The sequence below is a fragment of the Pseudomonas sp. RC3H12 genome (assembly GCF_018596375.1).
Lineage (GTDB): Bacteria > Pseudomonadota > Gammaproteobacteria > Pseudomonadales > Pseudomonadaceae > Aquipseudomonas.
Genome location: NZ_CP075595.1, coordinates 1418522 through 1474108, shown reverse-complemented (window position 1 = coordinate 1474108; position 55587 = coordinate 1418522). Strand labels below are relative to the sequence as shown.

Here is a 55587-nt window from a genome sequence, read left to right as displayed (position 1 = left end):
TGCTGCCCCACGACTACCTGAATTACTGGCTGACCGGTCGCGTCTGCACTGAGCCCGGCGACGCCTCCGGCACCGGCTACTACGATGTACGCCGACGGACCTGGGCGCCTGATGTTCTTCAGCGCATCGAGCCAGGCGAGCGTCTTTTGGCTGCGCTGCCTGAGTTGGTCGAATCCGGCGATTGCATCGGCACCCTGCGCGCGCAGGCCGCCATTGCCCTCGGCCTGAGCCCACAGACCTGGGTAGCCACTGGCGGCGGCGACAACATGCTCGGCGCCATCGGCACCGGCAATATCGCCCCCGGCATGATCACCCTGAGCCTCGGCACCTCCGGCACCCTGGCCGCCCATGCCGACCAGCCCCACGTCAGCGCCCAGGGCGAAGTGGCGACCTTCTGCGCCTCCAGCGGCGGTTGGTTGCCGTTGATCTGCACCATGAACCTCACCAGCGCCTGCGCCCTGGTGCGCGACCTGCTGGAACTCGACCTCGACCGCTTCACTGAGCTCACCGCCCAAGCCCCGATCGGCGCCGACGGCCTGCTGATGCTGCCCTTCTTCGACGGCGAACGCGTGCCCGCGTTGCCCGAAGCCACGGCCAACCTGCACGGCATGACCAGCGCCAACCTGACCCGCGCCAACCTCTGCCGCGCCGTGCTCGAAGGCACCTGCTTCAGCCTGCGTTACGGCCTCGACCTGCTGCGCGCCAGCGGCCTGCCAGGCAGCGAAATCCGCCTGGTCGGCGGCGCGGCGAAAAGTCCGCTGTGGCGCCAGGTGCTGGCCGACCTGCTCGGCCTGCCAGTGGTATGCCCCCAACAGACCGAAGCCGCCGCCCTCGGTGCCGCGATCCAGGCCGCCTGGAGCCTCGGCCGCCAGCTGGGCCAGGGCGACAGCCTCGAAACCCTGTGCGAACGCTGCGTCGCCCTCGACGAAAGCACCCGAACCCTGCCCCGCCCGGCGCAACAGGCCGAGTACGAGGTCGCCTATCAACGCTACCGGGATCAACTGCCTGCGCACTGAGCGCAGGTATCCTGCCCTTATCTATCGTTCTGGAGAACTGCATGTACCTGGTGTGTGGCGAGGCCCTGTTCGATGTCTTCAGCCTGGAAAACAGCAACCGCAGCAGCGAGCTGGGGTTTACCGCGATTGCTGGCGGGTCGCCGTTCAACGTCGCCGTCGGCCTGCGCCGGCTGGGCGTGGAATCGGCGTTGTTCGGCGGGTTGTCCAGCGACTACCTCGGCGCCCGGCTGCGCCGGGTGCTGGAAGAGGAACGGGTGGACTGCCGCTACGTGGTGACCAGCGATGCGCCGACCACGCTGGCCATGGTCGGGCTGGATGCCAATGGCTCGGCGCAGTATCAGTTTCGCGGTGAAGGGTGTGCGGATCGGCAGGTGACACTGGAGCATTTGCCGGTTCTGGATGAGCGTGTGCGGGGGTTGCATGTAGGCTCGTACACCCTGGTGGTGCAGCCCGTGGCCGATACGCTGATGGCGCTGGTGGAGCGCGAACGGGACCGGCGCTTGATCAGCCTTGATCCGAATGTGCGGCTTAATCCGCTGCCGGATGTGGCGCTGTGGCGGCGGCAGGTGGAGGCGTTTGCCGGGCATGCGCACTTGATCAAGGCCAGCGAGGAAGATCTGGCGCTGCTGTACCCCGGGCGCGTTGCCGGGGATGTGGCGCGGGGATGGTTGAATGAGCGGTGCCGGTTGGTGTTCGTCACCCATGGGGCGGACGGGGCCAGCGTGCATTGTGCGCACGGGTCGTGGCAGCGACCGGCGAATGCGTCGTTGTCGGTGCGCGATACTATCGGCGCGGGGGATACATTCCAGGCGGCGGTGTTGGCTTGCCTGGCGCGCCTTGGGGCAGACAGCCCAGCGGGGGTGGCCGGGCTGGGTCGGGATAGCATTGACGCGATGCTGGGCTATGCAATTCGTGCAGCAGCAATCACCTGTTCTCGGACAGGACCAGATCTGCCGTTTGAACATGAGCTAAGCGCAGTGTCATGACGATTACCACAACACTACCTGAGCGCGCCTGGTCCTGAGGACACTTCGCATTGCATGTTCAACCACCCTCATCGGCCAAGCCGCAGTACACCCCGCCAGCCATACAGACACTAATGGCCAAACGCCAATATCCCATGCATGCTTGCCTTCTCACTCTCTCGATGACCTGCGCTCAAGGATGCACGCTGCATGAGAATCTGGAAGCTATCCCACGGCACCTTCACCCCTACCCAGCGAACCACACTCGCCGAAAAACGCCTCGTCTCCCTCCATGGTGAAACCGGCGCAAACCAGGTCCATAACTTCAATGCAGCGCCAAACGGAGCCCTGTTCTATCTGACTTATGGCAATGCCGTGCAGGCGCTTTGCAAACTCACCGGCCCGGCTACAGAAATCGAGAAAGGGTGGCTCAGCCGCCCATACAAATTGCTCAAGCAGTCTAAACACGCCCAGCCCTACCTGCTCAGCAAAAAAAAGTGGACGCCACAGGGCAACAGCACGTTTTTCCTGATACCCCCTGGCGCACTGGACGAGTTTGAAGAAACCTTGCTCAAACCCTACTTTGACCTTTCGTTGGGAGAATTGAATAACATGGCCTCAGCCGACACCAACCTTCCGGCCTCTACTACAGCGAACGCGGCTGATGGCCCATTGAACCGCATCCTGTTCGGCCCCCCCGGCACCGGCAAGACCTACCATGCCGTCTCTGAAGCCGTTTCGATAGTCGAAGGGCTGGACCCACGGCAAGCTGGCAGCCCTAACTCCTATACCAGCACCAAGGCGCGCTTCGACCAGTACCGGCAAGATGGTCAGATCGAATTTGTGACCTTCCATCCCTCCTATGCCTACCAAGACTTCATCGAGGGTATTCGTCCCGAGATCACCAACGAGCAACTGCGATACGACCTGCAGCCTGGCGCGTTGAAGCGTATCGCGAAACTGGCCAAAGCCAACTGGGAGGCCAGCCAGCAGTTCAATGGTGCTCCTCTGACCGAGGAGCAACGCTTCGAGCTTGCATTCAACACCATTGTCGACGACTGCCAAAAAAGCCTCACCGGCTCACCTGCGCCCCAGGCGACGCTTTGGGCGGCAACAAGGTCAACGTTAGCGCGGGTGTGCGAGGCAAGAGCCTGACCATCGTCATAGGCAACCAGGCATCGCCGCTATATCTATCTAAAGCGCAACTGCTGAAGCTATGGAAGAATCGCAGCACGATCAGCAAGCCCGCCGATATCGGCCTATATGGCAACCCATACTTCTACGCAGTCCTGCAATTGCTGTGCGACACCGACAAAGAACTCGGTCACAAGGTCTCTGTAGAACCACCACCACTGAAGCGCTTCGTGTTGGTGATCGACGAAATCAACCGCGGCAACATCGCCAAGATCTTTGGTGAGCTGATTACCCTGATCGAAGATGACAAACGTCTGGGCCAACCCAACCAGCTCACAGTCCGCCTGCCCTATAGCCCAGAGGACTCAGAGGAGCCGGAGTTCGGATTGCCGCCCAACCTGTACCTGCTCGGCACGATGAACACGGCCGACCGCTCCATCGCCCTGCTCGATACAGCCCTGCGCCGGCGCTTCCACTTCCGCGAGATGATGCCAGATGCCACCACCCTGCCTGCCACCCCGGTGGAGGGGGTAGACCTGCGCGCCTTGCTGAGCACACTCAACGCCCGCATCGAATTTCTTATCGGGCGCAACCACATGATCGGCCACGCATACCTGCACGGCATCAGCGACCTCACACAACTGCAGGACCGCTTCCTCAACCGCATCATCCCCTTGCTGCAAGAATACTTCTTCGATGACTGGGCCAAACTGCGCCTGATCTTCAAGGACGGCGAGAGCAAGGCCAAACACCTGCACATCGTCAGCACCCGCGAAGACCTTGCACACACACTGTTTGGCGACGAGCACCAGCATCTGGCCAGCCGCGAAAGCTATACGGTTACCAACCGACTCGACGCCGACATGCTCAGGGCCATCTACGCATGACCGTGGTCAGCTTTCGCGAGTACCAACCGATACCCGTTGTCGACAAGCTCGGTTACCCGCAGGAGCTGGCCTTGAGCGTGGCCGAAGTCGAAGCACTCGAGCGCCTCGGGCGTTCGCTCGGCATCACGGTCCTCCAGCATCTCTCACGCCACCGAGTCAGCCCGAAGCAGTTCGTTGGCAGCATCCAGCTAGGCGACCGGTTGGTGGAGTTCCTGCCGAAGATCGAATCGCCCAACAAAGATCATCCACCAGCGGTACGGCAGAACCTGCTTCGAATGTTGCTGGTAGCCCATGACCTGGACCTGAGCCATTCCACACAGGCAGATCTGGAACACACCAGCGGTAGCTGGCTGGACATGTTGATGCGTTATTTCTGCCAGGCATTGAGCAGGCAGGTACGCCACGGTTTGGTGAAACGCTACCGCACCGAAGAGGACGACCTCGCCGTGGTGCGCGGCCGCCTGCTGATCGAAGAACAAATCACGCGCAACCTTGTACATCAGGAGCGGCTGGCCTGCGAGTATGATGAGCTGGATGAGAACCACCTGCTCAACCAGCTGTTCAAGTGGGTGCTGCAGCGCATGCTGCGCTTGGCATTGTCTGAGCGCACCCTGCAGGTCGCCCGGGAGCTGCTTGGCGTGTTCGCCGATGTCGATGATGTGAGGCCCAGCCCAGCGGCGGTCGATGCGTACAGCCTCGACCGGGCCAGCGAACGCTTCGGCTTTTGCTGGCAATTGGCGAAGGCCTTTCTCAAAGGTGACACCACGGATCTGTTTGGCGGCACACAAAATTCCTTCGCCCTGCTGTTCGACATGAATCTGCTGTTTGAAAGCTATATCGGCAAAATCCTGCGTCATACCCTTCGCCGACATCCCCAGCACGTGCAGCTACAAGACACGCGCTTCCATCTGGTGCGCAACAGCCAGAACAACCACCGACTGTTCCAGCTGAGGCCAGATATCGTCCTGGAGCACGGCGGCCAGGCCATAGTTATTGTCGATACCAAATGGAAACGGCTCAAACCCGAACAACGCAAGGTTGGTGTGAAGTCGACGGACTTGTACCAGATGCACGCCTACGCGTCGCGCTATCGATGCAACTCCGTCTTGCTGTTGTACCCTTGGGACCCGGCGAGCGGAAATACAGCGGGCGAACGCAGGCGCTTTGAGGTAGAGGACACCTCCATCGTCATCCGCGTGGGGGAGTTGGATATGAGTGACCTCGATCAGGTTGCGCCGCAGTTGTTGGCATTACTGCAGGATGAATTGGGATCGGTGCCCGACAGCCAGTCACATTGAGGCAAGTGGTTCAAAACCGTATCAATAGCGTGATCCCGCTGAGTTGTTCAGCGGGTGCGCCTGGCATCACGATAGCCATCTGCTATACCAGTACAAAACGCCCGACCTGAGCCGTATAGGGACCATACGCACCGCCACCTATCGGAGGGAGCCGCCATGGCACTTACTCGTCGTGAAATTCTTGTTGCTAGCAGCCTCGCGTTGATCATGCCTCGCTTGAGCCTCGCTTCTGGCCCCGACTGGAGCGCACTTGCCCAGGAAGACAGCGAGGCGCCCGTCATACCCGCCAGCCTGAACGCATTCAAGGATCAGCCTTCACTCAACAAGGGCGTCCTTACCGGCTACACGCCCATGGGCACGCAAGCCGCGACAAGCGCGGAGCAAGCGCTGGCCGGGGAAGTGCTGAAGGGGGTACCGAAGAACTGTATGCCCATCGAGATCGCGCTTTACTTCCTCGATGTCGGGCAAGGCAAGTACGGCGAGGAGCGCAAACCATACATCACAGCGTGGCCAGTGCGTTGGAACCCTGTGATCGTCGAATTCTTCAAAGCCACCAGTCTGCAACCCAGCGGCGACACCACCGCGTGGTGCGCCGCCTTCATGAACTACTGCCTGATGATGGCATCGACCGGGAAAACCATGCCGGCTGGGGCCAGCCTACCAACCAAGAGCGCCGCCGCGCTTTCGTTCAGGAGCTGGGGCACCGAAACGAAAACCCCGACACCCGGCGATATCGTGGTGTTCAAGAACGTGAATTCACCAGGCCATGGCCATGTAGGTTTCTTCCTGGCCGACCAGGGCGACAAAGTGCTGGTGCTTGGCGGCAACCAGTTTGAAGGAACACCTAAACGGCACACCATCAACCGAAAGTCGCTGCTCAAGAATGGGCCAATATTGAAGCTGCACTCCTTCCGTACGGAAGCACAGCTTCATGCGTAAGCAATTGCTGTGGACCGCCCTTGCCCTGCCAGCCTTGACGGCACAGGGCGAGCCGTACAACGACGCCGGGCCAGCGGTTATTCAGATCCATGTTTACGGCACTCTGAAAGAACCTCTGCCCGGCCAACAAACAGTGGACTTTCATGAGCGAGGTACCGGGTTTCTGGTCTCGCCTGATGGCTTGGTGCTCTCGGCCGGGCACAATATTCCCGATAGTGCCCTGTTCGACGAGGACGGTTTCCATGTCGAAGGGTATTTTCCCGCCAAGGATGACGATGCCTTGAGCGCGGTCGACCCACCTGTGCAACTGGAAGTCATCACAGCCACTCAGTCGCCTTACGATGTGTCCTTGTTGCGTATCAAGGGGCTGAATACGGTGAAGCCCTTCCTGCGGTTATGTGATGCCTACAGGAAAGGCGTGAAGACCGACTTTGAGGTATTGGGCTATCAAGGCGGCGACAGCTTGTTGACCAGCAACTACGGCCCGGTAATGGCGGGCGCGGGAGCAACGTCGAACATCCTGGTGCAAATGCCGCTCAACAAAGGCAATAGCGGAGGCCCGCTCTTCAATGAACTAGGCATGGTGTTCGGCATCGCCATTGGCGAGAAGACCGTCGGTTCCGAGCGGATGCAATCCACCTCACTGGCCGTGCCCATGGCAAAAGTCATGCAGACACTCGGCGATGCCGCAAAGCCGCTTGCGGGTGTCAGTTACGAACCTGATTGCACCAAAACGCTGAACCACCAGCTCACAGTCAGCATCCAGTCGGCAATCAAAGTTGGCCGGATACCGCGGACGGTGGCTTGGGAAAACATGAAGCACCCGCAGATCGATGCGTCCGAGTCGGTGAAGGAAATTTTGCCGCCCGAAGGGTTCAAGGTCGTCGCTTACAAGACCATTGATGTGGATAGCCCTGATGTCAAAACCGAGGTCCATGTGCCCGATGATGGGCGCACCATCCTCGTAGAAGGAACCGGCCAAGGAAAGACACTACCCGATTCGGCGACCGCGAAAATTCGGGTAATTCTGGAGCAAGCCCCACTTGACGCTGCTGCGCCAACCTATCGAGTGCAAACCTTCCCTTACTCGAAGACTCTCGACACGCACAACTACGAAGTCACCAGCAAATCCTTCCAGGACACCATTCCAGCCCCAGAGGGGTTTGTCTTCAAGGAGGTTGTAAAGATCGACTATGTGAGCCTGAACCATTCCCCGAGCAAAGGTGCAAAAGTCAATGTGGCTAAAGATGGCGGCGCGCTGGAGCTAAGCTATAGCCTGCAGAGTGGTCCTCTATATGATCGGTGGCGCGGCTGGATAGACGCGTACATCACCGCCAAGCTTGTACCCAAAACCTAGCGGTGCCCGCCTGGTCAGAAGGTGGTTGGTGTGAAATCACCGCGCATGCAGCGAGCATAGCGATCGTAGCTTTCGATCACCTTCACCGCTTCTTCGTTCTTGCTCAATACCTCAGGGGCTGACGCATCGAAGGCAGCCCGGGTGTCCGTCGACGGGGTGACTTTTACCGGTGGGTCAGGTCTCAACACCTTCATGGCCTCGTCCAACTTGAAGGCGTCATTCTCAATCTCGTTGATGGTCGTGAGCTGCAATCCCACAAGATTCATGGTGGCTTCTTCGTCGATATGCTCAAGTATCCTGGCCGCGCGATCCACGTTGCTCTGGGCAGCCTCGTAGGTGGTCACCACGTTCGAGAGCGCAAGGAAATCGGTCTGCTGAATAGTGGTAGGGGTTTTGAAAACCTCGATCACGCTTTTACCAGAGAGGGGCCGCATATCCAGCCCTGGGAGTGAAAACTCAGAACGTAGGACCGCCACGCGCTTAGTGAGATCAGCGTCTGCCACGAAGCCTGCTCTGTTGAGTAAATCTGTGAGCGGTGCTTTCGCGCAAGTCAGTTTTGAGGCAGCCACCCTGCTCGCCAGCGCTTGCGTTTTGAAGTTGGCGTACTTGGACAACCCCATGGCCGTCAGCGCTATGCCCCCCGCCGCCTTGTACAAGTCCGAATGCGCGTTTGTAGCTGCCCCTATGATTGCTCCACCCGCTGCACCAAGGGCCGTCGTGTCGCTGATCATCCGCGACTTCTGCGCGCTGTTGGAATAGGTTTTGTAATTCTCGCTCAGCGTGTTCAACAAACACAGCGATGTAGCGCTATTCGGTGTGCACCCCGTCCCGGTATCTACAAACTTTGGGGCTTGGAAATTGGCACAACCACTGAGCAACGCGACAACAGCAACAGTAATGGCAGTTCTGTACATGCTGGGAACTTCCTTGTTAGGGGGCACACATTTACTTTAGCTATTGCCCGCAAGGCTGCCATTTTATTGCCATCATGCACAATTCTGCTTTTAGCCGGGGCTTGGCGCGCACACCGAAAATCGCCACTGAAATGGAACTCACCGACCTCATGAAATCGTTCAAAGCAAAGTTCATTGCCCGCTACAGGCAGTCTTCCATCCCACAGCGCTTCTATGCTGCCGCACTGGCCACGTACGGCGTCAGTTTCGTAGCCTATTGGGCGACAGGCTTTCCCGGGCTCACAATCGCGAGCACCGTAGCCTGCGCGCTGGTGATATTTGGCTTCATCATTTGGTGCCTTCCCTTCGCACGCTGGCTGCGCGCCGCCTGGAACAGGCCCTCCGCCAAGCTTCCCATCGTCATTGTGCATCTGCTGGTACTGCTAACTTCCACAGCCTGCGCCCGCTATGCCGTTGCCGAGACCCTGGGGTTGCCGCCGCAAAGCTTCGACCTGACGGTGGCGATACTCGCCCTGTTGTTCTACATCCCGTCATGGCTCGGGGTATTGGCCATGATCGTTGCCCCACTGGCGCTGGCAACCTTCACCGTCACCACGATTGGCCTGCTGCTGGATACTGCCTGGCTGCAGCTCTCCACGCTGATTGGCGGCTACGGCTATCGACCCAGCGTGAGGAAGGCCCTCAACCTGTACCTGTTCCATAGCACCGGTGCGCTGATGGGCAGCGTGCTGCTGGCATATAGTTACGGCTACCTCACCGAGAATTTCAGCCCAGCATTCAAGACCGTGACGCAAGTCATCGCCATACGCAGCGATTTCCACAAGGCGCGCCATTATCCAGACGTACAGCCCGGTGAGTACGTGCACCCATTGGAAAATGGCTACATCGCGTTCGCACGCGTACAGGATGACAAGAGCGTGGTTATCGGGGTTCGATTGCAGGGTACGGAGGCGAAGGAACGGGTGGTGGAGACCATACCCTCCGTAAAGGCAGCCTTGACGACGGCGGTGGAGCGTCTGCGTTAATTGGCATATCTCAATCAGCGAGCTACTCGGTACGCACGCGATTCGCTTGCGCCCGACCCCGAAAATGAGCCATGCGATTCAGCAACGATGGAATGGGCTAAATGCGTTTCGAGCTTTCGGAAACCTGAGCGCTACCAGCCCTTGGCCATTAGCACAACCGTGCTAATCGACCCTGCTCCCCAAGCGTTCGTATAGTCCCTCCTGGATTACTTAAATCGGGAAAGGACTCCATGCGTCACAGACTTCCACCCCCCTGCCGTTGGCTGGCCATTCTGGCCATGGCCTGCAGCACTTCGGCCCTGGCCGAACAAGCCGCGGGCGACTACTGGATCATCTACGGCAAAGGCGAACGCCTGCACAACGAGGTCTACGTCGCCGATGCCGCCGGCATCCTGCAAAAGCCCGGTGGCGTGCAATCGGCCCAGGTCATGCAGCTGTTCGAAGACCCGGCCTTCCCGACCCTCGCCGCCTACGAGGTGCAGGTCAAATGCAAACAGCGCCAGATCCGCCTGGACAGCGCCCGGGTGATACGTCGCTTCGACGGCGCCGTGCGCGATGTGAAAACCAACGCCAAAGACTGGGTCGCACCAAAGGACTACTGGTTGCAGCGCACCTTCGCCTTCGTCTGCGCCCCCGATAACCGCGCGCGCAACCAGATGCTGTCGCTCGGCAAGATGCCGGCGGCGAAGATGGTCGCCACCATCCAGGCCATGTTCATCCAGTTGATTGGCGTCCAGGCCAACAGCCAGGCGGTGCAGGAGCTGGACGACATGCTGGCGAACACCCCACGATGAGCACGCGCCATCTGCTGATCCTTGGCCTGTTGCTGCCTGCGCTGGCCGGCTGCATCCCGACCCTGCCGGAGCTGATGGCGGGCAACCAATGGCAAGGGCGCGACGCCAAGCAGGCCATCGACTTCTTCGGCCCGCCCATGCGCATGGAGCCGTTGCCCGACGGCGCTGGGGTGCAGTTGGGCTGGTACCGCGATACCACCTACGTGCAAAAGGAAGTGGTCGGCAGCACCGCCGAGATGCAAGGCAACGTGATGGTCCATACCAACTACTGGGACGACGTGGCCCATCCTGGCGGCTGCACGATCCTGATGTCGGTGAACAAGGCGCGGCAGATTAACGACTTTTCCACCAAGGGGCGCTGTAACGGGGTGAACCTGGCGCCATAGCGGCTAGACGAAACGCGGGAGCAGGCCTGTGGGATCGGGCTTGTGTGCGCGTACTCGTGGGAGCGGGCTTGCCCCGCGATAGCGCCCGCCCAGACAACCAAGCCCCCAGCCAGATACCCTCCCCCTACTCAGCCCCCCGCCCAACCATCAACCCATGATTCACATCCTGGGCCAACGCCTTGGCCATGCCACTGAGGTAATGCACCGCCGTCAGCAGCGTAGGCAGATGATCTGTCTCCACCATCGCCAGATCACTGATCTGGTGCACCGCACACATCAGCACGGTCGCCTGCTCCACCGCATGGTCCAGCGGATGCCCCGCCACCACACGGAACAGCGGGTCTTGCACACCCACCTCCGCGCCTTCACCGAGATGCCCGACGCCGGTAGTGGCAAGTTTCTTGATGCGCGGGATTTGCAATTCCTTATCCATACCATTCCACCTGCGGCCCCGCGAACGGCGCGGGGCCTGATCGGTGAACATCAAGTACGAGCCCAGGCTCGCCAGGTCAGTGCCGGGATTGCACGCGGCTCAGCGCCACTTCCACCAGAGTGCGGGCGCTGTCGATTTCGTGCATGGCGGCGAGGGTCAGGACCTGGCCTGGGGGTTTGGCGTGGAGCAGGACGGTCTGCTGGCTGACGGTCAAGGCGCAGACGAGGTATTCGGAGATCTGGACCAGAAGGTCTTCGAGGGTGTGGGTGGTGTATTTGTCTTGTAGGGGTGGATCGGGGACTATTTTCAGCATGGTAGAGCTCCTATTTTCAAATGGAGCTACCGTTCTCTGCTGTCAAACAGAAAGGTGGCAGCTGTACGCGGGTTGACAGACCGGGAAAATAGGAAACCGGCGCACCGAAGTGCCCCACGTACAGCCACCATAGACGGCTATGCACGCGCGTTACTATCTTCCCGGTCTGTCAAAACCGGTCGCTGAATTGGCAGCGACTTGGCGAGACTAGATGGGTGATGCAGCGGCTGCAACGGGCTGTAAGGGGGTAGAAGTATGTTTCGGAAACGGACTACAAGGAAGAGGGAAAATCCGATTCCGTAGACCCTGGGCACGCCTGCTGCCACAACGAATATGGACCTGAAACGCATACGAACTCTCGCGCGGACGCTACGATCGCAGTGGCGCTTTGCCAGTTTTTCTTGAACCGTTTGATCACTTTGGCGACGATGGGGAAATTTCCTACAAACATCGGCGACAAAGGGCAGCGCACGTGGCGATCAAAGCTGTATCGAAGGAACGTATTGATGAGGCTTTGCTGGAATTTGACCGCGACTTTAGAGGAAGACGAGAGTGGCATGGTTGGGAGACGAACCCTGCCCACCGCTACGCGATTGCTGTAGGGGGTACATCGTACCCAGCAAAGAAAATAGTCTCCTTGGCTACCGGCATCGCAGTTAGCCAATTCCCAGGCGGACACCTCACAAACCGCTATTTAGAAAAGCGTGGATTTTCCATCATCGAGCTGCAGAGCACTGGTCTAGAACCAGTCCTGCAGTTCGAGCCTGGGGCCATTTACGATCGCGTGAGTGAAATCAACGGACCATTCGGGGGTAGCCGACAGAGCGGCATAGCTGCATCCGCTACCCACCCGGCGATTTTCTTGTTTACTGGCGATAGTGGCGAGCAATACGGCTACGCCGACCGCTGGGACAACGGTGCGTTTCTCTACACTGGTGAGGGGCAGCGTGGCCCTATGACATTGAACCGTGGCAACAGAGCTGTCGCTGAGCATGCTGAGACAGGTCGTGCGCTTCATCTGTTCAAATCGCTCGGCAAAGGAAAAGGTAATCGTTACATAGGTGAGTTCTGCTGCGCCGACGTCTTTGAACGAATCCAACCGGATGTTGATGGCAAGGACCGCATTGCTCTTGTATTCAGATTGGTGCCTGTGGGCAGTCCAGAGCTGAATATCGAAACTGAGTTGGAGACAGAGGTTGAACTCGCAGATTCGTTAGCTGCTGCTCGGATAGCCGCTCTGGCTGCCTGTAAGCCGGTAACGAATGCAATGGAACAATCAGCGCAGCGCAAAATTTACCAACGTAGCCGAAAGGTCGCTCACTACGTCCTCATGCGTGCCAAAGGCTTATGTGAAAGCTGTGACAAGCCAGCTCCTTTTTTTAAGAAAGATGGAACCCCATACCTGGAGCCGCATCATGTAAATCGGCTCTCCGACGGTGGCCTCGACCACCCTCGGTACGTAGGTGCTGTGTGCCCATCCTGTCATCGCGAGATTCACTCAGGTGTACATGGTGTGTCGCTTAATGAGCAGTTGAAGCAGCGACTTAATGCAATTGAAGGCTAAGTTGATTGACAACGCTGCCGGTACCTAGAGGCACGTGTCACTCGGCTAGATCAGCCGATAATCACGGTGCAAAACGCCAAGCTCATCCAGCCCTCGCGCGAGCATCTGACTGTACCCCTGGCGATCATGGATAAAGGGAGAAAAGAGACTGTGGCCAAGCCATTCCTCGAAGCCATTTTGAGCCACGTTTGCCAACGCCATACCCACCGAGCGCACGTCCTCGAATCTCCCGTGCTGCAGGTCATCTTGGTTGAGGTTGTCGTAGACGTACCAAGTATCGTCATCGAGCTCTGACCAACGCTTGAACGATGCTCGCCTCACTTGGCACGGAACGCAGCGACCACAATGTTTATAGCCGAACCGCTGGAAGCGCCCACAACTGGTGGATGCCACGGCATGCTGCTTGAGCAAATCCTGATTTTTGCAGCCCACCATCATTTCGCCTTTCGTGAGCAAAGCATAGGGATTGCGAATCTGAACGTTGATGCCAGCAGCATCAAATATCTGTTGGAGCCGCCCCAAGTATTCGGGATGCGCAGTGCGAGTGCTCAGGCTACCGACCCGGGATATGGTCAGCGGTGGATTGATGGCGATAAACCCGTTCTCGCAGATATACAGCGGCACGGTCTCGCCACGATGGTAGCGATCGAGCGAAGTCGCTACGGCTAGGCCAAATGCCAAAAATACGATCGAGCGCGCGCGCTGGGACGGCTCTTGCTGCCCGGGCGACCTGGCCACGTGGTTGAGACCGATCCGGTTCAAACTAAGACTCTGTGCGAACAGATCCTGCTTCTCACCATCGCCTCGAACAATCTGGCTCACTGCGTAGGGTTTCACCCCCTGTTCGACCAGGTCAATTGCGCCAATCAAGCTGTCTAGACCACCAGAGAGCAGCACCACCGAATCTTCAACAGGATGCAGTACCTGCATCTGTGCCGGCGGCCCAAAACCACCAGGGTGAAAAGCCAGTGTCCACTGATCCGTTGTGAGGAACCGCAACGCCGCCTCCAAGGCACGAGCCTGCGCATTCCAAAACACCGAATCCAGCACAGCAATTTCAAGGCTGATCTGGCGAGTCCAGGCATCAGCACTTTTTGCTCTCAGATCAGTGAAATCAGCAGCCACCACTGAAAGCGCGATACTCAGAAAGTCCCAGGCTTGAGGGCTGATTTCCAAATGGGCCCTATCCAGCAGTTCCCGAGCATAGCCACCAACGCTGACCTGCCCATCCTCCGCTTTACCGTAGATCACCACTTGCATGGCGCCATCCATACCCGGCACCGTGAATCCAGCTGGACCGCACACAAACCTCATTCTACGTACCCCTCAAAGACTTCAAAGGTGTCCTGCAGCGCCTGGGTAACAACCTGAGAAATCCTCCCAGTAGTCAAGGGCGTTCTGGCGTTTGCGATCTTGCGGAACGACGCGCTCACGCATTCTTTGATGTAGTCCTTGATCTCCTTCAATCGACGCATTGCGACGGATGCTGAAGGCGCTTTTTCCTGGATCGTCTTGCACATATCGAGCTCGTACCGATGGAAGACGTCCATCGCTGTGAAACGCTCAATCGCAAACGTCCGCTGCTCGGCTGACAGGTTGAGTAGGTCAGCGTCTGGGTAACGCACAAGAACATCGGATAGCGAGCCACGGATCGAGGCACGCTCAGCCTCCGCATCCTGAGTACCGTCTACTGGGCGCACGGCTTCAACCAGTGCATCCATCACTTCGGAGGCAGAGCGACCTTGCAGAAGGACTCGGTCAAGTACACCGGGGCCGGCTTGCTGGCTGCCATCAGCGACCGACTCAAGCGCACTGCCGAAGACCCCGGCGATCGACGCGGTGCCTCCAAAGCGAGCCGTGGTGGTTTTTGATCCACCATATCCATGGCGCACATATTCCCGCAGGCTCTTGCGCAAGCTATTGCGATTACCGCTGCTTGCGAAGTCACCGAGCCCCCGCCGCGCCCCCTTGAATCGTGCAGGAGGTGCTAAGGGTGAAGGTGCCTGGGGTACCTGTCTTGGGTCATCGGCTTGGTCACTACCATCCTCGGACTCGTCCTTGTCTGGCTCGTATGGCCTGTCATCTTGTGGATCTGCATCCGGTGGCTCGGGCGGCTTTGGCGGTACAGGAGGCAGCGGAGGAGTCCAAGGTGGTACGTACAGTAGGCCCTTGCCAGGCGGATCGTTATTTTGTGAGGTTCCCATCAAACTTCCTTATTGCAGCCTTCACCGGCGGACTGACTTCAGCCGTCTTCCAAAATTCGTACACTGACTTCGCCCAAACCTCGTCTGTAAGCTTCGGCACAATGCCCACCTGGATTTGTGCCGGCGGACGAGCTTTCAGAAACGCAGCCAATCGAAGCCCCTGCTGAGCATCAAGTCGTCCGACTACGAGCAAGGCCTCCAGGATGTCAGGTACTCCCCACTCTTGCTCAGCACCTGCTTTGTCTAACAAACGATCCATCACCACGTTGATATCGACAGGCGCTATGAGTGCCAACCTATCCTTGAGCTGCTCAGCCATGTCAGGGGTAGCGAGCAGTGCGGTAAGCAGCTCGGCAGCTTCCGAAGACAGTCGGTCTTCGTCTGTGATGATCGGAGCATGCTCACGACTGACGTAGATTGCCCCCCGCAGATCTTTGTCTGCCAACGCTGGAGGCAGGGCGAGCCACTCTTTGACGAAAGGAAGATCCCAGGGCTGCTGGAGCGCTAGGGCTTTGCCCAACTTCATATCAGCTTCCCACTCGCCAAGCAGCACGGGCTTGCCGTCCTTGTGGGATGCCACCGCCTTCATCAGTTCTTCGTAGGCCTTTGGGTTACCGCTACGCTCGAAAAGCATCAGCTTGACCAGCACCGCTTCATCGACACCCACCCCTTGGGCACGAGAGATGCTCATGCGGATAGACAGGGCGTTCAGGAAGCGCTTGATTAGTCGAGGGTTTCCCTGGATACCTGAGGCAGACGTCATGACTGCAGCCAGGCGCTCAGCGGTGTCGAACTTGCCGATCAGGTCTGTGGGGTAGTCGCTATACAAGCTCTGCATGAACGCGCGATCCACCCGGTTGCCCTGCCAGGTTGTCCGAAGCTGTCCGCGCACCTGAACCCGAATTTCTTCGACGACCTCTTTGGGCAGCTTACTGTTCTCCAGGAACAGCATCATCATGTACGCCCTGACTTCCTGGGTACCCAGGGGAGGAACACGAATCGGCACCTGAATCAGTTTGTCGAAATAGCTGGTCACCAAGACATCATCGGGCACGCCGCTAAAGTGCTTGCGCACCGCGTGCTTGATCATCTCGTTGTCCGCAGCGATAACGAACGCTGTATTGCGTAGGAACAGGAAGAGTCGAATCGCTTCCAGCGTTGAGATAGTGGTCTCGGGCAGGCAGCGATCCAGGTCGTCGATCAACACGACCAGGGTGACCCCCAGCTCTTCCAGGATGGTCTCGAAGTTATCCCTGAGTGCTTGGATTTCCTTCGGCGGTGACTTTTTGGCAGGTGCGCTACTCCATAGCTTGCCGGCCTCATCCTTGGCTTTATCGGCAGTGTCGTGCAATGCCTCGATGGCATCCTGATCGACCTGCCCAGATCGAACTCGGTCAACAAGGCCGATGATCTCGCCTAGCAGGCCCGGCGCGGGTACTCCCGTAGCAAAGGACAAGGCCGTGCTGCCGGCGAGCTTCGCAACCCGGAGCCAATTCACCCGTGAAAGCAGCTCAGAAGCTTTATCTAGACCTTTCGCGCGCTTCTTGGCCTCGGCTTCCAGACGCGTGGCGATCACGTCCATCAGGGCGGCGCGGGCGTCATCGTAGCCTTGGTACAGCCAAGCGTTGAATTCGACGAATACAAAGTCCTTCGCAGGCTTCTCCTCGACTTGGGGCGGAGCTTTGAGGGACGCCTGGATCAACTTGATCATGGACGACTTACCCGCGCCCCACGCACCAGACACACCGATGGAAATCGGGCGGCCATCAGCTTGGTAGACGATCTCGGCGACCGTGTCAGCGACCCCAGAAAAGTTTAGGAAGTCTGTTTCCGTCTCGTTATCTACCCACATGGAAACCCTCCCTGGACGCCTTCAACGTGAAAGCTTTCCGAGTGAAAGTTGTCAGCGTGAAGCAATGGCAACCATGCACCATAGTAGCCTTTGCACTTGGCCAATGGCCACCACCTAACGGAGCAATGAGATGAGGAAATATCTCGTTACGTTGAGGTTAGTCAGGACAGGTCGCGCGCGCCTATTACCCGCATTCCAGCATCTATGCGTGCTGGCTCATTTTCTACCTGGTGTACTTGCCGCTGCAGCGGTGCGGGGGACACGTGTAGCCCGCAGTTTACGACCGTCCGCTTACGACCCCAAGCGGACGCACAGCCTGGTTGCAATCCTCCGTGCTAACTACGCTACTCGGCTAAGCTGAAAAGCTTAGGCATACATACCTACCGGAACTTTTCGCTGTACAGCCTGCCTTGATGGCCAAAAGGTGAGGCGTTTCATAAGGTTACGTCACTGGGACAGTTCTCTATTCGAGGTGCAAGGGATATGCGCAAAAAAGGTCAATCTTGGCTGTTACTGCTTATATTCTTTGTAGTGATCTGGGCAGTCGGAAAAAAGGACTCGCCTAGAATAGAGGCGCCTCTTAGTCAGGCACCTGTGAGGTCCTTGACAACGGCCTCATCACTGGCGCCACAGACAACACTAGAATCTACAACAGAGCACTTCGTCAACGCGGACAAGCTGAACCTGCGCGCTCAGCCAGGCGGAAAAGTGATTTCCCAACTCAACCGCGGCGAGAAGGTGCAGGTCTATGAGCAGCAGAATGAGTGGGCCCGCATCAGCCTTGATGGACAGCCGCAGCGGTGGATTTCCTATAAAAATCTCTGCAGCGGCGTAAATTGCTTTATTAGCTTACAGCCCAAAAGAGAGCGACCCACTTCACAACCAGCTCGCAACACAACGTCAGAATATGGTTCATCGTGCCCCTGCTCTTCGGGTCGTATCTGCATAGGGCCAAGAGGCGGTCGCTACTGCATCACATCTGGGGGAAACAAACGGTACGGCGTTTAGCTTTTCTCGCTAGTGGCTGAGTTCTGTAAACCTGCCAATGCCGTCGGTGGAAAGTCGGTCCTCGGATCGCACTGCGTTGGTGCAAGCCTTTGGCCGTAAGCTCATACTCAGGCCTCTAGTGCTGAATTCGGGATACAACCATTAGGCTGCCAAGCGCTAATGAGCCGGCCTGCGTTGACTGCTGCAAGAGATTGGACTAACAACATAGCAGTACTCAACAACCCAAGCAGAAAAGGAAATTTTGCATGAGCATCAAGCCAGGTCCTAAACGCACCAACGAAGATGGCACTCCGGACAAAAGGCAGCGAGTCACTCCTGAAAAGCAGAAGGAGCACCCGGACCTGAAACCCCATAAGCACAAAAAGGGCGAATAGGGAAGAAAAAGCAGCTCTTGAGAGCTGCTTTTTTCTAGGATGTCAAGAGCTCCCTGTGATCGCTCACTGGCAGCTTTGGGTCGAACCTTAATCTCGGATTTCGATGTACTAAGCAGCCCGCGAAATCTAATCAACATCTCGGTGGGCAGAAAGTGAGGCGAAATTTCTATCAGCAGCAAAATGTGTAGGCATAAAAAAATCCAGTCACCGCTAAGTGACTGGATTCTTTGGAGTATTTTGGTCGGGACGGAGTGATTCGAACACTCGACCCCTTGCACCCCATGCAAGTGCGCTACCGGGCTGCGCTACGCCCCGACATCATTCTCGATACCGCTGAGAACGTTGAAGAATTTAACCTAACCTTTTGAATAATGGAAGCTTTTTTTCAAAAATTTCCACTCGTCGCCAACCAGGTCACTTCTTCAGAACCACCAATACATCCTCCAACTCCGCAATCATCTGCCGAATCAGCTGCTTGTACTGGCTGGACTCATCCTTGACCTCATCACTGGAGAGCCGTAACCGCGCCCCGCCAATGGTAAAGCCCTGGTCATACAGCAAAGCGCGGATCTGGCGGATCATCAGCACGTCCTGGCGCTGATAATACCGCCGGTTGCCACGGCGCTTCACCGGGTTGAGCTGCGTGAATTCCTGCTCCCAGTAGCGCAGCACGTGCGGTTTTACCGCACAGAGCTCGCTGACTTCACCGATGGTGAAGTAGCGTTTGCCCGGGATGGGGGGCAGCTCGTCGTTATGGCTTGGTTCCAGCATAGGCCTCTACCCGGGCTTTCAGCTTCTGCCCTGGACGAAAGGTGACGACGCGGCGCGCGGTGATCGGGATCTCTTCCCCTGTTTTAGGGTTGCGGCCCGGCCGCTGGCGTTTGTCGCGAAGGTCGAAGTTGCCGAAACCGGACAACTTGACCTGCTCGTTGTCTTCAAGCGCGTGCCGAATTTCTTCGAAAAACAGCTCGACCAGCTCCTTGGCCTCACGCTTGTTAAGCCCCAGCTCCTCGTACAGCCTTTCGGCCATCTCAGCTTTCGTCAGAGCACCCATGCCGTTATTTCCTTAACGTGGTGTTCAACCTTTGTTCAAGCGAGGTGAGGATGGTTTGCAGGGTTTCATTCACCTCATCGTCGTTAAGAGTGCGCGATGGATGTTGCCAGGTCAAGCCGACGGCCAGGCTTTTTCTATCAGGATCAATGCCTTTACCCTGGTAGACGTCAAACAGCCTGAGGTCTGTGAGCCATTCGCCCGCATTGTCACGAATTACTTCAAGCACCGAGCTAGAAGCTACATCACGTCCTGCGATCAAAGCCAGGTCACGACGGGTTTCCGGGAACTTGGACAGTTCGCTGAACTTCGGCAGGCGGCCTTCGACTACATCGCCGAGCACCAGCTCGAAGACGAACACCGGGCGGTCGAGGCCGAGAGTCTTGGCCAGCTCGGGGTGGATCGCGCCGAGGTAGCCGACTTCCTTGCCGTCGCGCTCGATGCGGGCGGTCTGGCCGGGGTGCAGGGCCGGGTGTTTGCCGGCAGCGAAGGTGAAGTCGCTCAGGGCACCGGAGTAACCCAGCAGGGCTTCCACATCGGCTTTGACGTCGAAGAAGTCGATGCTGTCGCGGCCGTTGGCCCAGCCTTCCGGCAGGCGGCTGCCGGTGACGACGCCGGCGATCATCGGTTGCTGCTTGAGGTCACCGAGCTGGCCGACGAAGCGCAGGCCGCTTTCGAACAGGCGCACGCGGTCTTGCTGGCGGTTGAGGTTGTGCTGCATGGCCTTGACCAGGCCCGGCCACAACGAGGCGCGCATGGCGGCCATGTCGTTGGAGATCGGGTTGGCCAGCAGAAGCGGCTCGACGCCTGGGGTGAACAGCTCGAACAGTTTCGGGTCGATGAAGCTGTAGGTGATGGCTTCCTGGTAGCCGCGGGCAACCAGCAGACGGCGCAGGTTCGGCAGCTCGCCACGGGTTTCCGGGCGGGCTTGCGGGGCCAGGCGGGCCTGCGGGTAGCGGACCGGCAGGTTGTTGTAGCCGTACAGGCGGGCCAGCTCTTCGATCAGGTCGACTTCCAGGCTGACGTCGAAGCGGTGGCTTGGGACCGTAACGGTCCACTCCCCTGCCCCATTAGCGCTGGTGTTCAGCTCCAAAGCGTTGAGCAGTTGCTCGACCTGGGCGGCTTGCATTTGCATGCCGAGCATCTGGGTGATGCGTTCGTCGCGCAGGGTGATCGGCGCGATGTTCGGCAGGTGCTGCTCGCTCACGGCTTCGACTACGGGGCCGGCTTCGCCGCCGACGATCTCCAGCACCAGGGCGGTGGCGCGCTCCATGGCTTCACGGGCCAGTTGCGAATCCACGCCGCGCTCATAGCGGTGCGAGGCGTCGGTGTGCAGGCCGTAGGAACGGGCCTTGCCGGCGACGGAGATCGGCTCGAAGAAGGCGCTCTCGAGGAACAGATCGCGGGTCTTCTCGGTGTTGACGCCGCTGTGCTCGCCACCCATCACGCCGGCAATGGCCAGGGCGCGGGTGTGGTCGGCGATCACCAGGGTGTCGGCGCGCAGGGCAACTTCCTGGCCGTCCAGCAGGACGAGCTTCTCACCCTCCTCGGCCATGCGCACGCGGATACCGCCGTTGATTTCGGCGAGGTCGAAGGCGTGCATCGGCTGGCCGAGCTCGAGCATCACGTAGTTGGTGATGTCGACGGCGGCGTCGATGCTGCGCACGTCGCTGCGGCGCAGGCGCTCGACCATCCACAGCGGGGTCGGCTTGCTCAGGTCGACGTTGCGGATCACGCGGCCCAGGTAGCGCGGGCAGGCGGCCGGGGCGCTGACTTCGACCGGGCGCACTTCGTCGTGGGCAGCCGGTACGGCTGGCACCACCGGGCGGGTGACCGGCACGTCGTACAGGGCGCTGACGTCACGGGCAAGGCCAGCGATGGACAGGCAGTCGCCGCGGTTCGGGGTCAGGCCGATCTCGATGCTGGCGTCGTCCAGGTTCAGGTACTGACGGATGTCCTGGCCAACCGGGGCGTCGGCGGCCAGTTCCAGCAGGCCGTCGTTCTCGTCGCTGATCTGCAGCTCGGAAGCCGAGCAGAGCATGCCGAAGGATTCGACGCCGCGCAGCTTGGCCTTCTTGATCTTGAAGTCGCCCGGCAGTTCGGCACCGATCATGGCGAACGGGATCTTGATGCCTGGGCGGGCATTCGGGGCGCCGCAGACCACCTGGAAGGTCTCTGCGCCGTTGCTTACCTGGCACACGCGCAGCTTGTCGGCGTCCGGGTGTTGTTCGGTGGTGAGGATCTCGCCCACCACGATGCCGCTGAACTGGCCGGCAGCGGGGGTCACGCTGTCGACTTCGAGACCGGCCATGGACAGGCGGGCGACCAGTTCGTCACGGGAGACTTGCGGGTTTACCCAACCGCGCAGCCACTGTTCACTGAATTTCATGCTGTTCTCCTGAAAGTTGCGTCGATTGGGCCTAGCGGAATTGAGCCAAGAACCGCAGGTCGTTGTCGAAGAACAGACGCAAATCGTTGACGCCATAGCGCAGCATGGCCAGGCGCTCGGCGCCCATGCCGAAGGCGAAGCCCTGGAACTCTTCCGGGTCGATGCCGGACATGCGCAGCACGTTCGGGTGGACCATGCCGCAGCCCATCACTTCCAGCCAGCCGGTCTGCTTGCACACGCGGCAGCCGTTGCCGGAACACATCACGCACTGGATGTCGACTTCGGCGCTCGGCTCGGTGAAGGGGAAGAACGACGGGCGGAAGCGCACGGCCAGTTCTTTCTCGAAGAACACCCGCAGGAACTCTTCGATGGTGCCCTTGAGGTCGGCGAAGTTGATGCCGCGATCGACCAGCAGGCCTTCGACCTGGTGGAACATCGGCGAGTGGGTGATATCCGAGTCGCAACGGTACACACGGCCTGGGCAGACGATGCGGATCGGCGGCTGGGTGCTTTCCATGGTACGCACCTGGACCGGCGAGGTGTGGGTGCGCAGCAGCATGTTGGCGTTGAAGTAGAAGGTGTCGTGCATCGCCCGGGCCGGGTGGTGGCCGGGGATGTTGAGCGCTTCGAAGTTGTGGTAGTCGTCTTCGACCTCAGGGCCTTCGGCGATGCCGTAGCCGATGTGGGTGAAGAACTGCTCGATGCGCTCGAGGGTACGGGTGATCGGGTGCAGCCCGCCGGTGGTCTGGCCACGGCCTGGCAGGGTCACGTCGATACATTCGGCGGCCAGGCGAGCGTTGAGCTCGGCCTCTTCAAAGGCGGCCTTGCGTGCGTTGAGCACGTCGGTGACGCGTTCCTTGGCGTCGTTGATCAGCGCGCCGACCTTGGGGCGCTCTTCGGCTGGCAGGTTGCCCAGGGTCTTCATCACCTGGGTCAGCTCGCCTTTCTTGCCGAGATATTGGACCCGGATCTGTTCCAGGGTAGTGATGTCTTCAGCGCGTTCCACGGCCTCGAGGGCTTGGGCGACCAGCGCGTCCAGGTTTTCCATGTACAGACTCCAGATACGAAAATAGGGGAAGAGCTTTTGAAGGCTCTTCCCCTATCCGATGACGTTTTACACCCGACGGCGCAGGCGCCGCCGGATGATTGTCGTGGGTACTTAAGCCAGTACGGCTTTAGCCTTCTCGACAATCGCAGCAAACGCCGCTTTTTCGTTCACTGCCAGATCAGCCAGAACCTTACGGTCGATTTCGATCGACGCTTTTTTCAGGCCAGCAATCAGACGGCTGTACGACAGACCGTTGGTGCGGGCACCGGCGTTGATACGAGCGATCCACAGTGCGCGGAACTGACGCTTCTTCTGGCGACGGTCGCGGTAGGCGTATTGGCCTGCCTTGATGACCGCTTGCTTGGCAACGCGGAATACGCGCGAGCGTGCACCGTAGTAGCCTTTAGCCAGTTTCAGAATTTTTTTGTGACGCTTACGAGCGATAACGCCGCGCTTAACACGAGCCATGAGTAACTTCCTCTATCTTAACCAGAATTAACGAACGCGCAGCATGCGCTCGACTTTTGCCACGTCAGACGGGTGCAGCAAGCTGGCACCGCGCAGTTGACGCTTACGCTTGGTCGACATTTTGGTCAGGATGTGGCTCTTGAAAGCGTGCTTGTGCTTGAAGCCGGAAGCCGTCTTCAGGAAGCGCTTCGCAGCACCGCTCTTGGTTTTCATTTTTGGCATGTTGGAACTCCGCATTCGAATAAAAATTACACAATAATCATCAGGCCTGCCGTGCCCGGGAGATTACTTCTTCTTTTTGGGGGCGATGACCATCATAAGCTGGCGTCCTTCCATCTTCGGATGCTGCTCAACGGTGCCGTATTCCACGAGGTCAGCTTCGACCCGCTTCAACAGCTCCATGCCCAGCTCCTGGTGGGCCATCTCACGGCCGCGGAATCTCAGAGAGATCTTGGCCTTGTCCCCATCGCTAAGGAAACGTACCAGGTTGCGTAGTTTTACCTGGTAATCCCCTTCTTCCGTCCCTGGACGAAACTTGATTTCTTTGATCTGGATCTGCTTCTGGTTCTTCTTGGCTTCGTTGGCCTGCTTCTTCTTCTCGAAGAGGTGCTTGCCGTAGTCCATCACCTTGCAGACGGGCGGTACCGCGTCTGCAGAGATTTCCACCAGATCCAGCTTCGCTTCATCAGCGATACGCAGCGCTTCATCAATCGAGACGATGCCAATCTGCTCGCCGTCAGCACCAATTAACCGAACCTCGCGTGCCGAGATATTCTCGTTGATCGGGGCTTTCGGTGCAGTTCGTTTATCGTTTCTCATTTCACGCTTAATAGTCATTACTCCGATTCTTGGCGACCACGCCGGGAAACCGCTTGCGACAGCAGCTCAGCGAACTGCGCGACGGGCATCGAGCCCAGGTCTGCGCCTTCGCGGGTGCGCACAGCGACGGTTTGCGTTTCGACTTCGCGATCCCCTATAACCAAAAGATAAGGGACCCGCAGCAACGTATGCTCGCGGATTTTAAAGCCGATCTTCTCATTTCTCAAGTCCGACTTGGCACGGAATCCGCTACCGTTCAGGGCTTTTTCCACCTCGAGGGCGAAATCGGCCTGTTTGTCGGTGATGTTCATGATCACGGCTTGGGTCGGGGCGAGCCAGGCCGGGAACACGCCGGCGTAGTGCTCGATGAGCATGCCGATGAAGCGCTCGAACGAACCGAGGATGGCGCGGTGCAGCATCACCGGGCGCACGCGGCTGTTGTCTTCGGCGATGTAGCTGGCGTCCAGGCGCTCGGGCAGGTTCGGGTCGTACTGCAGGGTGCCGCACTGCCAGTTACGGCCGAGGCAGTCGCGCAGGGTGAACTCGATTTTCGGACCGTAGAAGGCGCCCTCGCCCGGCTGGTATTCCCACTCCAGGCCCGACTCGTTCAGGGCGTCGGCCAGTGCGCCTTCGGCACGGTCCCACAGCTCTTCGGAGCCCACGCGCTTGGCCGGACGGGTCGACAGCTTCATGGCGACGTCGGTGAAACCGAAGTCCTTGTACACGTCCAGGGTCAGTTTGATGAAGTCGGCGGCTTCCTTCTTCACCTGTTCTTCGGTGCAGAAGATGTGCGCGTCGTCCTGCACGAAGCCACGCACGCGCATGATGCCGTGCAGCGCGCCGGACGGCTCGTTGCGGTGGCAGGCGCCGAACTCGGCCAGGCGCAGCGGCAGGTCGCGGTAGGACTTCAGACCCTGGTTGAACACCTGCACGTGGCACGGGCAGTTCATCGGTTTTACCGCGTAGTCGCGGTTTTCCGACGAAGTGGTGAACATGTTCTCGGCGTAGTTGGACCAGTGGCCGGAACGCTCCCAGAGGATACGGTCGACAACCTGCGGGGTCTTGATTTCCTGGTAGCCGTTTTCACGCTGGACCTGGCGCATGTACTGCTCGAGCACCTGGTACACGGTCCAGCCGTTGGCGTGCCAGAACACCATGCCCGGGGCTTCTTCCTGCAGGTGGAACAGGTCGAGCTGCTTGCCGATCTTGCGGTGGTCGCGTTTTTCGGCTTCTTCGATGCGCTGGATATAGGCGGCCAACTGCTTCTTGTCGGCCCAGGCGGTGCCGTACACGCGTTGCAGCTGCTCGTTCTTGGCATCGCCGCGCCAGTAGGCGCCGCTGAGCTTGGTCAGCTTGAACGCTTTCAGGAAGCGGGTGTTCGGCACGTGCGGGCCACGGCACATGTCGACGTATTCTTCGTGGTAGTACAGGCCCATGGCCTGTTCATCCGGCATGTCCTCGACCAGGCGCAGCTTGTAGTCTTCGCCACGCTGGGTGAACACGTCGATGACTTCGGCGCGCGGGGTCATCTTCTTGACGACGTCGTAGTCCGTGTCGATCAGCTGCTGCATGCGCTTTTCGATGGCGGCGAGGTCGTCCGGGGTGAAGGGACGCTCGTAGGCGATGTCGTAATAGAAGCCTTCGTCGATCACCGGGCCGATCACCATGCGGGCGGTCGGGTACAGCTGCTTCACCGCGTGGCCGATCAGGTGGGCGCACGAGTGACGGATGATCTCCAGTCCCTCTTCATCTTTAGGGGTGATGATCTGCAGGGTGGCGTCGTGGTCGATCTTGTCGCAGGCATCGACGAGCTTGCCGTCGACCTTGCCGGCCAGGGTGGCCTTGGCCAGGCCTGCGCCGATCGAGGCGGCGACTTCGGCTACGGATACCGGCTGGTCGAACGTGCGTTGACTGCCATCGGGAAGAGTAATAACGGGCATGGCGCCTCCTCTCCTAGTGGTGACCCCTACCAAAGGTCACGTGGGTTGGGATGAGCCAGTACAAGATCCGCCCTGCCTTTCCCGCGGGAAAGCCTGCCTCACAGTGGCAGAGACCTTTCGGCCTGCCAGGGACGAACCAGAGTGACTGGAAGGTATAAAAAGAAATGCGCCCGCACAGGGCGTGGCGCAAGGGAGGCATGCTAGCACGGGGCTAGAGCGGCCGGCAGAAATATTTGGAATTTACGCCGTGGCGGTGAACTCTTGCGGAAAATTTCCTATCAGACTTTCTGAAGCAACCTACTCTTGATGAGACCATTAACCAAGGAGTGTCCGGTTATGCGACTTCAGTCCCTTCTGGCTGCCTGCGCCGCGAGCGCCCTGCTGCTGCCCCTGGCTGCCAACGCAGGCAATTTCCCAGCCGGCAAGGAAGCGTCCTATATGGCGCAGTGCCAACAAGTGGCGAGCGGCCAAGGCGTGGATGCGGCGACAGCCAAGAAGCACTGCGAGTGTGGTGCCCAAGCCATCAAGAAGAATTTCAACGACAAGGAGATCGAGGACCTCGACAGCAAGGACGGCGTAGACGCCAAGCTGATGCAGAAGGCTCAGCGGGTGGTCGAGGCCAGCTGCAAGCCAAAATAGGCCGGATTTTCCGGCGTTCCGTCGCATCTTTTGCCTTGGATCAACATCCTGCGAAGGTAATAGGCGCTAGATGCGAAGAATTAGACTATAGTGTCGTCGGTGCCACTGAAGCTTAGGCGACACTGCACCCCGATAAAAAATCATGTTTCTGGAGATTCACCCCATGTCCAATCGCCAAACCGGCACCGTCAAGTGGTTCAACGATGAAAAAGGCTTCGGCTTCATCACTCCTCAAGGCGGCGGCGACGACCTGTTCGTACACTTCAAGGCCATCGAAACCGACGGTTTCAAAAGCCTGAAAGAAGGCCAAACTGTTTCCTTCGTAGCCGAAAAAGGCCAGAAGGGCATGCAGGCTGCGCAGGTTCGTCCGGAGTAATTTTCGGATAGCTGCAAAAAAACCCGCCCTCGTGGCGGGTTTTTTATTGGGCGCTTGCCAAGGCAGGCTGTGCCCATGTGCGCTGCCGATCAAGCGCGACAGTGGCCAGGAGGGCCACCATCCCATGGCAATGATCGAACTACACGGCGTGGGCTTGCACCATGGCCGCAAACACCTCTTCAGCGAACTCGACGCGCGCATCGAATGGGGGCAACGCATCGCCATCATCGGCGACAACGGCAGCGGCAAGTCGTCACTGCTGCGCCTGCTGCAGGGCAGCCTGGCGCCCAGCGAGGGGCACATCGAGCGCCACGGTGGTTTGCGTGTCGGCCATGTGGCCCAGGTACTGGACGGCGAGTCGTCGCTCAGTGGCGGCCAGCGTGTCAACCAGGCATTGAGCCAAGCCCTGGCCCTGGGCCCCGACTTGCTGCTGCTGGACGAGCCGACCAATCACCTGGACGCCGCCAACCGCCGCTCGCTGTCGCGCATGCTCGAGCATTTCCACGGCACCCTGGTGCTGGTGACCCACGACGTGGCGCTGATGAACCAGGCCTGTGACACGCTCTGGCACGTGCACCACGGGCGCCTGGATGTGTTCAACGGCAGCCATGCCGACTACATGGCCGAGCGCGACCTGCAGCGCGGCGTGCTCGACAAGCGCATCGCCGAGGTGCGCCGCGCCCGCGACGACGCCCACGACTCGCTGATGCAGGAACAGACCCGCGCCGCCGGCGCCCGCAAGCGCGGGGTCAAGGCGATCCAGAACAGCAAGTGGGCGACCGTGCGCTCGCCAACCAAGCTGGGCCGCGGCAACACCACCGCCGGGCGCAAGCAGGCGCAGATCCTGCAGCAGCAGCGCGAGCTCGGCGAGCAGTTGGCCGAGCTGCGCCCGGAGCCGGTGATCGTGCCACGCTTCCACCTGCCGGCGACGGGCCAGTCGTCGCGGGTGCTGATCCAGGTGCGTGGCGGCAGCGTCGGCTACGCCGACGCGCCGGTGCTCAGCGGCATCGACCTGCAGCTGGACGGCGGCGAACGCCTGGCCCTGACCGGCAACAACGGCAGCGGCAAGTCCACCCTGGCGCGGGCGATCCTCGGCGACCCGCGGGTCTGGCGCCGTGGCGACTGGCTGCTGCCGGCGCCCGAGCAGATCGGCTACATCGACCAGCACTACGACACCCTGCCCGCCGATGCCAATGTGCAGGAAGCCCTGGCGCGACTAGTGCCGGATTGGCCGCTGGAACAGTTACGCGCGCACCTGGCGGACTTCCTGTTCCGCCAGGCCGATGCGGTGCAGACTCCGGTGGCGGGGCTGTCCGGCGGCGAGAAGGCGCGCCTGTCCCTGGCCTGCATCGCCGCCCGGCCGCCGCAGCTACTGATCCTCGACGAGCCGACCAACAACCTCGACCTGCGCATGCGCACCCACCTGCTGGAAGTGCTGGTGGACTACCCCAACGCGCTGCTGGTGATTTCCCACGACCAGGACTTCCTCGACGGCCTGGGCATCGACCGTCACTTTCACTGCGCCAGGGACCACTCGGCCAAGGGCCAGTAGCGGCCCTTGCGTGACTCGTACAAGGTGAAGTGGCGGGCGATGAGGTGGAACGCCGGCGCCTCGGCCGCCTCCGGCAGGGGGCCAGGAAAGTCCCGGGACAGGGTCAAGTGCGGCCGGTAATCGCGCACCTGCGGCTCGATACCCAGGGGCAGCAGCGCCTGCTGCAAGCCGTACACCAGCTGGCGCAGGGCCAGCGGCGCCTGCTCGGGCGCAAGCACCAACGCCGAAGCCCGCGGCCACACCTGCAACTGGTCGAGGACCAGGCGCAGGTTGGCCTCAGGAAGCCGCAGCGTATCCACCGCAGCGCACACCGCCGGCACCTGGGCGGCATCGACATCGCCCAGGAACAGCAAGGTGACATGGAAGTTCTCGCTCGGCACCGGCTTGCCGCTGCGCAGGCCCAGAGCACGCCGCCACTGGCTGATGCCACGGCGCTGTTCGTCGCCCAGCGACAGGGCGAAGAACAGCCGCTTGAAGGGGGCCCCATTGGGGCGTGCGTCCTGAATCATCGGGAGTTCCTTGCTGGATGGACGGCCACCGGATTGTAAACGCCGGGTCGTCAGAAATACCCACTCATGCGGATGAATCGTTTGCGCAAGCTGTAGGCCATGCCACCTAAGTCGGGCCGTTTTGTCGTAACAATAAGTACAAACCCTGGCCACGATTGTTTATGCTGGCGGGCTTACGCCATGGCGCATGGCCAATTTTTCGACAAGTAAACGTCCATGAAAATTGCACTCGTACTGATCTTCGTCCTCTCGATCGCCTATGTTCACCTGCGCGGTCGGGTTCGTCACAAGCTGACCCGCCAGCTGGGTGACCACTCCAGCTTCCTGGCCCCGGTCAACGCCTTCCTGTACCTGTTCTCCAAGCACCCGGCCAAGCCTTACCTGCCGGTCAGCGCCTTCCCTGAGCTGCAGGTGCTGCAGGACCACTGGCAGGAGATCCGCAAGGAAGGCCAGCAACTGCTGCAGGCCGGCGAGATCAAGAAGTCCGACAACTATGACGATGTCGGCTTCAACTCGTTCTTCAAGACCGGCTGGAAGCGCTTCTACCTGAAGTGGTACGGCGAGAGCCACCCCTCGGCGATGACCCTGTGCCCGCGTACCACCGAACTGCTGGCCGGCATCGGCACAGTCAAGGCGGCGATGTTCGCCACCCTGCCACCGGGCGCCAAGCTGGTACGCCACCGTGACCCGTACGCCGGCTCCTACCGCTACCACCTGGGCCTGGACACGCCCAACGACGATGGCTGCTACATCGACGTGGACGGCGAGAAGTACTCCTGGCGCGACGGTGAGGGCGTGGTGTTCGACGAAACCTACATCCACTACGCCGCCAACACCACCGAGCACAATCGCATCATCCTGTTCTGCGACGTCGAGCGTCCACTGAAGTACCGCTGGGCGGCTGCGTTCAACCGCTGGTTCAGCCGTAACGTGATGGCCGCCGCTGCCGCGCCTAACGATGCCAATGACAAGACCGGCGGCATCAACCGTCTGTTCACGCGCATCTACAAGATCCGTGAACGCGGCAAGGCCATGAAAAAGCGCAACCGCACCCGCTACTACCTGGAGAAGTGGGCAGTGGTCGCGGCGCTGGTGCTGGTGTTCATCTACATCTGATCCGGTGGTCAACCTCGCGGGGCAAACCCGCTCCTGCCAACAGTGGGAGCGGGCTTGCCCCGCGAGTGTTTTCCCCGCTGCACATCCCGTCTTCGACTAGCCTGAAAGCTCCTGTTGCCAACCTGACAAGGTGAAGACGATGAGCATGATGGACTGGGACGCCTACCGTAAGCAGTTGATGGCCGGCATCGGCGATCTCAAGCAACTCTCCCCCGATACCGTGGCCGGCTACATGACCGCCAGTGGCGCCGGGGCCAAGACCAACCACCTGGACGCCAAGACCCGCGAGCTGATCTCCCTGGCCGTGGCCGTCACCACCCGCTGCGACGGCTGCATCGCCGTGCATTCGCAGCAGGCGGTCAAGCATGGCGCCACCCGCGAGGAGATCGCCGAGGCCCTGGGCGTGGCGGTGGCGATGAACGCCGGTGCGGCACTGGTCTACTCGGCCCGGGCCCTGGACGCGGTGGGCAAGGCCGGCGCCTGACACACCAAGGCGTCGCCGCCCTTGCGCGACGACGCCCTGACACCCAGACTTGGCGGCTCAGCCCGTGCAGGAGCCGCCATGATCCAGATTCGCCCCATGACCCCGGAAGACTTCGAGCGCTTCTGGCCGACCTTCCACGCCATTGTCCAGGCTCGCCAGACCTACGCCTTCGACCCCGCCCTGAATATCGACCAGGCCCGTACGCTGTGGCTGGAGAACCCGTTGCGCACCCTGGTGGCCGAGGCAGACGGCGAACTGCTCGGTTCCTACTTCCTCAAGGCCAATGCCGCCGGGCCCGGAGCGCACGTGGGCAACTGCGGCTACATGGTGTGCGAAAACGCCCGTGGCCGTGGCGTGGCCAGGCTGATGTGCGAGCATTCGCAGAAGCTCGCCCGCCAGGAAGGCTTCCTGGCCCTGCAGTTCAATTCGGTGGTGGCGACCAACGAAGTGGCCGTGGCGCTGTGGCACAAGCTCGGCTTCGAGACCGTCGGCCGCCTGTCCAAGGCCTACCGCCATGCTGAACTCGGCCTGGTCGACTGCCTGGTGATGTACAAGTGGCTGGCCGACGAGCCGGTTGTGGAGAAACCGCCGCTGTTGATCGGGCGCAAGAACATCGAGGCGCGGGTGTCGCGGCGACGCGGTCGCTAGCGGCTGCTCCAACGGGTCGCCGAGCGGCCCGCCCCAACCCCTGGCCGCGTCATCACCCGGCAAAACACTGCAGCACGTCAACGACGCGGTCGCGTCAAGCTGCCACACTAGGACCATTGCCTTTCGTGCCTGTGTGAAGGAACACCCCCTCCCCATGAACCATGAGCTGCTCTGGGTCCTTGGCCTGCTGGCCGTCGTCGTCACCCTGTTCATCCTCAACCGCCCGCGCATGGACGTGGTCGCCCTGCTGGTGATCGTCGCCCTGCCGCTGTCGGGCATCCTCACCGTGGAGCAGGCCATGGCCGGCTTCAGCGACCCCAACGTGGTGCTGATCGCAGCCCTGTTCGTGATCGGCGAAGGGCTGGTGCGCACCGGCATCGCCTACCGCATCGGCGAGTGGATGAGCGAGCGCGCAGGCAACAGCGAGGCGCGCCTGCTGGTGCTGCTGATGGTGGCCGTGGCCGGCCTGGGTTCGGTGATGAGTTCCACCGGCGTGGTGGCGATCTTCATCCCGGTGGTGCTGAGCATTGCCGCGCGCCAGCAGCTTTCGCCCAGCCGGCTGATGATGCCGCTGAGCTTCGCCGGCCTGATCAGTGGCATGCTGAGCCTGGTGGCGACACCGCCGAACGTGGTGGTGCACAGCGAGCTGGTGCGCCACGGCGAGAGCGGCTTCGGCTTTTTCAGCTTCACCCCTTTCGGCCTGGTGGTGCTGGTGCTCGGGATCGGCTACATGCTGCTGACCCGCCACTGGCTCAACGGCGAGGTGCGCAAGGACGGCCGGGTCGAAAGCCGCCGCACCCTGCTCGACCTGGTGCTGGACTACAAGCTCAACGGTCGCGAACGACGCCTGCGCATCCGCCCGCATTCGCCGCTGATCGGCCACACTCTCGGCGAGCTGGAGCTGCGCACCCGCCACGGCGCCAACGTGGTCGGCATCGAGCGCCAGCACAAGTTCACCACCCGCGTGATCAGCGCCGACTCCGGCACCTTGCTGCAGCAGGGCGACGTGCTGTTGCTGGACCTGTTCGCCAACCGCGACGACCTGCGCAGCCTGTGCCAGACCATGCTGCTCGAGCCCCTGCACTTCAAGGCCGCCTACTTCATCGACCAATCCCAGGAGCTGGGCATGGCGGAGGTCTCGCTGCCGCCCGGCTCGCAACTGATCGGCAAGAGCATCCTCGAACTGACCTTCCGTACCCGCTACGACCTCAACGTGGTCGGCCTGCGCCGTGACCAGCAAGCCATCGAAGGGCAACTGGTGGAAGAAAAGCTGCGCCTGGGCGACACCCTGCTGGTGGTCGGCCCGTGGAAGGCAGTGCGCCAGTTGCAGGGCAAGCCGCGCGACTTCCTGGTGCTGAGCCTGCCGGCGGAAATCGACCAGGTCGCGCCGGCGCGCGCCCGGGCGCCCTATGCGCTGATCAGCCTAGGGGTAATGGTCGGGCTGATGGTCAGCGGCCTGGTGCCCAACGTCATCGCGGCGCTGATCGGCTGCCTGCTGATGGGCGCCGGGCGCTGCATCGACATGAACAGCGCCTACCGCGCCATCCACTGGCAGAGCCTGGTGCTGATCGTCGGCATGCTGCCCTTTGCCCTGGCCCTGCAGAAGACCGGTGGCATCGACCTGGCCGTCGGTGCGCTGGTCGGTGCGCTCGGCGGCGCCGGGCCCAGCGTGATCCTCGCCTGCCTGTTCGCGGTGACGGCGCTGATCGGGCTGTTCATCTCCAATACGGCCACCGCGGTGCTGATGGCCCCGGTGGCGGTGAGCACCGCGCAGCAGCTGGGCATGTCGCCCTACCCGTTCGCCATGACCGTGGCCCTGGCGGCGTCGGCGGCGTTCATGACGCCGGTGTCGTCGCCGGTCAACACCCTGGTGCTGGGGCCCGGCCAGTACCGCTTCGCCGACTTCGTCAAGGTTGGCGTGCCGTTCACCCTGCTGGTGATGCTGGTGACCGTGCTGATGGTGCCGTGGGTGTTCGGGCTGTAGTCGTCGGCACGATCCGGGCCGATCGCGGCGAATTGACATCAATTGACCAGTTGAAAGACACTGACACGACATCGTCCCAGGTGCCTACAGCCGTTTTCCTGGATTCTGTCTTCGCTTGCCGGTCGAGCTCATGGTGTCTCCAGTCCCGTCGCGCCTGCTGCCCCCGCTGATCCTGTTCGGCTTGACCCTGGCGCTGACCCTGGGCGGCATCCTCGCCCGCCCGATCGAATCACTGTCGCTGTTCTGGCCTGTGAACGCGGTGCTCGCCGGCGTGCTGCTGCGCAACCCGCGCCAGGCCACCCCCGCTGGCTTCGTCCTGATCTACCTGGCCATGGTCGCTGCCGACCTGGCCTGCGGCAGCGCCTGGCGCCCGGCCCTGTGGTTCAATCTGTGCAACCTCGGCGCCATCGCCACCATCTGGTACCTGATGGCCCGCCTGCCACGCGTGCATCGTCGCCTGCGCACCCCGCATGGCACCTTGTACCTGTTCGGCGCCTGCGCCGTCGGCGCGATGGTCGCCGCAAGCCTGGCTTGCGTGATGGCCGCGCCGTGGTTCGAGCAATCGCTGCGCGCCACCTGGCTGGCTTGGTTCAGCGAACAGTTCTCCACCAGCGTGCTGGTCCTTCCAGTGCTGCTCACCGCGCCATCGCCCAGGGCCCTGACCCGCCCCGGCAGTACCGGGCAAACGGTGCGCCTGGCGCCGTTGCTGGTGCTGCTGGCCTCGCTGAGCGTCAGTATCGTCTTCGGCGGGCCCGGCGCCATCGCCTTCCCGATTGCCGCGCTGCTGTGGTGCGCGCTCAGCTATTCGCCCTTCCTCGTCTCGCTGCTGGCCCTTACCGCGGGCAGCACGTTGATCGTCGCCGTGGCGCAGAACCTCATGCACTTCAACATCCCGCAGAGCGAGTCGGGGGTCACTACCTTGATGTCGGCGCGCCTGGGCATCGCCATGCTGGTGCTCGGCCCGCTGGTGCTGGCCTGCGTCAGCAGCGCCAACCGCAGCCTGATGGCGCGCCTGGCGCACCAGGCGACCATCGACCACCTGACCGGCGCCCTCAGCCGCAGCGCCTTCATCCGCCGCGCCCACGCCCTGCTCGACAACCGCCAGCAAGCGCCGCTGACCTTGATGATGCTCGACATCGATCACTTCAAGACCATCAACGACCAGCATGGCCACGCTGTCGGCGACCAGGTGCTGCGCCAGTTCGCCACGACCCTGCAAGACCAGTTGCACGACGGTGAGCTGTTCGCCCGCCTGGGCGGCGAGGAGTTCGTCATCGTCGTGCCGGGGCTGGCGCCGGAGTTGGCCAGGTTCACCGCAGAGCGCCTGCGCCGGGCGGTGCAGGACCAGCACATCGCGCAGCCCGGGCAGCCGCTGCGGATCACCGTGAGCATCGGTGTGAGCGGCTGCGCTGCCGACACCCCGGCACCCAGCCTCGACGAGCTGCTGGCCAGCGCCGACCAGGCGCTCTACCGGGCCAAGGCCCAGGGCCGCAACCGCGTAGAACAGGCCGACGGGCAGCGCCAGGTGGTATGAGTCAACCGGCCAGCAGGTCCCAGCTCAGCTTGGCGATCAGCACGCACAGCAGCACCAGGAACACCCCCCGCACGAACCCCGCGCCCTTGCGCACCGCCAGCCAGGTGCCGGTCAGCGCGCCAAGGACATTGAACAACGCCATCGGCAGCGCAATGGCCCACAGCACATTGCCCGACGGGATGAAGAACACCAGCGCGGCCAGGTTGGTGGCGATGTTGACCAGCTTCGCCGAGGCCGAGGCATGCAGGAAATCCAGGGCGAAGAAACGGATGAACAGGAAGATCAGGAAACTGCCGGTGCCCGGCCCGAACAGCCCGTCATAGAAGCCGATGGCGCCACCGATCAGCACCGCCAGGCACTGTTCCTTGCGGCCGATGGCCATGGGTTTGTGCAGGGTGCCGAAATCCTTCTTGCAGAAGGTGTAGATGGCCATCAGCACGATCAGCACCAGCACCATCGGCCGCATCACGCTCGCCGGCACCAGGGATACGGTGGCCGCGCCGAGGAACGACATCACGAAGGCGCTCAGCGCCGCTGGCACGATCAACCCCCAGTCCAGCTTGACCTTGCGGATGAACGAACGCGCCGCGAACGTGGTACCGCACACCGAGGCCAGCTTGTTGCTGCCCAGCAGTGCCGCCGGCTGGGCGTTGGGCAGCACGTTGAACAGCGCGGGGATCTGGATCAGCCCGCCGCCACCGACGGCAGCGTCGATCAGGCCAGCGGCGAAGGCAAACAGCGAAAGCAGGGCAATATCCATCATCTTGAAGGTCCAGGCGGGACAAAACAGGCTGCCAGACTAATCAAAGCGCCGCGCTTGTGTTGAAATGCCATATTGCAAAAACTGCAACGAGGAGTCCCGCCATGGCCCTAGACATGCTGCGTGAAATACAAGCGTTCGTCAGCGTTGCGCACAAGCGCAGCTTTGTCAGCGCCGCCCGTGCCCTGGGCCGCTCGCCCAGCGCAGTAACTCGTGCGGTGCAGGCGCTGGAGGACAACAGCGGCGCCAAGCTGTTCAACCGCAGCGCCAGCGCCGTGTCATTGACCGAGGCCGGCGAGCGTCTGCTGCCTCACGCCGAACGCTTGCTGGATGTGCAACGAGATGCCGCCGACGAGTTGGCCGCGCTGACCGGCAACGCCAAGGGCTGGATCCGCCTGGCCGCGCCCGAGGTACTGGCCCAGCAGATATTGCCGGGAGTGCTGGCCGAGTTCTCTCGTCGCCACCCTCATGTCACCCTCGACGTGCAGTACAGCGATCAGGCTCTGGATCCGCTGCAAGGCAAGCTGGACTTCGTGATCCGCGGAGCCTTCCCGCAATCCAGCGAACTGATCGGCTACCCGCTATGGCGTTACCGCCGCCACCTGTACGCCAGTCCTGAGTACCTGGCCCAGGCCGGCACGCCCCAAGGGCTGGAAGACCTGGAACGGCATGCGCTGATCCTGCACACCGCGCCGCGCATCCTCAAGGCCTGGCATTTCAGCAAGGATGGGCGCATCTCCAGCCTGCGCCCACGGCCGCGGCTGCGCCTGGGCTCAGGGGTGGCAGTGCTGCAAACCACCCTGGCGGGCGCCGGCATCGCGCGGCTGGCCGATTGGCTGGGGGAACCGGAGGTGCGAGCCGGACGGTTGGTGCGGGTCTGCCCCGATTTTCACCTGACATCCAGCACCGGGCACGACCCGCAGATGCATGCCGTGTACCCCGCCGGCGACCTGCCGGCACGGGCTCGCGAGCTGCTGCAGGCCCTGCGCGATGCCCGTCCGCGCCTGTGGGAATAGCCCTGAACAGGGCTGCTCAATTTCTGCTCAATCTAACAGAGTGCTTGCCAATACTGGCTTGTAGCGTTTTATCCACAGACCTACCCACGATTTTTGTGGACAGTTTCCGCAAGGCTTGAAGGAAAAATTACAAACGCAGCAAGGCCACGTTGGCCAGCTTGACCAACTCGATCCATTCGCTTGCGCTGATCACACCGGAACGCTCCAACTCTTCGGCACGGCGCAGTGCCTGATCGTAGTCCTCTTCGTGGAGGATGCCCTCGCCGAGAAAACGACCGCGCCACTCCAGCATCGCTGCAGTGCCTTTCTTGCATTCCATAGTGTGTATTGTCTCCAAGGCAAGTGAATGGCCCGTGTGCCCGGGCCCTTTGATTGGGGGCGGGAGATTACACGAGCGACTTGCACTTGAGAACGACTTGCAGCTACCGCTTGTCTAGACGACTGCGGCCTAAGCCCGGGGAGGCCTGGGGAAAGGGTCTGGCCCGCCATTGCGCCAGACGGGCCGGAACAGCAAAAAGAGGCGGCTCAGCTTGGCGGAATGGTGCCCAGCAGGCCAATCATGATAGTCAGCAGCAGAAAACCACCCAGAAACAGCGCGAGCTTGCCCATCGGAACCTCTACAGTGTGTTGTCGTAACGGCGGGGCTGGCCGCTGCGAAAGTGCAGCGAGACAGCCTGCCCAGCGCACACCGGATTGGAAGGCTGGGCCTGGGCGTATTGTCCGGCAGCGGCTGATACGGTTACAGATTCAGGTTCGTGGAAAAAAAGCAGATCAGATGGTAATCGACCATCGCGGTGCAAGCTCGCTCCCACGAGTGCCCAACGTGAGGTCAAAGCGGTCGGCGTGGGAGCGGGCTTGCCCCGCGATACATCCGCGCAGGCAACACACCTATGCTACGGTCCGAAGTCCAGACAAGGAGAACCACCGCAAATGACCGCGCTCGCCAGCAACGCCGCGCTGCTGATCATCGACATGCAGAACGGCATCAACCACCCTCGCCTGGGCCGTCGCAACAACCCCGAAGCCGAACAGCGCATCAGCGAACTGCTCGCCTTTTGGCGCGCGAGCACGCGCCCGGTGGTGCACGTGCGCCATATCTCCCGCGATCCGGATTCGGTGTTCCGGCCAGGTCAGCCCGGCTGCGAGTTCCAGCCCGCCTTCACCCCGCAGGCGAACGAGGCCGTGTTTGAAAAACACCTGCCCGACGCTTTCTGCAACAGCGGCCTGGAACACTGGCTGCACCAGCGCGGCATCCAGCAACTGGTCATCACCGGCGTGATCACCAACAACTCGGTGGAGTCGAGCGCACGCTCGGCGGGCAACCTGGGGTTCGCAACGGTGGTGGTGGGCGACGCCTGCTACACCTTCGACCAGCATGATCTGCAAGGCCGGCTGTGGCCGGCGGAGGATGTCCATGCCCTGGCCCTGAGCAACCTGGCCATGGACTATGCGAGCGTTCTGCACAGTGCGGCGGTGCTGGCCGCACGCTGATCACGCCAGCGCGCGCAGCTTGGCCAGCGGCACCCAGCCGAGCTCGCCATTGCTCACCCGGCGACACCAGGCCCAGCCATTCAAGGGGCGCAGGCTATCGAGCTGCTGGCCGGGGTCGACGTCCAATTCATGGGCCGAATAGGCTTCCAGCGCCCTGCCCCGGCCCACGCCCAGCCGTTCGATGAACTGGGCAGGCACCCACCCTGCTGCCTGGCCCTGGCAACTGCACAGGTACCAGTCCTCCCACTGCTCGTCGCCCTCGTAGCGCTGGCCGATCTCCAGCAGCGTGCCACGGGCGAAGGTGATGGGCGCAGGATACTCACTGCGGTGTGTCTCGATCACGACGTACTTCACAGGCCTCTCCCTGGCTGCGAAAAGCGTCGATCCTAGTCGAAGGGCCTCTACAGCACCATGACCATTTCATGCCAGGCCATGCCGCCATGATCGGAAGCCGACGGGCGTACATAGGCGTAGCCCATCTTCTCGTACAACCCGACATGGCGCTCCTTGCACATCAGGTGGATGGTGGCCTTGCCGCGCTCGCGCATCTGCGCGACGAAGCGCGCCATCAACCGGCTGGCATGGCCCTGGCCCTGGTACGCGGGGTCGAGCACCACCGACATGATCACCACATTGGGCGCCTGCGGGTCATGCCCGACCAGTTCCTTGAAAGCCTCATCCGACATCACCACCTGGTCGGCGCAACCGCTGTTGATGAAGCCGATCACCTGGCCCTCGGCTTCCAGCACGAGAAAGCCCTCCGGGTACTGGGCGATGCGCGTGGCGATCTTTTCCCGGGTGGCGGCTTCGTCGCCTTCATAGGCGCTGGTCTCGATCTGGTAGCAGCGGTCCACATCGCTGGAGGTGGCCTGGCGGAATGTCGGTGTGCTCATGGGCGGAATCCGGATAGCGGGAAACAGGGGCGACATCCTAACGGAAGTCGCCGCCCTGCCACAGGCTCGCCATGTCACCTAGACCGAACGGGTAATCCCCCCATCGACCCGCAGGTTCTGCCCAGTGATGTAACCCGCACCCTCGGAGGCAAGGAAGCCGACAGTGGCCGCGATTTCCTCGGCCTTGCCGTACCGCTCCATGGGAATCCGGCTACGGAATTCCTCCTTCTCCGGCAGGCTGTCGATGAAGCCTGGCAGCACGTTGTTCATGCGGATGTTCTCGGCCGCGTAACGGTCGGCGAACAGTTTGGTGAAGGCCGCGAGCCCGGCACGGAACACGCCGGAGGTCGGGAATGCCGGATCCGGCTCGAAGGTGGCGAAGGTCGAGATATTGATGATGGTCCCGCCCTGCTGCCGCTGCATGATCGGTGTCACCAGGCGGGTCGGGCGCACCACGTTGAGGAAGTACACCTCCATGCCCCGGTGCCAGTCCTCGTCGCTGAGCTCGAGCACCGGCGCACGCGGGCCATGCCCGGCGCTGTTGACCAGCACATCGATACGCCCCCATTGCAGCATCACGGTATCGACCAGACGCTGCAGGTCCTCTACCGACTGGTTGGAGCCCGTCACACCGATGCCGCCCAGCTCGGCCGCCAGGGCCTCGCCCTTGCCCGAGGACGACAGGATCGCCACCCTGAAACCGTCGGCAGCCAGCCGCCGCGCAGCCTCCGCGCCCATGCCACTGCCACCTGCGGTGATGATTGCCACTTTCTGAGAAGACATATGCCGCTCCTTCCGGGAGTTGATCAAGTGGGCCCATGAAGCCAGAATCCGGCTCAACGCACCAATCACGAATACTGGCAGCAGCCTGCAGGAAATCTACTGGATGAGCGCGCCCAAGCGACGCAACGCCCCCGCCATCGTCAATCACCTGGTGGCCTTCGAGGCCGCCGCCCGCCTGGGCAGCTTTCGCGCTGCCGCCGACGAGCTGCATGTCACGCCGGGCGCGGTCGCCCAGCAGGTGCGCACCCTGGAAGACAAACTTGGCCGCCCCTTGTTCGAGCGCCTGCCCCGCGGCCTGCGGCCCAACCGGGACGGCGCCGACTACCTGGCCCGCGTGCGCCTGGCCCTGGAGATCATCGAGGACGCCACCGGCGAACTGCTGGAGCGCGACAACCAGCGCGATCCGCAGCAGGTCCTGCTCAGCACCACCCCCGCCTTCGCCAGCCGCTGGCTGATCCCGCGCCTGGGGCGCCTGGCCGAGGCGCATCCGCAGGTGGCCCTGATGATCGACGCCTCCGACAGTACCCGCCCCCTGAGCGGCAAGGGCGCGGTGGACCTGGCCGTGCGCTGGGGAGCGCCGCCCTTCGCCGAGGCTTACGCCCTGCCCCTGCTGCCCGGCATGGCGGTGCCGGTGTGCGCGCCGGGGTTGCGCGGCGAGCACCCTTGGCGGCAAGCCGCGGAGCTTGCGCAACACCCGCTGATCTCCGACAGCCACAACAACTGGAAGCGCTGGTTCGACCACTACGCGTTGCCCGGCACACGGTTCAACGGCCCGGTGTTCTCGCAAACCATCCTCGCCATCGAGGCCGCCGAGCAAGGCATGGGCATCGCCTTGGTGCCGCGCCTGCTGGTGGAGAATGCCCTGAAAGCCGGGGCCTTGGTGCTGGCGCTGGAAGGCCATGAATTGCGCAGCGACGCCGGCTTCCACTTGCTGGCCAGCCATGCGCCGCTGGCAGGCTCGGCCGCCGAGCAGGTGGTGAACTGGCTGCTGGCCCAGGTGAACGCTGATGCTCAAGCACTTTCAAATCATGACTCTTTGATTTAGCGGGCTTTAGTAATCTGCGTGGGAGCGGCCACAACCTGCCGCAGGAAGCGCCCGAGGCGTTCGTCAAGGCGGTGGTGGATGCGGACCATCTCTAGGGGCAATTGCAACATATCGTTTCAGTGGCGCGTGTTGGGTGCCGGGCAACACGGATTATCGCTACGACCCGTCTTTTACGCGGCAGGCCTTGTACTTCGGGGCCTGCCGCAAAATGAGCGGAAGCATCCCGAAACACTCGCCCAAGCCATCCTGTAAGACGCCTCTTTTGTCGATGTAGGACGTTTCTACGGGATTGTGAGCCAGTGTATGAATAGTCAGTATTGGCGGGAGAATTGACCTGATACCGTCGAGCCTTTCTTACAACGGCACGGATGCCCACGACCAACGAGTACAGCATGGACAACTACGACAGCTCGGCACTTGGACTGCAAAAATGCCTGTTGAACCTGCGAAGAGATCATGCCCGGATGAAGGCGTCAGGAGAACTGGAAAGAGCGGCGATACTGGCGCAGGTGATCGGGCGGATGGAACAGGGATTGAAGGAGGCTTCCCAGGGGAGGAAGCCCGAGACGTTGCAATGAAGTGATGATCGGCAAATGGCGATGGGTATGCGGTGCTCATCTAGTGTGGTGTTTTGCAAATACGCCCCATAAATCGCGAGCGCTTTTTGCGCTCAGGCAAGGCGTCGCGACGAGTCGTAGCCCAGCTACGGCGAGGAGCGACAACGCCGCATGAGCGCAAATTCGCCACGGGGCAGCGGAGGGCGCGGCCCAGCGCCGCCTCGGCCTACTCGCTTCCTCCTTGGGCACACATGCCTTCCATGGGCGGCGACTAGAACCCATTTTTTGCTGGATTATTTCAATCGAATGGGTTTTGCGACGCAGAAAGATCAGGCCCCTCCATGCGCTCATGCGCCATGCCCGATTTCAGGGCGTGTTTCTAACCCAATGATCAGCTCAAAGGCCGGATCGGCTTTTATTTCAAAGACCTCGGGTGATTTGGTACAGAGTATGCAAACGTTTGCTCCGAGCCATTGAGCGAACAATCGCTGCAGCTCTCGACACATCGCAGCCCCAGGGGGCTTACCACTGCATGAACAAGGATTTTCAATGCACCGACCGTCTTTACCCGCAACGGCCCGCTTCTGCCTGCCTACCAAACTGCTACTGGGCGCTGTTACGGGACTACTCAGCGTCACCACGCAGGCCCGGGACATTCCCCCCAGCGAGTCGGCTCAGGGCGAGACCTTGAGCCCGGCCGCCGCGCCGGCCAAATCGGGCCCCTACCTGTCGGACTGGTACAACCAGAACTTCACCCTGATCGGCACCAAGGACATCAGTTTCGGCCCCCGCCCTGTCGACGATATCTACCTCGAATATGAGTACTTCGGCCGCAAGGGGCCGTTCGAGCTGTACGGCTACATCGACATCCCGAAGATCCTCGACATCGGCAACAGCCATGACAAAGGCGCGTGGGACCACGGCTCTCCACTGTTCATGGAGCATGAGCCGCGGATCTCCATCGACTACCTGGCCGGACGCAGCCTGGCAGTCGGCCCGTTCAAGGAGTGGTACGTAGCCTTCGACTGGATCTACGACCACGGCAGCAACAGCGCCAACCGTGCCAATACCCTCTACAGCGGCCTGGGCACCGACATCGACACCCATTCGCGGGTCAACCTGTCGGCCAACTTCTACGGCCGCTACCAGTGGGAAAACTATGGCGCCAGCAACGAGTATTCGTGGGACGGTTACCGGGCCCAGCTCAAGTACATCGTGCCCCTCGGCAAGTTCGACAACGGAGCCTCGCTGACCTATATCGGTTTCACCAACTTCGATTTCGGCTCGGACCTGCACAAGGCCAACCCCAACCGCACGGCCAATGCCACGGTATCCACCAACGTGTTGCTGTACGCCTTCACCCACCTGCGCTTCACCCTGGTGGGCCGCCATTTCCACAATGGCGGCAACTGGCAGGACGGCAGCCAGCTGAATTTCGGCGACGGCGATTTCCGCGGTCGGTCCGATGGCTGGGGGTATTACGCCGGGGTTGGTTATCAGTTCTGATTATTTGGGCCATGGAAGCTTATGACCTGCTACACGGAGCGATGCCGAGCAGGGTGGGTTTGCACGGGCGTTGTAGAGTCTTTGATTAGATGAGGTGAGCCATGTTGGATTTACCCTACGCATCGAGCATCGAAGGCAACACCGTCAGATGGGGGAAAATGGGCACAGGCGCGCCTTTGGTCGCCGTCCATGGCACCCCCTTCTCCTCTCAGGTATGGAGGCGCGTCATACCGCACCTCGCTGACCGCAGAACCGTGTATTACTTCGACCTGGTTGGCTACGGCCTGTCTGAAATGCGGGAGGGCCAGGACGTTTCACTGGCGATTCAGAACAACGTCATGGCTGCGCTTTTCGAGGAATGGGGTATCGAGCGCCCCGACGTCCTGGCTCATGATTTTGGTGGCGCAACAGCGCTGCGCGCTTACTACCTGAACGGTCTGCGCTATGCGTCCCTCACCCTATTCGATGCGGTGGCACTGGCCCCCTGGGGCTCTGCGTTTGTCCAGCATGTCCGTCAACACCAGGCCGCTTTTTCCGGGATGCCTGACTACATGCACCGCGCACTGCTGGCCGCTTATCTGCAAACCTCTGCGGCCAATCCCCTCAGTGACGAAGCCCTGCAGGTTTACAGCGCACCATGGCTGGGGCCGATTGGCCAGGCGGCCTTTTACCGCCAGATCGCACAGATGGATCAGGTCTATACCGAGGAAATTGAACCGCTCTACGGGAAGCTGGATTGCCCCGTGTCGGTACTTTGGGGCGCGGAGGACGCCTGGATTCCGTATTCCCAAGGGGAGCGTCTTGCTGGGCTTATCTCTCAATGGCCCTGCGCCCGAGTGGAGAACTCGGGCCACTTGATGCAGGAAGACAGGCCGGAAGCGATTGTGGCGGCGGTTTTGAAGCAGATTGGGCTCTGAGACAGGTTCGCTGGGCTGTCTGTATGTTCAAATTCCCAGCGGTCTGTGCCTATCGGCAGAGCGACTTCATCGGTACGGTTCAGGCCTCACTGTTTCTACGAGGTTGTCATGGAACTGACAGCAATCCCGTTTGGCACCACGGACTGGTCAAAAATCGATCCCGTCGCTTATCCAGGCGAGACCGGTACCGCGTACTGGCGTACCTGTCTGTTTGGGGAAGTTCGGGTTCGATGGGTTGAGTACACACCAGGATATGTGGCCGATCATTGGTGCCGGAAGGGGCATATTCTGTTCTGCCTGGAAGGTCGGCTGGACACTGAGCTGGAGGATGGTCGGACTTTCACCCTGCAGCCGGGCATGAGCTATCAGGTGGGGGACAATGCGGAGGCGCACCGGTCATCGACGTCTGCCGGAGCCAAACTCTTCATTGTGGATTGAGTTAATGCCTCTGATCGCACAGCGGGTGGGACTGGCGCGTACCGGTGCTAACGACAACGTCTTCTGCTGAATGCAATCAGGCTGGGTGGTGATGAAAACCTGAGGGTCAACTGTGAAATTCTTGGACTCCGGGTCCTTAACTGCTCGTCCCTCCAAGAATGCCCTCCTGGACAATTCCCCCAGAAACGCAAAAAGCCCTGACATTGTCAGGGCTTCAAAAATGGCGGAAGCGTAGAGATTCGAACCCTTATATAAGGTTCAACCTATTACCCTTTCCTTGGACGACATGATGCCCTCACCCACCTCAGCTGTCAACACCAAATAATTCGCGGCCTCTGGCGAATCTCCATTTCTGAAGCCGTGCCGTCTCACAAGATGCAATTCGTTGCACCTTAGCAGTTGCGCCTTATTTCAAGGCCCTGAGCGCTTGGAGCCCTGTGATGATGCTTGCCTGCTGCCCCCCTGTGGGCGTCCTTACCACAAGCGTAACTTGAGTTGTCGCCCGATCGTATTCGCCACTGTAGAAATGGCTCAGCCGGCCCCGCCAGCCGCGTCATGCCCCCACGAAGACTCTCGAAGGGAACACCTATGTGTGGTACCAAATTTATGGAAAGCCAGGTGTCATTTTTCACCAATCTTCAGCTGCCCATCCCCGTGGCACCGTCCTTCTTCGTCCCCATACCAAGCACCTACATGAAGATGTGAAATCAAGCTGGAGGTGGGGAGTGCCGCTAATTTTTAAAAAAATGACGGCGACGCACATGTCAACAATGCGCCGAGCATTCCAAGGGGAATATCAAACCAATAACCAAACCCCTCGATAATTAAGAGTACATTTCTAGCGTACCCTTAATATATAGACCGATCACGAAAAAACCCTAAACCCCTTGACGCGCTCACCATGAAGCCATTTTAATGGAGCCCTCACTATGGAGGCCTCTTATGAATGACGACAGTACCGAAAGCTCATATTTTTACCATCTCCATCAGCCGGCCGAACACAAATCGAGACAGGCCATGGCAAAAACATATGCGCTCGAATGTACTACCCTTATGGCAGAAGAGATTGCGAAAACCATGAGACACCAAAGCTATAAAATCCCCGAAATTTATCTGAAGGGCTTTGCCACAAAAAAGTAAAAACCACCTTCGCAGATTTTTACTTAGCGGAAAACCCGAACGAATTTTTAGCATCCAAAAACATCTAGATTTTAAACAGTAGTAGGCCCCTAGAAAATCACATGACCCTCCTCTTAAACCAGAGATCAACCCAAGCTTAGAATTTTGTCTCGACTTGTGGCGCCTAGTAACGACCTCATAGAAACAGAAGTGCTCCGAGCCATATGATTTTTGTTGAACTCAATGACTAACTGAATTCCAACTGCGCCTTCCTAGCAATAAGCTGGGAGCACAAACTTCTGGCATCGATATCTCGCTACACCACTGGCTTCTGGGCTTGAGCAATTATGGAGGATGGAGTCTAAATAGCCCTAATGCACTTAAGCACCTAGTATCTTGTTTCTAATCGGAGTTGCTCTACGATTCAGGAACGGTACAATTTTACGAATAGATTTAGAAACAACTACTTCCTTGGAATAGTCTCTTGGTGCTTTGTTAGCTTTCAGCTCCCATTCACCCAAAACCGCTATGGACACCTACGGTGACAGTGATTAGGAAGCTCTCCACGGGCCATATTCATAGCACTACGGAGAAATAGAATGGGGTCAAAACGCAAGCCCTTCATTACCTGCAAAGCTCTCAGCCTAGCTGTCCTTGAGTCAGGTATAGCTCGAAACTGGACAGCACCATATCTTCTAGAGATATGGCAGTTGGCGTCTCTGCACCTTACTGAAGAAGCTATTGGCGCCGCCTTCGGCGAGATCGTCAGCAACCCTGGTTATAAATCGCTCATAATGCGTAGAGTTTACAAAGTATCTGCCTTGGACACTCTTCACTTCCCTCACCCGCCAAACAGCAGTTGCAACCCGATACATATTTTGAGCGAGAAATTTCGAGATTTGGTTAAAAGTGAATGGCCTTGGCCAGAGCCAGAACAGCTTGATTGCAAGTGGCACGACTTCAGCCTGTTGCTGCTGGACATGTTATTGCAGGAGAATGCCGCATCTCTTCGTCTGAAAGGGAAATTATTGGAGGAGGATCTTGGGATTTGAGTTGACGACTGAATCGCCGCAAGATAAATTGAGAACCCCTGCGTGGGTGGCTCACCTGGAATCCAGCGGTCAGCTTGCAAAGCCTTTGTGCAACCAGGCCAGAATGAATCTACTCGATCTGCATAACTTTATAGCTAGCCGTTCAGCTGACAGCGGTGTAAGGCTTGATGGTTACACGTGCAGATTGAGTAGACACTCCCGGAAATTCACACCCTCTTACTTCTCAGCTCGGCGGAACTTGACCCTCACCTCGACTAGGGTTTGCGCGCTCACCTAGCCCTGGGGAGCATTAAGCGAGGCTCGCTAAAACCTGCCTGCCTCAATACTCCCTCAAGCTACCCCTCGCAATATCTATCAGACTCTTCCAATCACAAGTTTTTCACGTATTAGGTTAAACAGCTCCGCCTGGTACACGGCATCGTCCAACGCATCGTGATTGCCAGAGCTTTCAGGATTCACAATTTTTTCAATCTCACTCGACCGAGTCGATTTCCAGGTGCACTGAGCGGTACCGAAGAACATCGACTTGATGTCCAACGCGGCGATGCCAAATGGGTTCTCACCGAGGTACAGGTGGAAGTAGTAATTCACGTAGCTCCAGTCGAAGGATGCATTGAACCCCACGAATACTACGGACTGATCTGCGCCCGCAAGGGACTCAATCCAAGCCTTAAACCGTGACATCGCCTCAGCGGGCTCCATCCCCTCCTCGCGCAGCTTATCCAAGGACAAACCCGTAACCTCCAGAGCCGCAGGAACGAACTCCTCAGAAATCGGCTTCAGGTAGCAAGAGAACTGCTCCTCAGGGTTGGAGGTGAGGCACGCGCCGATCGACAGCATGCTGTACTTGCCCGGGATAGGGCCTGATGCCTCGATATCTACGGAGACGAAGATTTCTTTGTCGGCTTTCATAACTACTCCGTTTGAGCAGCTGCCTGGCTGGCAACCACAGCGTCCATTAGCAGACACCAAAACGCCTGGAATGATCGGAAACGAGACTCGATGAGGGCAAGAGCAGTTCGCCCCCCCCACCGAATCATTGATCCGTGCACACGCCTGGTCGATTACTTATCTTCCATCACTGGAGAAGGACGCATCGAAAGAATGGACTCGGTCAGATCCTTGAAGTCCAGTGGGCGATTCGGAAACGCTTTCGCCATTGCAGTTGGATACAAGCGAGTCCGGATATCAGAGTACGTCCACGCAGGCTGACCGTTGCGCTCACCGGTGACAGTTGCCAGGTCGGTCAGTTGTTTGTCCGAAAGCCCCATGCCAGCCAGATCCATGCTGAACAGCTCCTTCCGCTCCGCTGCATCCGGGCGGGTGAACTCTTCAACGATGGCAGCACGACGGCGAAGGGCCGCATCCAGCACGGAGAGTCGGTTGGTGCACAGGATCACCACAATGCGGCCGCCATACTTACGCAACTCATCGACGCCCTGAATCAAGGTGTTCACTGCCACCTTGTCTTCGTGGTGACTCTGGCTCTGCGATCGGGAGGCCGCAATCGAGTCACCTTCGTCGATGATCAGAATTGCCCGGCGCTTCTTACCCGCTGCTTCAGCAACCTCTGCGAAGGCCTGTGTCAACAACGTGCCCATCTCGCCGACCTTACCGGAACCACGAACGCGGTTGCTCAGTTTGAACAGCACCGAGTCCTCAGCGCGCGAATCCCGGACGATACGGTTAGCAATGCACTCCGCTGTTGCGGTTTTGCCGGTACCGACGTCGCCATGGAAGATAACCAGGGGATACTGATCGGCTACGAGGTTGCAGATAGGCAGCACACTTTTATGGTGCTGCTTGCTCCACTCGGACAACTGGCCCTGATTCAGCAGCAGCTGGAGTTGGTTCTGCACACGCTCATAGCGGCCAGCAAACCCGAGCAATACCTTCTCGCGATCAGTCAGCTGGATGTCTGGCAGCTCAATGGCCGAGTCAAAAACGGAGGTAGTGCTCATCGGGTGTAGTCCTTACGTTCCATGCCGTAGCCATTGCTGGAGTATTCACGCCCACCACTCTGGGTCAGCTGAGAGTGAGAAATGTCCGCGTAACTGGTCGACCAACTGCACTTCATTTTGCTGGCCATCTTTTCCTGAGCATTCGCATCGTAGGCGTCAACGGTGCCGAGAACGATCCGCAGTTCAGGGTTCGAGAGTCTTGGCCAGAGGGCATTTCCTGGCCGCTGGTTCGCAAGCGAGCCAGACTCATTGACGTAGAATCGCGCAGCCTTGTACTCGACTCCGTAACTCAACAAGGTGATATCGACATACTCGAGGTAGCCATACTTGGCCAGAACTTCAATGTCGTGCCCCCACTGACGAGCCTCGGCTTCGGTGATCGCGCCGCTGCTGGAAGCGATCATCACGAGGTCGGCCGTGATACGCCGCATGACCGCTTCAATATCAGTCGTGGTGAAGGTGCTGGTTTGGGTGGAAGTAGAACTCATGCTGCGTCCTCCACCTTGAAGCCTTTACCGAACAGCTCTTTCCACACCTCGAAGTCATCCTCCATCGAGGCGAAGTGCGCGGTTTCCCACGATTCCTCGGCCAGCTGAACGATTTCCTTGCGCTCATCCTCGGTGATGCGGCTCGCGACGTTGTTGGTGTCGTATACCGGGTCGATGATCACTACTGCGTCCTTGAATTGAGGCACCCAGCCGTTCTCAGGAAACTTGATGACCTCCTTGAGCCCGGACTGAACGATGTACAGCAGAAAGTCCCGGAAGCGCTTCTCCAGCGAGCCAGCCTTGCCGTTCACTTCAAGCACGTGGGCCATGATCAGCTCGATGTGGAAGGATTTGAGCGGCACCTCCTTCCAAGTGCGCCAGCGCTTAGCCAGGCGCACCAAGGTGCGGAAGTCCGGATCCTCATCCTTCCGAACCTTCACGAAATTCACCTGACACGGTGCGCAGGTTTCAGTCTTCGAGCCGTCAATCCGGTCGAACTGCCAGCCATAGTTTTCCTTGTTCGGGTTCTCGATGACCGGAACGATATCCACCTCGAGCCCGGTACCGACGAAGGTCACTTTCGCAGCCTTCCGCTGGATTTCGAAGTCTTCAACAGACTTATTGGGGTACAGGTTGACCAGCGCGTCGTAGATTTTTTGGCTCAGGGTCGCGAAGGTCTCTTCATCCACCTTCTGGCCACTGATGTAGAAAACCACGTCCACGTCGGCGGGGTTCTGGGCGTTAGGCCGCAGGATGGTGTGCTTGGCAAAGGAGCCAGCCTTCACCACCTTCTTGATGGTGATCTTGTCCTGCTTCTTCAGGCTGTCCTTCAGCGCTGCGATCAACCGGTCGACCTGGGCGTTGTAGGTCTCCCGCTTCTCCTTCGGCAGGCGCAGCACGTTACTGTCGTAATACTTGATCTGAGTGTTGGTGAGCGGCATGTGCCATCCCCTCCTAGAAATGTTGTGTTAGTCGCAAAGCATCCCTACCAGCAGCTACACCACATGCCGACGGATGAGATGGCGCGGTAACTCGAGGCAAAGGCCTGGGTCACCCTTACGGCTCACTGCAGTTCAACCCCCTCCCTCGCACCATCCGTCAACCCCTAGGGGATCCAGCAAAGGGAAATTGCGAACCTCAGCTTGCTAGCGTAGAATTACTATACGGGTACTTTTTACGCTAGTCTAGTATTTAGACGCTATTGAGGTTCGATCATGACAAACGAGTCCAAACCCACGGACGACCAACCCACGAGCAAGGGACGGCAAGGAGCACGTTGGGGCCAGGAACGTCGGTTGGAATTCATCGACTATCGACTGCGGTGGGATGGCCAGATCAACCGAAGCAGCCTCACGGACTTCTTTGGCATCTCGGTGCCACAAGCTTCGCTGGACATCACTGAGTATTCGAAGCTCGCAGAGAGCAACTTGGAGTACGACACCAGGGCCAGGGTCTACAAGGCGACCGACACATTCAAAGCGGTTTTCTCGTCCACTTCAGTTGAGCGCTATCTGGATGACCTACTGCGCGTCGCCGTTCAGCCAGGGATCCCCTACGGCAGCTTCCTGGGCTGGCAATCGCCTGTCGCAGCCGTGCCCAAGCTAGGCCGTCGCCTGAACGCAGACATCGTTGGGGTAATTCTCCGGGCGATTCGCGAGAACGAACTTGTCGATGTCTTCTACCAATCCCTGACCGACCCTGAAGGCGGTGAGCGGATGCTGTCGCCTCATGCCTTGGTGCATGACGGTAACCGCTGGCACGTTCGAGCGTACTGCCACAAACGTAAGGCTTTCCGGGATTTCTCTCTGACCCGTATCAGACACTGCAAATATGCGGGGCAAGATCGGGATCGGGCTGATGAAGACTACGCCTGGAACACCATAGTGGATGTGGTTCTCACTCCACACCCCGGCCTCACCCCCGCCCAGCGCAAATTGATCGAGTCCGACTTCCTGATGGAGAACGGCGAGATGCACGTGGAGTGTCGCCGAGCCCTTCTCTTGTACCTCCTGTTCCAGCTCAATCTGAATGAAGACCAAGCCGATCAGAGGCCAGAGGTCATCCAGCTGGCCCTGAAGAATAGGGATGAGATCAAAGACCTCATCTTGTATTAACACCTAGAAAATCAGCCAACACTTAACACCTCAGCTACCGGAATTGTCACGATGGCAAAGCTTGAAAATGAATTCATTCTGATTGCGGGCAGCATCTCGAAAAAGACAGAGAAGGCCTCGATCGATCTCGCACACGACTTCACCCGTGCGATGACCAAAAGCGTCTTGGCGGCACAGGGTGGACTCGTCGTCTACCTCGCAGGGCTCCCTACCAATGAAGCCGGCGACCCGCTGACCTTCGATTGGACGGTGGTGTACGAGGCAGAAAAGGTGTTGGCTGATTGCCCCCCTGCCCGCCAGTTGAAAATTGTGACGTCTAAGTCGGCCATGCAGGAAAAAATGACTGCAGAGCAGCGGATGCTGATCCGCCGCCTCTCTGCTGAGGACTTCGCGGAAATCATGTACCTTGAGGACGACGTGATCACCGGCGGGAACATTGGAGACGAACAAGTCGAAGTCGCCACAGCGATGATCGCCTTGGGTGGCGGCAAGGGCGTCTCAGACCGTGCCCGCAAAATGCGCAGACATAAACTTCCCGTGCTGCCTTTCGACCTCCAGCTAGGTGGCTTCAGCGAGGACGGCCAGGGAGCGCTCGGCCTGCACGCAAACTTCTTCAAAGAGCCCCTGACGATGTTCCCCCTCACTGGCGAGCAAGTGAAAGGACGTCTGGATAGCATGTCTTTGCAGGAACCGATCTACGGACTGGACAAAATTGCTGAGCTGTCCGTAGGCCTCTTCCAAGCTGAGATTGAGGCCCGAGAAGCGGCACGGTCTCCTGACCTTCTGGTGATCACGGCCATCGCCATTGAACTGGCAGCTGCAAAAAAAGTGTTTGGTATTGGCGAAGACGTACCAGCGCGCTTCACCGCTCACGGCGTGCACTATTGGCCAGTGACTATTCAGCGAGCTGACGGCCCGCTTTCTTGCGTCATCGCTTCTCTGGGCAATGCTGGCAACGTCAATGCAACCGCTATCACAACGCTTCTCCTTTCGGAGCTGAAGCCTAAAAAGGTTCTGATGATGGGGATTGCAGCGGGTCGCCGTAAAAAGCTGAGCCTCGGTGAAGTCATTTTGTCCGAACGTGTCGTGTACTACGAAGGGGCGGCAGCGCTCGCCGGCGGCACACTTGCCGCCCGACCGGAGATGCCGCGACCTGGGCTTTCTACCCAACAAGATCTAAACGCTTACTTCGCAACTGGCTCCCTACCTGATCGCCTGCAACAACGTGCGAGCGAACTTGGTTTTGCGATGCCGCCTGAGTCGAAAGCTGGCGAGGTTGCGGCCCACCTGAAGGTATCCCCAGCAACCATTGCTTCTGGCGAACTACTGATTCGAGACCCAAAGCTTTTTGAGAGTTTACAGGAGCTTCACGACAAAGCAGTGGTCGCGGAGATGGAAGCATATGGCGTTTTTGATGCCTGCGAAAAGCAGAGCGTGCCTGTCTTGGTGGTACGCGGTATCAGCGATTACGGTGACAAAAGCAAGGACAATACCTTCCACAGGATTGCTTCTGAGGCCGCAGCCATCGTGACCATCGACTATGCCACGCATGGCTGGACTCGAAGGGCCATTTAGCAAATGACCAGGCGGCTGACAGCCAACCCAATGCTGGAGTGAGGTTGCAGGAGACTCTAACAGCACGGCCATAAGCCGCCCTTTCACTCGACCCAAACCTGATCAGTGATACGCCCCAGCGGGGCTACGGAAATAAGGACAGCACATGAAGCGCCCAGACCCCATCGACATCTACTTTGATGAGCCTACCAAGAATCTGCTCTTCTCTTTCGTTGATCGCAAAGACCCAAACGACATTGCGACTGGTAGCGATGACACGTTCATGCATACCATTTCGGCAGTCTTTTTCCTGTTTGCCTCTCTTTTGGACGAGCACACACCAGACCTGTACCCGGCCGAATGGCAGTTGATCGCTGAAGCTCAACGTGAGCTTCACGGAAAATACCGCCTCCCCCTTACCTTCCCTGAGTTGAAGTCGCAACTGGTTGTCGGTGTTGAAGACCTGGTTGGCCTGAATAATGAGATCTCGAGCGTTCTCTTGGCCAACAAGCTCGCAGGCTTCACCTCCGCTCAGTTGTGTGCAATCGCTGCTCACGTACAGCGCTACCACGTAGCACGTAAACGAGGCCAGGAGTACAAATTCCCTGAGATCAAATTCAAAGGGTGATCCTTGTAGCAGGCAACTGCGCCTTTGCCAGATCGTTGCAGGCGCCTTGCTTCAGGCCTTTAAATGCGGCTTACGACCTGCGCTATGCGAGGAAACCTGCACGTGAATGATGACGTCAAACCGGAAGGTCAAGCACCCTCCTCTGCCTCTTTCGGTATTTCATTTCGGGACACTCCACCGGATGCAGAGTGGACGCCAAGATTCGTCTCCACCGTTCAAAACCTAGTGACCGCCATCGCACAGGCCCTAAACCTGTCGAACGTGGACGGCATCACGATTGGCTTCAACTACGATTTGGCCCTGGCGTCGGTGGATCTGGGCTATGAGTCCAAAATCGCGAAGAGCTACACCAATAAGAACGGGCTTGTAGGCGTTGGTAAAACCCTGAGGGTTCGTCGTGGAGTCGCGGTGAGGATGCACGTCGTTCTGAACGGCGAGGCCATTTTCGATTTAGTCGAACACGAGCCAGATACAGAGGAGTTCTGGCGAGCGGCCAACCTCATCGCCCACGAACTTGGTCACGTGAAGACAGCAGCTTGGTTTGAAGGCCATTCTCCTGGGGTTATGCTGGCGAAGCATGACTGTGACTGGGCTCTGAGCATATTGCGTGATGCCGCCCATGGCATTTGGGAAGAGTATGCAGCCTGCCGACTGAGCGCAGGGGTCAGTCGCGGCAACTTGGTGACGGACATATACACCGAAAACCTTGAGCGTTCGATGTCGGGTGCAGTGGAACGCGCCCGCTCGGCGATCAAAGCGCACTACGAGCACCGTGATGCGACTCGTTTGTTGATTGAGACCCTGGGTGCCATCTCGACGCCGCTAAACCATTCAATGTATTTGATGGGTCATCTCGATGGTCTGGAGCAAGAGATCGACATCGACCGGTTTTCTTCCTCTACTGGAGAGCTTGCTCCCTACCTCAGTGATGCCCTGGTCGCAGTGCGCAAATGTTGGGACAACAAAACGTCGTGGAATGGGCTTGCCGGCCTTGATCCGATCATCGACGTCTTGGTGGATGCTATGAAAATGACAGGTGTAGCGTTGACCTTGAACCAAGAGCCGCCGGGCTCGAGCTTTTCGGTAATTTACTCCGCTGCGACTCTGCCTAACGGCGAGGCAGATATGGAGATCATCAGGATGAAGCGAACGCTTGGCATACAGATCTGAAAAGCTAGGTGAGACACGAGCCAAATGAAGCAAAGGCTCGTGTGCTCAACCTGCGTTCGGCGAATCTGTCTATCCTCATTTCCGGTAGAAAATGAACGCCGGAGGGGTGAATGCATCTGCGTTCTTGTTGTCCCGACCTTCATACAGCCACTCCCCCGCAAACGCCTGCGGGCCAGAGACGATAAGGGCATTCTCGGGATTCTTTAGAGCGTCGCCCACCGGGCGCTCCCCTCCAGGCATGAAACCGACGAGTTTAGCCTCCGAGGTGTTCTCCACAAGCAGCTTCCCATCTTTTGTCAGGTAGCCTCGAAGCACGCCCAGCCCGGTGTTGTGAACTACCAGTGGCTCCCACTTTACGTCCATGCATCTCTCCTTAATGTTCGTGGTTTTGTTACCAAGGCATGTTGCCCTGCTGCCGTCCATCGATGGAACACCAATCGTCCAGGTTGGTAGGCAGCGAGACCATCTTGTACTCATTGCGTTCAAGCGTGACCTTGAAGACTGGTATATCGATGTCTCTGCAGATCTTCAAGATCTTGAGCGCATCAGCATCCGAGATTTTGGCCCCGAGATGAACGGCTTTGAGGGGCGCAGCGACATTGATACCTTTGACCTCTCTGTCATCTTCAGGAACCACCCAGCGCCACTCACGCTCATATCGCCAATCGACAGCCTTACACAATGATGCAGCAATGCCAAAAAGGGCGTTGTAGTCCTTGCCCAAGCGTTGAGCTCTTTGGATGTGGGTGGCGTCGAACAGTTTATTTGTGTAGACCACCGGCCAAAGAGTGAGAGTCGAAAGGTGATTTCGATGAAGGCCTGTGAACTCGTACTCCATGGCAAAGCCGGTGTGGTTGTGGCCATAGTGACTCCACATCAGCACTGAATCCACGCGCTCACTCAGGCTGCAGATTTTGTAGCTGCTTTTGATCTGATCAATAAGGGTTGAGAGCTGCCCAGCCTGGTGATTCGACGTCAACACCTCTACTTCGTGTCGCCACTGCTCGACGTCCAGGAGACACGGCTCTTGTGCCGAAGCAAGCGCCACTGCCGCTGAAATGGGATTTTCGCACGC

At 59.6% G+C, this 55587-nt stretch carries 59 protein-coding genes and 1 tRNA gene (2 of these 60 only partly in view); 33 read left to right on the top strand and 27 right to left on the bottom strand.

What is annotated here, in order from left to right; all coding sequences use genetic code 11:
* From xylB to KHO27_RS06900, 7 genes are all read left to right on the top strand, one after another.
* Positions 1–1016: the 3' portion of a xylulokinase gene (xylB, locus tag KHO27_RS06930; protein ID WP_214501485.1), read on the top strand. It extends 475 nt beyond the left edge of the window; only the last 1016 of its 1491 coding nucleotides appear in the window; its start codon lies beyond the left edge, outside the window; it ends in the stop codon at positions 1014–1016.
* Between the two features lie 41 nt (positions 1017–1057).
* The gene (locus KHO27_RS06925) at positions 1058–2002 is read left to right on the top strand and encodes a carbohydrate kinase family protein (protein ID WP_214501484.1); all 945 of its coding nucleotides are present in this window, start codon (positions 1058–1060) and stop codon (positions 2000–2002) included.
* Between the two features lie 189 nt (positions 2003–2191).
* A complete protein-coding gene (locus tag KHO27_RS06920; RefSeq protein ID WP_214501483.1) occupies positions 2192–3136 on the top strand; it encodes a hypothetical protein in 945 nt (314 codons plus the stop codon).
* Positions 3085–4002 (top strand): McrB family protein, encoded by a 918-nt coding sequence (locus KHO27_RS06915; protein WP_214501482.1) that lies wholly within the window; start codon positions 3085–3087, stop codon positions 4000–4002. Before KHO27_RS06920 ends, KHO27_RS06915 begins: the two co-directional genes overlap by 52 nt.
* Positions 3999–5300 (top strand): McrC family protein, encoded by a 1302-nt coding sequence (locus KHO27_RS06910; RefSeq protein WP_214501481.1) that lies wholly within the window; start codon positions 3999–4001, stop codon positions 5298–5300. Before KHO27_RS06915 ends, KHO27_RS06910 begins: the two co-directional genes overlap by 4 nt.
* 156 nt (positions 5301–5456) lie before the next feature.
* A complete protein-coding gene (locus KHO27_RS06905; protein WP_214501480.1) occupies positions 5457–6239 on the top strand; it encodes a CHAP domain-containing protein in 783 nt (260 codons plus the stop codon).
* Entirely contained in the window at positions 6232–7596 is a 1365-nt protein-coding gene (locus KHO27_RS06900; RefSeq protein WP_214501479.1) for a S1 family peptidase, read from the top strand. Before KHO27_RS06905 ends, KHO27_RS06900 begins: the two co-directional genes overlap by 8 nt.
* Positions 7597–7610: 14 nt before the next feature.
* On the opposite strand, the gene KHO27_RS06895 is transcribed toward KHO27_RS06900, so the two are convergent.
* Positions 7611–8510 (bottom strand): hypothetical protein, encoded by a 900-nt coding sequence (locus tag KHO27_RS06895; RefSeq protein ID WP_214501478.1) that lies wholly within the window; start codon positions 8508–8510, stop codon positions 7611–7613.
* 131 nt (positions 8511–8641) lie between these two features.
* Here KHO27_RS06895 and KHO27_RS06890 point away from each other — a divergent pair, with 131 nt between their 5' ends.
* From KHO27_RS06890 to KHO27_RS06880, 3 genes are all read left to right on the top strand, one after another.
* The gene (locus KHO27_RS06890; protein WP_214501477.1) at positions 8642–9535 is read left to right on the top strand and encodes a hypothetical protein; all 894 of its coding nucleotides are present in this window, start codon (positions 8642–8644) and stop codon (positions 9533–9535) included.
* Positions 9536–9765: 230 nt separating this feature from the next.
* A complete protein-coding gene (locus KHO27_RS06885) occupies positions 9766–10329 on the top strand; it encodes a hypothetical protein (protein ID WP_214501476.1) in 564 nt (187 codons plus the stop codon).
* Complete coding sequence (locus KHO27_RS06880; RefSeq protein WP_214501475.1) at positions 10326–10715, top strand: hypothetical protein; 390 nt, start codon at positions 10326–10328, stop codon at positions 10713–10715. The genes KHO27_RS06885 and KHO27_RS06880 overlap by 4 nt, the downstream gene beginning before the upstream one ends.
* 124 nt (positions 10716–10839) lie before the next feature.
* On the opposite strand, the gene KHO27_RS06875 is transcribed toward KHO27_RS06880, so the two are convergent.
* Together KHO27_RS06875 and KHO27_RS06870 are read right to left on the bottom strand one after the other, a co-directional pair.
* Positions 10840–11148 carry a DUF3077 domain-containing protein gene (locus tag KHO27_RS06875; RefSeq protein ID WP_214501474.1) on the bottom strand — a complete coding sequence of 103 codons (309 nt, stop codon included), beginning with the start codon at positions 11146–11148 and terminating at the stop codon, positions 10840–10842.
* Between the two features lie 76 nt (positions 11149–11224).
* Positions 11225–11461, bottom strand: coding sequence for a hypothetical protein (locus KHO27_RS06870; RefSeq protein ID WP_062361014.1), 237 nt, complete (start codon positions 11459–11461; stop codon positions 11225–11227).
* 472 nt (positions 11462–11933) lie between these two features.
* Here KHO27_RS06870 and KHO27_RS06865 point away from each other — a divergent pair, with 472 nt between their 5' ends.
* Positions 11934–13025, top strand: a complete 1092-nt coding sequence (locus KHO27_RS06865) for an HNH endonuclease (RefSeq protein ID WP_214501473.1) — start codon at positions 11934–11936, stop codon at positions 13023–13025.
* A gap of 45 nt (positions 13026–13070) precedes the next feature.
* Here the strand turns inward: KHO27_RS06865 and qatC are convergent, their stop codons facing one another.
* From qatC to KHO27_RS06850, 3 genes are all read right to left on the bottom strand, one after another.
* Positions 13071–14339 carry a Qat anti-phage system QueC-like protein QatC gene (qatC, locus tag KHO27_RS06860; RefSeq protein WP_214501472.1) on the bottom strand — a complete coding sequence of 423 codons (1269 nt, stop codon included), beginning with the start codon at positions 14337–14339 and terminating at the stop codon, positions 13071–13073.
* On the bottom strand, positions 14336–14941 hold the full coding sequence (qatB, locus tag KHO27_RS06855) for a Qat anti-phage system associated protein QatB (RefSeq protein ID WP_225933217.1): 606 nt from the start codon (positions 14939–14941) through the stop codon (positions 14336–14338). Before qatB ends, qatC begins: the two co-directional genes overlap by 4 nt.
* Positions 14942–15209: 268 nt before the next feature.
* Positions 15210–17081 carry a KAP family P-loop NTPase fold protein gene (locus KHO27_RS06850; RefSeq protein WP_214501470.1) on the bottom strand — a complete coding sequence of 624 codons (1872 nt, stop codon included), beginning with the start codon at positions 17079–17081 and terminating at the stop codon, positions 15210–15212.
* A 483-nt stretch (positions 17082–17564) separates the two neighbouring features.
* Between KHO27_RS06850 and KHO27_RS06845 the strand changes: the two genes are divergently transcribed.
* Together KHO27_RS06845 and KHO27_RS26315 are read left to right on the top strand one after the other, a co-directional pair.
* The gene (locus KHO27_RS06845; protein ID WP_214501469.1) at positions 17565–18089 is read left to right on the top strand and encodes an SH3 domain-containing protein; all 525 of its coding nucleotides are present in this window, start codon (positions 17565–17567) and stop codon (positions 18087–18089) included.
* Positions 18090–18334: 245 nt separating this feature from the next.
* Positions 18335–18463, top strand: coding sequence for a hypothetical protein (locus KHO27_RS26315; RefSeq protein WP_023094431.1), 129 nt, complete (start codon positions 18335–18337; stop codon positions 18461–18463).
* A 238-nt stretch (positions 18464–18701) separates the two neighbouring features.
* On the opposite strand, the gene KHO27_RS06840 is transcribed toward KHO27_RS26315, so the two are convergent.
* The 9 genes from KHO27_RS06840 to thrS all read right to left on the bottom strand — a co-directional run bounded on the left by KHO27_RS06840 (position 18702) and on the right by thrS (position 26178).
* Positions 18702–18778, bottom strand: a tRNA-Pro gene (locus tag KHO27_RS06840).
* A gap of 99 nt (positions 18779–18877) precedes the next feature.
* The gene (locus tag KHO27_RS06835; protein WP_023629031.1) at positions 18878–19234 is read right to left on the bottom strand and encodes a MerR family transcriptional regulator; all 357 of its coding nucleotides are present in this window, start codon (positions 19232–19234) and stop codon (positions 18878–18880) included.
* Positions 19215–19517, bottom strand: coding sequence for an integration host factor subunit alpha (gene ihfA / locus KHO27_RS06830; RefSeq protein ID WP_009394049.1), 303 nt, complete (start codon positions 19515–19517; stop codon positions 19215–19217). Before ihfA ends, KHO27_RS06835 begins: the two co-directional genes overlap by 20 nt.
* 4 nt (positions 19518–19521) lie before the next feature.
* Entirely contained in the window at positions 19522–21903 is a 2382-nt protein-coding gene (gene pheT / locus KHO27_RS06825; protein WP_111533098.1) for a phenylalanine--tRNA ligase subunit beta, read from the bottom strand.
* A gap of 31 nt (positions 21904–21934) precedes the next feature.
* On the bottom strand, positions 21935–22951 hold the full coding sequence (pheS, locus tag KHO27_RS06820; protein ID WP_214501468.1) for a phenylalanine--tRNA ligase subunit alpha: 1017 nt from the start codon (positions 22949–22951) through the stop codon (positions 21935–21937).
* Positions 22952–23062: 111 nt separating this feature from the next.
* Positions 23063–23419 carry a 50S ribosomal protein L20 gene (gene rplT, locus KHO27_RS06815; protein WP_003250671.1) on the bottom strand — a complete coding sequence of 119 codons (357 nt, stop codon included), beginning with the start codon at positions 23417–23419 and terminating at the stop codon, positions 23063–23065.
* 27 nt (positions 23420–23446) lie between these two features.
* The gene (gene rpmI, locus KHO27_RS06810; protein WP_003250667.1) at positions 23447–23641 is read right to left on the bottom strand and encodes a 50S ribosomal protein L35; all 195 of its coding nucleotides are present in this window, start codon (positions 23639–23641) and stop codon (positions 23447–23449) included.
* A gap of 63 nt (positions 23642–23704) precedes the next feature.
* Positions 23705–24256, bottom strand: coding sequence for a translation initiation factor IF-3 (gene infC, locus KHO27_RS06805; RefSeq protein ID WP_172670897.1), 552 nt, complete (start codon positions 24254–24256; stop codon positions 23705–23707).
* Entirely contained in the window at positions 24256–26178 is a 1923-nt protein-coding gene (thrS, locus tag KHO27_RS06800; RefSeq protein WP_046856069.1) for a threonine--tRNA ligase, read from the bottom strand. The genes infC and thrS overlap by 1 nt, the downstream gene beginning before the upstream one ends.
* Positions 26179–26514: 336 nt before the next feature.
* Between thrS and KHO27_RS06795 the strand changes: the two genes are divergently transcribed.
* The 3 genes from KHO27_RS06795 (at position 26515) to KHO27_RS06785 (ending at position 28745) form a co-directional block, all read left to right on the top strand.
* Complete coding sequence (locus tag KHO27_RS06795; protein ID WP_110698271.1) at positions 26515–26817, top strand: hypothetical protein; 303 nt, start codon at positions 26515–26517, stop codon at positions 26815–26817.
* Between the two features lie 163 nt (positions 26818–26980).
* Positions 26981–27193 (top strand): cold-shock protein, encoded by a 213-nt coding sequence (locus KHO27_RS06790; RefSeq protein ID WP_007956027.1) that lies wholly within the window; start codon positions 26981–26983, stop codon positions 27191–27193.
* 124 nt (positions 27194–27317) lie between these two features.
* On the top strand, positions 27318–28745 hold the full coding sequence (locus KHO27_RS06785) for an ABC-F family ATP-binding cassette domain-containing protein (protein WP_214501467.1): 1428 nt from the start codon (positions 27318–27320) through the stop codon (positions 28743–28745).
* Here the strand turns inward: KHO27_RS06785 and thpR are convergent.
* Positions 28709–29254 carry an RNA 2',3'-cyclic phosphodiesterase gene (gene thpR / locus KHO27_RS06780; protein ID WP_198754840.1) on the bottom strand — a complete coding sequence of 182 codons (546 nt, stop codon included), beginning with the start codon at positions 29252–29254 and terminating at the stop codon, positions 28709–28711. The genes KHO27_RS06785 and thpR overlap by 37 nt on opposite strands.
* A 216-nt stretch (positions 29255–29470) precedes the next feature.
* On the opposite strand from thpR, the gene lpxO reads away from it, so the two are divergent.
* From lpxO to KHO27_RS06755, 5 genes are all read left to right on the top strand, one after another.
* Positions 29471–30370, top strand: coding sequence for a lipid A hydroxylase LpxO (gene lpxO, locus KHO27_RS06775; RefSeq protein WP_214501466.1), 900 nt, complete (start codon positions 29471–29473; stop codon positions 30368–30370).
* A gap of 139 nt (positions 30371–30509) precedes the next feature.
* Complete coding sequence (locus tag KHO27_RS06770) at positions 30510–30854, top strand: carboxymuconolactone decarboxylase family protein (RefSeq protein WP_046856072.1); 345 nt, start codon at positions 30510–30512, stop codon at positions 30852–30854.
* Positions 30855–30932: 78 nt separating this feature from the next.
* Positions 30933–31502 carry a GNAT family N-acetyltransferase gene (locus tag KHO27_RS06765; RefSeq protein WP_110698279.1) on the top strand — a complete coding sequence of 190 codons (570 nt, stop codon included), beginning with the start codon at positions 30933–30935 and terminating at the stop codon, positions 31500–31502.
* A gap of 154 nt (positions 31503–31656) precedes the next feature.
* A complete protein-coding gene (locus tag KHO27_RS06760; RefSeq protein ID WP_214501465.1) occupies positions 31657–33486 on the top strand; it encodes an SLC13 family permease in 1830 nt (609 codons plus the stop codon).
* A 115-nt stretch (positions 33487–33601) separates the two neighbouring features.
* Complete coding sequence (locus KHO27_RS06755; protein WP_214501464.1) at positions 33602–35020, top strand: GGDEF domain-containing protein; 1419 nt, start codon at positions 33602–33604, stop codon at positions 35018–35020.
* 1 nt (position 35021) lies between these two features.
* Here KHO27_RS06755 and KHO27_RS06750 read toward each other — a convergent pair whose 3' ends face one another.
* Entirely contained in the window at positions 35022–35783 is a 762-nt protein-coding gene (locus KHO27_RS06750; RefSeq protein ID WP_214501463.1) for a sulfite exporter TauE/SafE family protein, read from the bottom strand.
* Between the two features lie 101 nt (positions 35784–35884).
* Between KHO27_RS06750 and KHO27_RS06745 the strand changes: the two genes are divergently transcribed.
* Complete coding sequence (locus tag KHO27_RS06745) at positions 35885–36796, top strand: LysR family transcriptional regulator (RefSeq protein ID WP_110698287.1); 912 nt, start codon at positions 35885–35887, stop codon at positions 36794–36796.
* A gap of 127 nt (positions 36797–36923) precedes the next feature.
* Here the strand turns inward: KHO27_RS06745 and KHO27_RS06740 are convergent, their stop codons facing one another.
* On the bottom strand, positions 36924–37115 hold the full coding sequence (locus tag KHO27_RS06740; protein WP_031315428.1) for a hypothetical protein: 192 nt from the start codon (positions 37113–37115) through the stop codon (positions 36924–36926).
* A 611-nt stretch (positions 37116–37726) separates the two neighbouring features.
* On the opposite strand from KHO27_RS06740, the gene KHO27_RS06735 reads away from it, so the two are divergent.
* On the top strand, positions 37727–38287 hold the full coding sequence (locus KHO27_RS06735; protein WP_214501462.1) for a cysteine hydrolase family protein: 561 nt from the start codon (positions 37727–37729) through the stop codon (positions 38285–38287).
* Here the strand turns inward: KHO27_RS06735 and KHO27_RS06730 are convergent, their stop codons facing one another.
* The 3 genes from KHO27_RS06730 to KHO27_RS06720 all read right to left on the bottom strand — a co-directional run bounded on the left by KHO27_RS06730 (position 38288) and on the right by KHO27_RS06720 (position 39963).
* On the bottom strand, positions 38288–38641 hold the full coding sequence (locus KHO27_RS06730; protein WP_023631242.1) for an SH3 domain-containing protein: 354 nt from the start codon (positions 38639–38641) through the stop codon (positions 38288–38290).
* 47 nt (positions 38642–38688) lie between these two features.
* The gene (locus KHO27_RS06725) at positions 38689–39180 is read right to left on the bottom strand and encodes a GNAT family N-acetyltransferase (RefSeq protein ID WP_046856079.1); all 492 of its coding nucleotides are present in this window, start codon (positions 39178–39180) and stop codon (positions 38689–38691) included.
* A gap of 78 nt (positions 39181–39258) precedes the next feature.
* Positions 39259–39963 (bottom strand): SDR family oxidoreductase, encoded by a 705-nt coding sequence (locus KHO27_RS06720; protein WP_110698291.1) that lies wholly within the window; start codon positions 39961–39963, stop codon positions 39259–39261.
* A 103-nt stretch (positions 39964–40066) separates the two neighbouring features.
* Between KHO27_RS06720 and KHO27_RS06715 the strand changes: the two genes are divergently transcribed.
* From KHO27_RS06715 to KHO27_RS06690, 6 genes are all read left to right on the top strand, one after another.
* A complete protein-coding gene (locus KHO27_RS06715) occupies positions 40067–41008 on the top strand; it encodes a LysR substrate-binding domain-containing protein (RefSeq protein WP_110698293.1) in 942 nt (313 codons plus the stop codon).
* 392 nt (positions 41009–41400) lie between these two features.
* Positions 41401–41586: a hypothetical protein gene (locus tag KHO27_RS06710; protein WP_102682584.1), complete on the top strand. Its 186-nt coding sequence runs from the start codon at positions 41401–41403 to the stop codon at positions 41584–41586.
* 528 nt (positions 41587–42114) lie between these two features.
* A complete protein-coding gene (locus KHO27_RS06705; protein ID WP_214501461.1) occupies positions 42115–43071 on the top strand; it encodes a nucleoside-specific channel-forming protein Tsx in 957 nt (318 codons plus the stop codon).
* Positions 43072–43172: 101 nt separating this feature from the next.
* Entirely contained in the window at positions 43173–43988 is an 816-nt protein-coding gene (locus KHO27_RS06700) for an alpha/beta fold hydrolase (RefSeq protein ID WP_214501460.1), read from the top strand.
* Between the two features lie 108 nt (positions 43989–44096).
* Positions 44097–44426 (top strand): DHCW motif cupin fold protein, encoded by a 330-nt coding sequence (locus KHO27_RS06695; protein ID WP_214501459.1) that lies wholly within the window; start codon positions 44097–44099, stop codon positions 44424–44426.
* A 1718-nt stretch (positions 44427–46144) separates the two neighbouring features.
* Complete coding sequence (locus KHO27_RS06690) at positions 46145–46597, top strand: hypothetical protein (RefSeq protein ID WP_214501458.1); 453 nt, start codon at positions 46145–46147, stop codon at positions 46595–46597.
* Positions 46598–46951: 354 nt separating this feature from the next.
* Here KHO27_RS06690 and KHO27_RS06685 read toward each other — a convergent pair whose 3' ends face one another.
* From KHO27_RS06685 to KHO27_RS06670, 4 genes are all read right to left on the bottom strand, one after another.
* Positions 46952–47509 (bottom strand): 3'-5' exonuclease, encoded by a 558-nt coding sequence (locus KHO27_RS06685; protein ID WP_214501457.1) that lies wholly within the window; start codon positions 47507–47509, stop codon positions 46952–46954.
* 152 nt (positions 47510–47661) lie between these two features.
* The gene (locus tag KHO27_RS06680; protein WP_135001333.1) at positions 47662–48558 is read right to left on the bottom strand and encodes an AAA family ATPase; all 897 of its coding nucleotides are present in this window, start codon (positions 48556–48558) and stop codon (positions 47662–47664) included.
* Entirely contained in the window at positions 48555–49046 is a 492-nt protein-coding gene (locus KHO27_RS06675) for an HORMA-1 domain-containing protein (RefSeq protein WP_110677139.1), read from the bottom strand. Before KHO27_RS06675 ends, KHO27_RS06680 begins: the two co-directional genes overlap by 4 nt.
* Entirely contained in the window at positions 49043–49987 is a 945-nt protein-coding gene (locus KHO27_RS06670; RefSeq protein ID WP_214501456.1) for a CBASS oligonucleotide cyclase, read from the bottom strand. Before KHO27_RS06670 ends, KHO27_RS06675 begins: the two co-directional genes overlap by 4 nt.
* A 354-nt stretch (positions 49988–50341) precedes the next feature.
* On the opposite strand from KHO27_RS06670, the gene KHO27_RS06665 reads away from it, so the two are divergent.
* The 4 genes from KHO27_RS06665 to KHO27_RS06650 all read left to right on the top strand — a co-directional run bounded on the left by KHO27_RS06665 (position 50342) and on the right by KHO27_RS06650 (position 54512).
* Complete coding sequence (locus tag KHO27_RS06665; protein ID WP_214501455.1) at positions 50342–51160, top strand: WYL domain-containing protein; 819 nt, start codon at positions 50342–50344, stop codon at positions 51158–51160.
* Positions 51161–51211: 51 nt separating this feature from the next.
* A complete protein-coding gene (locus KHO27_RS06660) occupies positions 51212–52735 on the top strand; it encodes a phosphorylase family protein (RefSeq protein ID WP_214501454.1) in 1524 nt (507 codons plus the stop codon).
* Positions 52736–52880: 145 nt separating this feature from the next.
* Complete coding sequence (locus KHO27_RS06655; protein WP_214501453.1) at positions 52881–53342, top strand: hypothetical protein; 462 nt, start codon at positions 52881–52883, stop codon at positions 53340–53342.
* 102 nt (positions 53343–53444) lie between these two features.
* Positions 53445–54512, top strand: a complete 1068-nt coding sequence (locus KHO27_RS06650) for a hypothetical protein (RefSeq protein WP_214501452.1) — start codon at positions 53445–53447, stop codon at positions 54510–54512.
* 75 nt (positions 54513–54587) lie between these two features.
* Here KHO27_RS06650 and KHO27_RS06645 read toward each other — a convergent pair whose 3' ends face one another.
* Positions 54588–54875: a hypothetical protein gene (locus tag KHO27_RS06645; RefSeq protein WP_145127521.1), complete on the bottom strand. Its 288-nt coding sequence runs from the start codon at positions 54873–54875 to the stop codon at positions 54588–54590.
* A gap of 28 nt (positions 54876–54903) precedes the next feature.
* A protein-coding gene (locus tag KHO27_RS06640) for a DUF2971 domain-containing protein (RefSeq protein ID WP_214501451.1) crosses the window boundary here: on the bottom strand, positions 54904–55587 show its 3' portion. 300 nt of this gene lie beyond the right edge of the window; only the last 684 of its 984 coding nucleotides appear in the window; its start codon lies off the right edge, out of view — the gene reads right to left on this strand; it ends in the stop codon at positions 54904–54906.

Coding starts and splice junctions, on each gene's coding strand:
- KHO27_RS06850 (WP_214501470.1), bottom strand. CDS start 17,081: ATGTGGGTAGATAACGAGACGGAAACAGACTTCCTAAACTTTTCTGGG.
- KHO27_RS06645 (WP_145127521.1), bottom strand. CDS start 54,875: ATGGACGTAAAGTGGGAGCCACTGGTAGTTCACAACACCGGGCTGGGC.
- KHO27_RS06715 (WP_110698293.1), top strand. CDS start 40,067: ATGAGCGCGCCCAAGCGACGCAACGCCCCCGCCATCGTCAATCACCTG.
- KHO27_RS06690 (WP_214501458.1), top strand. CDS start 46,145: ATGGGGTCAAAACGCAAGCCCTTCATTACCTGCAAAGCTCTCAGCCTA.
- KHO27_RS26315 (WP_023094431.1), top strand. CDS start 18,335: ATGAGCATCAAGCCAGGTCCTAAACGCACCAACGAAGATGGCACTCCG.
- KHO27_RS06670 (WP_214501456.1), bottom strand. CDS start 49,987: ATGCCGCTCACCAACACTCAGATCAAGTATTACGACAGTAACGTGCTG.
- KHO27_RS06880 (WP_214501475.1), top strand. CDS start 10,326: ATGAGCACGCGCCATCTGCTGATCCTTGGCCTGTTGCTGCCTGCGCTG.
- KHO27_RS06740 (WP_031315428.1), bottom strand. CDS start 37,115: ATGGAATGCAAGAAAGGCACTGCAGCGATGCTGGAGTGGCGCGGTCGT.
- qatC (WP_214501472.1), bottom strand. CDS start 14,339: ATGAGGTTTGTGTGCGGTCCAGCTGGATTCACGGTGCCGGGTATGGAT.
- KHO27_RS06870 (WP_062361014.1), bottom strand. CDS start 11,461: ATGCTGAAAATAGTCCCCGATCCACCCCTACAAGACAAATACACCACC.
- KHO27_RS06750 (WP_214501463.1), bottom strand. CDS start 35,783: ATGATGGATATTGCCCTGCTTTCGCTGTTTGCCTTCGCCGCTGGCCTG.
- rpmI (WP_003250667.1), bottom strand. CDS start 23,641: ATGCCAAAAATGAAAACCAAGAGCGGTGCTGCGAAGCGCTTCCTGAAG.
- thpR (WP_198754840.1), bottom strand. CDS start 29,254: ATGATTCAGGACGCACGCCCCAATGGGGCCCCCTTCAAGCGGCTGTTC.
- KHO27_RS06900 (WP_214501479.1), top strand. CDS start 6,232: ATGCGTAAGCAATTGCTGTGGACCGCCCTTGCCCTGCCAGCCTTGACG.
- KHO27_RS06710 (WP_102682584.1), top strand. CDS start 41,401: ATGGACAACTACGACAGCTCGGCACTTGGACTGCAAAAATGCCTGTTG.
- KHO27_RS06920 (WP_214501483.1), top strand. CDS start 2,192: ATGAGAATCTGGAAGCTATCCCACGGCACCTTCACCCCTACCCAGCGA.
- KHO27_RS06745 (WP_110698287.1), top strand. CDS start 35,885: ATGGCCCTAGACATGCTGCGTGAAATACAAGCGTTCGTCAGCGTTGCG.
- KHO27_RS06675 (WP_110677139.1), bottom strand. CDS start 49,046: ATGAGTTCTACTTCCACCCAAACCAGCACCTTCACCACGACTGATATT.
- KHO27_RS06685 (WP_214501457.1), bottom strand. CDS start 47,509: ATGAAAGCCGACAAAGAAATCTTCGTCTCCGTAGATATCGAGGCATCA.
- infC (WP_172670897.1), bottom strand. CDS start 24,256: ATGACTATTAAGCGTGAAATGAGAAACGATAAACGAACTGCACCGAAA.
- KHO27_RS06845 (WP_214501469.1), top strand. CDS start 17,565: ATGCGCAAAAAAGGTCAATCTTGGCTGTTACTGCTTATATTCTTTGTA.
- KHO27_RS06895 (WP_214501478.1), bottom strand. CDS start 8,510: ATGTACAGAACTGCCATTACTGTTGCTGTTGTCGCGTTGCTCAGTGGT.
- KHO27_RS06725 (WP_046856079.1), bottom strand. CDS start 39,180: ATGAGCACACCGACATTCCGCCAGGCCACCTCCAGCGATGTGGACCGC.
- KHO27_RS06790 (WP_007956027.1), top strand. CDS start 26,981: ATGTCCAATCGCCAAACCGGCACCGTCAAGTGGTTCAACGATGAAAAA.
- rplT (WP_003250671.1), bottom strand. CDS start 23,419: ATGGCTCGTGTTAAGCGCGGCGTTATCGCTCGTAAGCGTCACAAAAAA.
- KHO27_RS06890 (WP_214501477.1), top strand. CDS start 8,642: ATGGAACTCACCGACCTCATGAAATCGTTCAAAGCAAAGTTCATTGCC.
- KHO27_RS06765 (WP_110698279.1), top strand. CDS start 30,933: ATGATCCAGATTCGCCCCATGACCCCGGAAGACTTCGAGCGCTTCTGG.
- pheS (WP_214501468.1), bottom strand. CDS start 22,951: ATGGAAAACCTGGACGCGCTGGTCGCCCAAGCCCTCGAGGCCGTGGAA.
- KHO27_RS06735 (WP_214501462.1), top strand. CDS start 37,727: ATGACCGCGCTCGCCAGCAACGCCGCGCTGCTGATCATCGACATGCAG.
- KHO27_RS06925 (WP_214501484.1), top strand. CDS start 1,058: ATGTACCTGGTGTGTGGCGAGGCCCTGTTCGATGTCTTCAGCCTGGAA.
- KHO27_RS06795 (WP_110698271.1), top strand. CDS start 26,515: ATGCGACTTCAGTCCCTTCTGGCTGCCTGCGCCGCGAGCGCCCTGCTG.
- KHO27_RS06705 (WP_214501461.1), top strand. CDS start 42,115: ATGCACCGACCGTCTTTACCCGCAACGGCCCGCTTCTGCCTGCCTACC.
- lpxO (WP_214501466.1), top strand. CDS start 29,471: ATGAAAATTGCACTCGTACTGATCTTCGTCCTCTCGATCGCCTATGTT.
- KHO27_RS06770 (WP_046856072.1), top strand. CDS start 30,510: ATGAGCATGATGGACTGGGACGCCTACCGTAAGCAGTTGATGGCCGGC.
- KHO27_RS06875 (WP_214501474.1), bottom strand. CDS start 11,148: ATGGATAAGGAATTGCAAATCCCGCGCATCAAGAAACTTGCCACTACC.
- KHO27_RS06835 (WP_023629031.1), bottom strand. CDS start 19,234: ATGCTGGAACCAAGCCATAACGACGAGCTGCCCCCCATCCCGGGCAAA.
- KHO27_RS06785 (WP_214501467.1), top strand. CDS start 27,318: ATGGCAATGATCGAACTACACGGCGTGGGCTTGCACCATGGCCGCAAA.
- KHO27_RS06680 (WP_135001333.1), bottom strand. CDS start 48,558: ATGAGCACTACCTCCGTTTTTGACTCGGCCATTGAGCTGCCAGACATC.
- pheT (WP_111533098.1), bottom strand. CDS start 21,903: ATGAAATTCAGTGAACAGTGGCTGCGCGGTTGGGTAAACCCGCAAGTC.
- KHO27_RS06760 (WP_214501465.1), top strand. CDS start 31,657: ATGAACCATGAGCTGCTCTGGGTCCTTGGCCTGCTGGCCGTCGTCGTC.
- ihfA (WP_009394049.1), bottom strand. CDS start 19,517: ATGGGTGCTCTGACGAAAGCTGAGATGGCCGAAAGGCTGTACGAGGAG.
- KHO27_RS06910 (WP_214501481.1), top strand. CDS start 3,999: ATGACCGTGGTCAGCTTTCGCGAGTACCAACCGATACCCGTTGTCGAC.
- KHO27_RS06720 (WP_110698291.1), bottom strand. CDS start 39,963: ATGTCTTCTCAGAAAGTGGCAATCATCACCGCAGGTGGCAGTGGCATG.
- KHO27_RS06695 (WP_214501459.1), top strand. CDS start 44,097: ATGGAACTGACAGCAATCCCGTTTGGCACCACGGACTGGTCAAAAATC.
- KHO27_RS06905 (WP_214501480.1), top strand. CDS start 5,457: ATGGCACTTACTCGTCGTGAAATTCTTGTTGCTAGCAGCCTCGCGTTG.
- KHO27_RS06660 (WP_214501454.1), top strand. CDS start 51,212: ATGGCAAAGCTTGAAAATGAATTCATTCTGATTGCGGGCAGCATCTCG.
- thrS (WP_046856069.1), bottom strand. CDS start 26,178: ATGCCCGTTATTACTCTTCCCGATGGCAGTCAACGCACGTTCGACCAG.
- KHO27_RS06885 (WP_214501476.1), top strand. CDS start 9,766: ATGCGTCACAGACTTCCACCCCCCTGCCGTTGGCTGGCCATTCTGGCC.
- KHO27_RS06655 (WP_214501453.1), top strand. CDS start 52,881: ATGAAGCGCCCAGACCCCATCGACATCTACTTTGATGAGCCTACCAAG.
- KHO27_RS06700 (WP_214501460.1), top strand. CDS start 43,173: ATGTTGGATTTACCCTACGCATCGAGCATCGAAGGCAACACCGTCAGA.